Below are 57,671 nucleotides of genomic sequence, written 5' to 3'. Positions count from 1 at the left end.
TGAGGCTGGGAATCTTCTCGTTCGGCCACGTCATCCCCTGACGATGACCGGGTCGCCGATTTTGGCGTTCTGGTAGAACCACCGCGCGTTCTCGTTGCTGAGGTTGATGCAGCCGTGGCTGACGTTCTCGAACCCCTGCGAGTCGACCGACCACGGTGCGCCATGTACGAAGATCCCGCCCCACGTGATGCGAGTCGCGTACTCGACGTAGATCCGGTAGCCCTCTGGTGAATCGATCGGGACGCCGTACGTTGATGAGTCCATGATCATGTCGCGGAATTGCTCGATGATCGGGAACGTGCCGACAGGTGTCTCGTAGCCGGGCTTGCCCATCGACGTCGGCATCGTCCTCACGACTTGGTCGTTGATGCTGACGGTGAACTGATGTGTCGTCCGGTTCGCCACCGCGACCAGGGCGTCACCCACCTCGAACTGCGACCGCGTACCCGCCGCTGCGACAGTCACGCGCGTGTTGGCGGGCCAGAACTGATCTGGAGTCCATCGCACCGACCGGTCGTCGATCCACGAGAATCGCCCGTCGGTAGGTTGTGAGGGTGTGATCTCGACGCCGCGCTCGGCGAGCGCGCGATCACGGACCGCCTCGGGGAATTGAATGATGACCGGATGAGCGATACCGACGACCTGATTGCTCGCGGGCAGAACGGACGGCGCGAGGATCTTCCCGGGGGTGCTCGAAGAGGTGGCCGATTCTGCCGTACCCAGGCCGGTGACGAAGAGCGCGGCGAGAACCGAGACGAGAAGAAGATGCCTGACGTGCTGGGCTATCGTCACGGCCGTTCAGCCCCTCAGATGACGCGGTGAGCTTTCATTCCAGCTGAAACCAGTTAAACACGGTGGCCTCGGTCTGCGGAAGTGCGAGAGGACCGGTCGGTCTGTCCGGTTGATGTCTGCGGCATACCGACGCGTCGAAGCGCGGGTTCGAGGCCGGCGGTCCTCCGGGCGCTAATGTCGTGTGATGGTGACCGGGCATGAACTCGACAGGGACCACCTCACCGACTCTCTTGCGCGGCTCGATCCGTTCGTCGCGGATGTGTCGAACCGGCGCTCCGCTTCGGTCGTGATCGCTGTGATGCCCGATGGATCAGGTGGGCAGGCGGTGCCCATGACGATGAGATCGAGTCGGATGCGCGCCCACCCTGGACAGTTTGCGCTGCCGGGCGGGGCTGTCGATCCGGGGGAGACGGGGGAAGATGCCGCCCGTCGGGAGCTGCACGAGGAACTCGGGCTCGACGTCGAGTCTTCGGCGGTGCTCGGTCGGCTCGACGACTACGTCACCCGGTCGGGTTACGTCATCACGCCCTACGTCGTGTGGGCGGACACGCCAATCACCGCATTGGTGCCCAACCGCGACGAGGTCTCGGAGGTCTTCGCCGTGACGGTGCCCGAGATCGATGTGGAGCCCCGCTTCGTGGAGATTCCCGAGTCGTCGAAACCCGTGATCCAATGGCCTTTTCGCCGTCATCTCGTGCACGCGCCGACCGGCGCCGTGGTCTATCAGTTCCGTGAGGTAGCGATGCATGGCAGGCACACGCGGATCGACTGTTTCGATCAACCGGTCTTCGCGTGGCACTAGTACATTGGTAAAGCCACATCCGGCTCGTTCGTGCGACTAATCTCACCCTCTGTGACCATCTTCGAGACGATCGCCCGCAAGCTCGACCGCACCGGTGTCAACCCCGTTCGCTGGCACGCGCCCACGCCGCCGCCGCTCACGGGGGTGCTGGAGTTCAACGGGGCCCTCGACGGGGCCCATCGATGGGCGCTCCCGTCCGGCGATGGCCCGGAAGATGTCGCGGTCGACCACGATGGTCGAGTTGTCACCGGTGCGAGCGACGGACGGATATGGCGGTTCGACCAGCAGGGTCGGGCCACCGAACTCGCCCATACCCATGGAAGACCCCTCGGCGTGGAGGTAATGGACGACGGGAGGTTCCTGGTCTGCGACGCCGAGCGCGGTGTGCTGAGGGTCGACGAGAGCGGCCGGGTCGAGATGCTGGCCGAATCGGCTGCGGGCCATCCCGTCGTGGCGTGTAACAACTCGGCAGTCGGTCGGGACGGCGTCGTGTACTTCACCGACTCCTCGGCACGCTTCCCGATTGCCGACCACCGCTACGACTTGCTCGAGCACCGTGGAACCGGTCGGCTCCTCCGCCTCGATCCGCGAACGGGAGAGACCGACCTCCTCGCCGACGGACTTCAGTTCGCCAACGGTGTCGGGCTGGCGTCGGACGAATCCTTCGTCCTCGTTGCCGAGACCGGCTCCTACCAGATTTCCCGAGTCGAACTCACTGGTCCGTCGCAGGGTCGTGCGTCGGTGTGGGCCGGTAATCTCCCCGGCATCCCTGACAACATGACGTCCCAGACGCCGGACGGGTTGTTTTGGGTCGCGCTCTACAGCCCGCGAATGAAGGTGCTCGATATGCTCGCGCCCTACCCGGCGTTGAGAATCTTGGCGGCGAACCTGCCGGATGCCATCCAACCCGAGCCCGAGCAAGTGGGTTGGGTCATTGCGCTCGACGCACACGGGAAGATCGTGCGTAGTCTCCAAGGCGGCAAGGGTAGCTATGCGCCGATCACCGGGGTGCGTGAGCATGACGGATGGTTGTACCTGGGAAGTTTGACCGCGGATTCCGTCGCGCGCGTACCAATCGCGCGCTGAGTGTCGTCGACCCGACTGCGGTGTGGATGGAGCGAGATCGCGCGATCGCTTGACCGACTATCCGTTGTGGAAGAGTAGCGACAGCGGCGCAGATCATCGGCCGACGAATTCGGCAATCGGAGTTGGGGAGGTATTGGTGAGTTCGGTGGACGGGGGCACTGCACAGTCGGACCGGATCGTGACTGTTCCGAACCTTCTGAGCCTGGTTCGGCTGCTGGGCGTCCCACTGTTCGTCTACCTGCTGCTGGTGACACAGTCCGATGGCTGGGCTCTCGTCATCCTGATCGCCAGTGGATTCACCGATTGGCTCGACGGCAAGTTGGCGCGAGTGCTGGGCCAGTCGTCGAGATTCGGTGCTCTGCTCGACCCCTTCGTCGATCGGCTCTATGTTGTCACGACACTGGTGACGTTCGTCATACGCGGATTCATCCCGTGGTGGGTGGCGGCGATCCTGATAGGCCGTGACGCCGTACTCGCGCTCCTCCTCGTCATCTACCGCCGACGCGGTCTGCCACCCCCCGAGGTGATCTACCTCGGCAAGGGTGCGACATTCCTTCTCATGTTTGCCATGCCGATGATCCTCGCCGCGCACATCGACTGGGGCTTCGCGGCCGTGGCGCAGCCCCTCGGCTCGGCGCTCTTGATCTGGGGAACGGTGTTGTATGTCTGGACCGGCTTGCTCTACGCGATGACCGCGCTCAGGGTGATGCGAATGATTCCGGTGCGCGGCGCGGCGGGCAGTGAACGAGAGGCTCGTTGATGGAACGGACAGACTCGGACGTCCGTAGAAATCCTGTGCCGTCCCTGCTCAAATCGCTGATGAATGATCATTTGGACCCCGGGTACCGGGCTGCTGCGAGAGACAGGGAGCAGGGTCGGTCCCGGGGGTCGGAGGTCGCCCGTCGAGTATGGATCGTGGTCGGGGCTTTGCTGATCGGCTTGGTGCTGTCGGTCGCGTACCGACAGGCCGTCGAACGACTTCCCGCGACTGAGCAGGTGCGGACAGAGATTCTGGGGAAGGTACACGACGTCGAGGACAGCATCGAAGCCCTCGCCGGCACCCGCGAGGCGTTGACGTTGCAGGTTGACGATGCGCGCGACGTGGCACTCGAGGGCGACGCCCGAGGAACTGCATTGCTCGACCGACTGCGTGAGCTCGAGGGCGATGCTGCCGTCGAGGCCGTGCAAGGTCCGGGGTTGACCGTGACGCTGACAGATCCCCCTGCACGCCCCAATCTCTCCGATTCCTCCCAGCGGAGCGTCGGTGGTAAGGCTGTGGTGCTCGATCGCGACCTGCAGGCCGTGGTGAATTCGTTGTGGGCGAGCGGCGCAGAGGCTGTCGCGGTCGGGGACGTGCGGATCGGGCCTGCGGTGACCGTCCGGCAGGCAGGTGGTGCGATGCTGGTGGACAATCAGCCGGTGTTCTCGCCCTACGTCGTGTCGGCGATAGGTCCGCCGGGCCCCCTGCAGACTGGGTTCGTTCTCAGTGATGCCTACCTGCGGATGTCCGGTGTTGAGCAGTTGTACGGTATCGGTTTCTCTGTGGCAGAGGCCGCGGATCTCCATTTACCGGGCGCTTCCGTGCGCGAAGTGAGGGTGGCCCGGTCCGTGGGAACATCATGAAACCTGTGCTGTGCGCAGTCGTGACACCATGCAGTCGGATGAAGGAAACGCTCGAGTGAAGACTTTGGTGAAGGCCGGTCCCGCGATCTACGGGGCGGTCGCGTTGTTGGTGGGGATCGCGCTAGGTGTGGTGTTCACGCCAGAGGTGCCGGACGTCGTGCAGCCGTATCTTCCCATCGCCGTGGTTGCGGCACTAGACGCGGTATTCGGCGGGTTGCGTGCATACCTGGACGAGATCTTCGACGCGAAAGTATTCGTCGTCTCTTTCGCATTCAACGTGCTCGTTGCGGCAGTCATCGTATGGCTCGGTGATCAACTCGGTGTGGGAACTCAACTCTCGACCGCGATCGTGGTGGTTCTCGGTATTCGTATCTTCGGAAATGCGGCAGCGTTGCGGCGTCGGTTGTTCGGGGCGTGATCGGGTAGTGAGTCGACACGAAGGAAGACACGAACTGCACAGAAACCGAGGGGAGTCCCAACACCGCTCGCGCGTGGTATTCGCCTTGCTTGCCGCGATCCTGATCGGTGGGCTGGGAGTTGCTATCGTGACGCAGGTGAAAAGCACGGAGTCCGGAGACAGCCTGGATACGGCGAGTCCCGCAGACCTGCTGGTCGTTCTGGACACCTTGAACCAGCGCGAGGCAGCTCTGAGGCAGGAGATAGCCTCACTCGAGCAGACCCTGACGACGCTGCAACACAGTGGGAACTCGGAAGCCGCACTCGACGAGGCGCAAGCGCGGTTGACGGCACTGTCGATTCAGGTCGGCAGTGCTCCGGCCACAGGTCCAGGCGTGACGATGAGCATCACCGACCCCAACAAGGGAGTCGGCTCCGAGGTGCTCCTCGACCTCGTGCAGGAATTGCGTGCGGCAGGTGTAGAAGCCATGCAGATTCAAGGCGCGGGTACCCCGCCTATCCGCATCGGCGTGGACTCGTGGGTGTCGGGATCACCCGGTGACGTCTCTGTCGACGGGCGGAGGGTGAACGCCCCTTACACGGTGCTGGCCATCGGGGACCCTCCCACCCTCGCGGCGGCCCTTAACATTCCGGGCGGCGTGGTCGACACCGTCGCGCGGAGCAGCGGACAGCTGAAGATTGAACAATCACAGCAGGTCACGATCTCCGCCTTGCGGGAGTCGAAACCTCGCCAATACGCTCGGCCAGAAAACTGATTTGCGCATCCGCGCTCGGATTGCCATCGAAAGGAAACCTCTGTGAGTGAGCTCGAAATTCCCGCCGATCGTCGGTACACCCCCGAACACGAGTGGGTCGAGCGGACTGGCCCGACAACGGTGCGCGTCGGCATCACCGATTTCGCACAGTCCCAGCTTGGTGACGTCGTGTTCGTGCAGCTTCCGGCGGTCGACGACGAGGTGACATCGGGTGATTCTTTCGGAGAGGTGGAATCCACCAAGAGCGTGTCCGACATCTTCGCCCCTCTGACCGCGAAAGTTGTTGCGGCCAATGCTGATCTGGACGCCAATCCAGAACTTGTGAATTCTTCGCCCTACGGCGGGGGATGGCTCGTCGACCTCGGCGTGGATGACGAGGCGACCCTCGACTCTGCCCTGGCGCAAATGCTGGACGCCACCGGTTATGCAGATATCACGGCCGGATAGTCTACGGCGGACCCGCGGATCCGACTGCGGACGGATCCCGAACGCATCGGCAGACACCTCCCGCGGCGGGGTCTGCTGTCGGATACTGGTGGGTAGTGCTCGGGCGACCCGTCCCGCTACACGCACGGCCGTGTGCAGGGTACGGTCGAAGTGAACGCATGTGCCGGGTCGGGGTGCGGGTCCGTGGATCGAGTGTGGTCGTGGGAGTGTGCACAGAAAGTAGAAGTGCACAGTGGATCGAATTGTGTAGTACCCAGTGGCATGGCGTAGTCCAGCGAATCTTGCTGGATGATTGAACTAGGAGGAGAAACGGTGAGCGAGAACGGCAACGACGCGGTATTTGGGGAGACGCCGGCGGAAACGACGTCGGTCTTCCGCGCGGACTTTCTCAATGAGCTCGACAACTCCTCGACAAGCCAGGCTCCGGAGGCCCCGGTGTCGGGTGTGGAGGGACTGCCGGCAGGCTCTGCTCTGCTCGTTGTCAAGCGTGGACCGAATGCGGGCTCACGTTTTCTGCTAGACCAGCCGACGACGTCGGCCGGACGGCATCCGGACAGCGACATCTTCCTCGACGACGTGACTGTCAGTCGTCGTCACGCGGAGTTCCGGCAGGAGGACGACGAGTTTCAGGTGGTCGACGTCGGAAGCCTCAACGGCACGTACGTCAACCGTGAGCCTGTCGATTCTGCTGTATTGGCCAATGGTGACGAGGTCCAGATCGGAAAGTTCCGGTTGGTCTTCTTGACGGGACCCAGGACCACCGCCGGTGGAACGCAGATCGGCGAGACGTCAGCTGGTGCGGGTAGCCAGTGACCGCGGCGCGGCAGCAGGCGCAGTCGGGAATGTCGATCGGCTCCGTGCTGGATCGGCTGCGTCCCGACTTTCCTGATGTGACGATCTCGAAGATCCGATTCCTCGAGTCAGAGGGACTCATCAGTCCGCAACGCACGGCCTCGGGGTATCGGCGTTTCTCGATTGCGGACTGTGAACGGCTGCGCTACGTGCTCACAGCACAGCGAGATCAGTATCTGCCGCTGAAGGTCATCAAAGAACAACTCGAAGCGATCGATGTCGGCGCGGCCACGGTCGGCAGCGACGATTCTGCGCCGCGCCGTCTGCGGGCCCTCGCCGTGGCCCCCGGCGCGGTGTCGCCTGAGGAGTTCCTCGTCGACCGCGAGGTTCGGATCACCCGCGCCGATCTCATCTCACGCGCCGGAATCGACGAGAAATTCCTCGGTGATCTGATCCGTGGGGGCCTGGTCGTGCCGGGGCCGGCCGGCTACTTCGACGAGGATGCAGTGACCCTCGCGCGGACGGCGCGAGCGATGTCCGAGTTCGGGCTCGAGGTACGTCACCTGAGGGCATTCAAGCTCGCAGCCGACCGCGAGGCCGGATTGGTCGCCCAGATCGCGGGTCCGGTTGCCAAAGGCCGTGACGAGGGGGCGCGCGACAGGGCCGAGGAGATGGTCCGCGAGTTGGCTGCCCTGTCGTTGACGTTGCACACCTGTCTGGTGAAGTCCGCGGTTCGGGGTGCACTCGACCGGTGACGTGAGTTCGCGGGCCGTTCCATCTCGATAACTCCCAACAGCGATGTGCTCGAACGGCTGTACGGTCGAAGCGTGGACGCGAATCGAATAGAATCCTGATATGGCATGGTGTGCCGCGAACGGATGATTGCAGGGTGGAGGCAGACGCGATGAGCGAAATGCACGTTATCGGCGTTCGTGTCGAGCAGCCCCAGAATCAGCCCGTTCTGCTGTTGCGCGAATCAGAGGGCGAACGCTATCTGCCGATCTGGATCGGCCAAACCGAGGCCACTGCGATTGCCCTCGAACAGCAGGGTGTCGAGCCGGCGCGCCCGCTCACGCACGACCTGATCAAGAACCTGATCGAAGCTTTCGGGCGGACCCTCAAAGAAGTTCGCATCGTCGACCTGCGCGAAGGCACCTTCTACGCCGACCTCGTCTTCGACGAGAACATTCGCGTCTCGGCTCGGCCGTCGGACTCCATCGCGATCGCCCTGAGAATGGGGGTTCCGATTTTCGCCGACGAAGCAGTGCTCAGCGAGGCCGGTCTGGTCATGCCGGACGAGCGCGAGGATGAGGTCGAGAAGTTCAAAGAGTTTCTCGAATCGGTGTCGCCCGACGACTTCAAGGCCACGGACGGCTAGGCGAATCCACGGTCCGGGCGGGGCCGTGGAGTAACGGTTGAGGCTCGCTCGGCGCGTTGCATTGACCACGACCAACCCGAGTCATAGCGTTCGGTGTAGTGATTTTCAGCCGTGCAGATCGTGTGGGGCGTACGCTGAATGGGTTCAGGGTACGACTTGCTCGATGTCACCGGTGGTGTGCGCGCCGCTGAGTGTGACTGCGGTGTATGCGCTGCGGACATTGGTGACGCGCTACAGACGCACTGATCGTCAGGTTCAGTGCGACGTGCGAGAGGGAGTAGTCAGTGGGAGATCGGCCACAGGAGAATGCGCTGAATCTTGCGCCCGGCGAGAATTTTGCCGAGCCTGAGTTCGGCCCCGAAGAGATCCAGCCGGGTCTCTTTCCGGACGATTCCGTCCCTGACGACCTCGTCGGATACCGCGTCCCCATCGCTTGCCAGATCGCGGGGATCACCTACCGTCAACTCGACTACTGGGCTCGCACGTCCCTGGTTGTGCCGTCGATTCGTGGTGCTGCGGGTTCCGGAAGTCAGCGCCTCTACTCGTTCAAGGACATTCTCGTCCTCAAAATTGTCAAACGACTGCTCGACACCGGGATTTCCCTGCAGAACATTCGGGTGGCCGTCGATCACTTGCGTAGGCGCGGTGTGCGGGACCTGGCCAAGATCACGCTCTTCTCGGATGGGACCACCGTGTACGAGTGCACGTCCCCGGAAGAGGTCGTCGACCTCCTTCAAGGAGGGCAGGGTGTGTTCGGTATCGCTGTGAGCGGTGCGATGCGCGAACTGACCGGCACCATTGCCGATTTCCCAGCGGAGCGCGCCGACGGCGGCGAGAGTGAGCAGAGCCCAGAGGACGAGTTGGCATCGCGCCGGAAGAACCGCGCGAGCCGCAAGACGGGCTAGCGGCGCACGCATTCACGGCAACAACCGCCGGGCGAAACCGTATCAGCGGTCGTGGCATAGACTGACGGTGCGTCGACGCCGTGCGGGAGAGTTCCGGGCACCGTATGCACAGTGAACCGTGTATGTGGGAGTCCGGGCGCCGAAGGAGCAACACCTCCCCGTCAATCTCTCAGGCAGACAGGACCGTGCGGGCTCCGACGCCTCTGGAAAGCGGTGGGAGCACCCACCCGCCGACGGGGAAAGGGTCCGGCTTCGCTGAGAACGACGACCCGAATCTCTCAGGCGCTCGATGAGAGCAGGCGACAGAGGGGGAGGGGCGCACCGCGAGGCGGTGCGTGTCCTGATCCTCCGAACTGCCTGGGAGTTTTCGTGATCGACGCTGGAAGCCGTACATTCGCCGATCGTCATGTGGGTCCGAACGCTGCGGAACTTGCGCACATCCTCGAACTGATCGGAGCCGATTCGCTGGACGATCTAGCTTCGAAGGCCGTTCCTGCTGTCATCTTGGACAGTGTCTCGGGTGGTGTTGCCGACGGTCTCGACGCATTGCCGACGCCGGTGTCCGAACATGAGGCGTTGGCCGAACTGTCTGCGCTCGCCGGCCAGAACACGGTGGCAACGTCAATGATCGGGCTCGGCTACTACGACACCCTGACCCCCCCGGTCCTGATTCGAAACATCATTGAGAATCCGGCCTGGTACACCGCCTATACGCCGTACCAGCCCGAGATCAGCCAGGGCCGTCTCGAGGCTCTGCTCAACTTCCAGACGATGGTTGCCGACCTCACCGGTATGGAGGTTGCCAACTCCTCGATGCTCGACGAGGCGACCGCCGCCGCCGAGGCGATGACGCTCCTGCGACGCGCGAGCAGGAGCAAGTCCCCGCGGTTCGTGGTGGACGCCGATTTGTTCCCCCAGACCCTCGCTGTGATCGAGACGCGAGCGGAACCGCTCGGCATCGAGATCGTGCCGGCCGACCTGTCCGAGGGGCTGCCGGAAGGTGATTTCTTCGGGCTGCTCGGACAGCTTCCGGGCGCGTCCGGGCGCATCGTCGACTACACCGACACGATCGCCGCCGCCCACGAGCGCGGCGCTCTTGTCGCGGTCGGAGCCGATTTGCTGGCTCTGACTCTCGTCACTCCGCCCGGCGAGATCGGCGCGGACGTCTGCTTCGGCACCACCCAGCGTTTCGGTGTTCCGATGGGCTTCGGGGGCCCGCACGCCGGTTACCTCGCCGTACACACCAAGCACGCCCGTCAGTTGCCGGGCCGATTGGTCGGTGTCTCGGTCGACGCGGACGGCGACAAGGCATACCGTCTAGCACTCCAGACCCGTGAGCAGCACATTCGCCGTGAGAAGGCGACATCGAACATCTGCACGGCGCAGGTACTGCTCGCGATTCTCGCAGCGATGTATGCCAGCTACCACGGCGCCGAGGGACTGAAGGCCATCGCCTTGCGCGTTGCAAACACGGCGCATTCGCTCGCGGCCGCTCTGCGGAAGGCCGGTGCCACCGTGGTTCACGAGCAGTTCTTCGATACCGTTCTCGTGCGTGTCCCCGGTCATGCGGCGGACGTTGTGGCCAGGGCGAAGGAATCCGGCATCAACCTGCGGCTCGTGGACGCCGATCACGTCGGCATCTCCTGCGACGAGGCCACCACCGAAGCCGACACGGCGAACGTGCTGGCCGCGTTCGGTGGTGCGGGCGCTGTGACTCTGGAGCAGGGCACCTCTGTTCCCGACGCACAACTGCGCGGCTCCCACTACCTCCAGCACGAAGCATTCACTCGATACCGGACCGAGACTGCGATGTTGCGCTATCTGCGGTCGTTGTCCGACAAGGACATCGCGCTCGACCGCAGCATGATTCCGCTCGGTTCGTGCACGATGAAACTCAACGCCACCGCGGAAATGGAAGCGATCACTTGGCCGGCATTTGCCGGATTGCACCCGTTTGCGCCCACCGCGGACGCCTCCGGAATCCTGCGAATCATCACGGACCTCGAGAACTGGCTTGTGGCAGTTACCGGCTACGACGCAGTCAGCTTGCAGCCGAACGCCGGGAGCCAGGGGGAATATGCGGGTCTGCTCGCGATTCGCAATTACCACCTGAGCAGAGGCGACGAGCACCGCGACACCTGCCTCATCCCGTCGAGTGCGCACGGCACCAACGCCGCATCTGCGGTGATGGCCGGCATGCGCGTCGAGGTTGTCGCGTGCCGTCCCAACGGCGACGTAGACCTCGATGATCTGCGGGCGAAGATTGCAGACCATGCCGAGCGCTTGGCAGCAATCATGATCACCTACCCGTCGACGCACGGGGTGTACGAACACGAGATCGCCGATATCTGTGCTGCGGTCCACGATGCCGGTGGACAGGTCTACGTCGATGGCGCCAACCTCAATGCCCTCGTCGGACTCGCGCGTCCCGGCCGGTTCGGCGGCGACGTGAGTCACCTCAATCTGCACAAGACGTTCTGCATCCCGCACGGCGGCGGCGGACCCGGTGTCGGTCCGGTCGGTGTACGGTCGCACCTCACACCCTTCCTGCCGGGTCACCCCCTGGCCCCCGAGCTGGGAACCGCCGGGCCGATCTCCGCCGCCCCGTATGGCAGCGCGTCGATCCTCCCCATCACCTGGGCGTACATCCGCATGATGGGTGCCGTGGGCCTGCGCAGGGCCAGCCTGACCGCCATCGCCTCGGCCAACTACATCGCACGGCGGCTGGACGAGTACTTTCCCGTCCTCTACACCGGCGAGGGCGGAATGGTGGCGCACGAGTGCATCCTCGATCTCCGTCAGATCACCAAGGACACCGGTGTGACCGTCGATGACGTCGCAAAGCGCCTCGCCGACTACGGGTTCCACGCACCAACGATGAGTTTTCCGGTAGCGGGCACGTTGATGGTCGAACCAACCGAGAGCGAGAATCTCGAGGAGATCGACGCGTTCTGCGAAGCGATGATTGCGATCCGGTCCGAGATCGACCGTGTCGGCTCGGGGGAGTGGCCGGTGGACGACAACCCCCTGCGCGGGGCTCCGCATACCGCCGGTTGTCTTGCCGCCGAGTGGGATCACCCGTACAGCCGCGAGACGGCCGTATTCCCCCTCGGCAAGGCAAGGCCGAAGGTGTGGCCGGCGGTGCGCCGCATCGACGGAGCACACGGCGATCGCAACTTGGTGTGCTCCTGCCCACCGATCTCGGCCTTCGAAGGAGCCTGAGGCGGACGGCCCTGCCGAAGGTCAGGCCTCGTGGACCAACTCGAGGATCGTGATCTCCGGCGGGGCCCCCACCCGCACGGGCGGGCCCCAAGCTCCCGCCCCGCGCGTCGTGTAGAGAACGGTGTCGCCGATCCGATCGAGACCGGACAGCGAAGGCTGCTGCAGCGAAACCAGATAGCGCACCGGCCACATCTGCCCACCATGCGTGTGGCCGGACAGCTGCAGGTCCACGCCCAGGTCGGATGCTTCGAGTGCCTGTCGGGGCTCGTGCGCGAGGAGCATTACGAACCTCGATGGATCGTGTCCGGCGAGAGCGGCGGGAAGATCTGGTGCATAGGGGGCCGGCGTCGAGTAGTCGTGGACGCCTGCGACGTCGATGACCGCGCCTGAGCGCGCAATGGTGAGGTGCTCATTTCGCAGGGTCCGGATGCCGAGTCGGTCCCACACGTCGAGCCACCGGCCACCGTCGTCGGCGTAGAACTCGTGATTGCCACTGACACCGAACACTCCGAGCGGTGCCTCGAGGTCTGCGAGTGGCTCGAGATCGGGTGCGACCTTGGCGACGGTCCCGTCCACCAGATCACCCACGATCGTAACCATGTCCGGCTTCTCCGAGTTCACCAGGTCGACTGTCTGGCGCGTGAATCCGACTCCGCGTGACGGGCCGACGTGGAGGTCGGACAGGAGGGCCACGCGCACACCATCGAATGCGACGGGGAGACGGCGCAGCGGTACCCGCATCCGCACGACCTGTGGGCGGGCAGCCTCCGACACTCCGTAGCCTGTGGCGGCGACCGCGCCCACCACGACGAGGGCACTGGCGAGGCGCAGACTCTGGCGGCGGGAAAGGTCGACATGTTTGTCACTGCCGGCCTCGGCGGCGCCTTCGTCGTTGTCGCCCTCGGCCCGTACGGCGCCTTCGTCGTCACCGTCGGACTGGATGGCATCCTTGTCGCCGTTTGCCCTACGTAGCCGCCCGATCAGACGCCTGGCCGGCGAAATCAGAGCCACAACAACAAGACCGAGGACCAGGTAGAACCCGACGCCAAGCCATACCCAACCCAGATAGCCCGGAGCGCGCGCCCATCCCGGATCGAAGACGTCGCCGCTGCCGACACCGATGGAGGCGAGAACCCACAGAGCTACGAGAACGACGTCGACGACCACCGACCATGGGCGGGGTAGCTCAGTGGCCCGGACTAGGCGGCGGTGCAGCCACCATGTGAGAAGCGCCAGGAGGACGGCGAAAACGAGAAACGCGGTCACGACAGGAGCTTGTCGATTGCGGCAGGCAAAGCGGTTCCGTCGGTGGAGTCGACCTGCTCGAGCGTGCCGCCAGTGCGATCGGCTACTGCTTGCAGAGTGTCGAGATCTGGAATCTGGCCGATCGTCACGATGTCGACGCGTACGGGCGCCGACGGTGTGAAGGTCTCGGTTATGGTCGCGAGCAGATCTGCACTGGTGACGGAGTCGTCATCATTGCCGCTGTCGGTGATCAGCAAGACCGAATTGATGCGATCCGGCGCGTACTGGTCAACCGCGTTCTTGTAGGCGGCTTCGAGTGAGGCGTACGTCGCGGAACCGGCTGCGGGTTCTACCTTCGTCAGTCGGTTGTCCAATGCCTGTCTTCGGGTGCCTTCGATGTAGCCACCTCCGGAGACAGGTCCGGTAGCGACCAGGATGTTGTAAGGCCGGGAATCGTTGAGATTCGTGCTGTACTCCCACAACCCGAGATTCAACGTGTCGGGGGATTGATCGAGCCGGGCTGCCAAAGCTGCCGTGGTGTTCTCGAGGCGTGTCGCGGAACCGTCGAGGTCACCCATCGAACTGGACGCGTCGAGCAGGATGGTCGAGGCGCGTTCAGTGATTGGATTCTGGATCGCCTGCATCAAGTCGGTCGCCGCAGCGGCATCGGCCGGGACCAGGGCCGGGCCCAAACTGGGGAAGGTCAGCGTGGTGTCTCCGGGATGGTCCAGTCCGTCGATCCGGAATCCGGCATCGGCCAGGACTTGCGCCTGTTCGGGTTGACGTGCGAAGTCCGCGAACTGTGCTGCGGCCCGACTCTGCGTCTCGTCGACGGACTGACCGGACAGGATGGCCGCCGGGTGATCCGCGACGGGTGTCGGACCCGTCGGCACATACGCGGTGAGGTCGGTCCCAGGGGTCTCGCGCAGCGTCTGATACACCTGCTGCTCGGTGGCCGCGACCGCGTGGATTCCGGCGGTCGTCGGGTCACCTCGAGTAGCAAGCGCGGTGAGCGCGTCACGTGTCGTCGCAGGCTTCGCCCCGGGAACGACTTCGTAGCCGAGAGCCAGTTCGCTGAGTGCGGAGGTCACCGGGTCCGAACTCGCCTGCTCCTCCGTCACCGGACCTGCCGGGCTGCCCGCGACGGAGGCAGCTATCGACTCGACCGCCATTTCCGTGCTCTCGGCACCCGGTCCTTCGGGGAGTGCCATGCCGAGGGGCGGGACGGAATCGCGACCCGTCTGCAGCGACGGCAGATCCCTCCAGTCGACGGAGGCGGCCGTCAGGGCGCCTTCGACGCTCGGCCCTACCGCGAGAACAACGGGGCTGATCGCCAGGGGACGGGCGTCGCCGTTGATTACTCCTTCTACCGGAATCTGATTGACCGAATGTGAACTGGACGGAATCCACAGCGCCGGCCGGGGACCGAGCACGTCCGTATTCCAGGGGGCATCTGCGCCCGCAGAGAGGGCGTCGCGGACCGTGTCCGACGCGACAGATGTCACAGTCACCGTCACGCAGTGGTCGCGGATCACGGGCCTGGTGGCGGAGAACCGATCGGCGAGGGTCTGAATCTGCGGTGCGATGTCGGGATCGGCGGCGATCGCGAGTACCGAGTCACCCTCGACGCAGGCATCGGCGGCAGCCGTCCCCTGGTCGGCAATCCGGTCTCGGAGTTGGAACCAGAAAATCACTCCCAGGACAATCACGGCGACCAAGCCGAGCGCAATCACGGGGCCCCTGCTGATACCTCTGGCGCTCGATCCGCTGCGATGCTGCCCCACTAACTTTTCTCCTGCTCCTATCCGACGTTGCCCTTTGTAGTGTAGTGATGCGTGTGGGGGCGCCGATAATCGTCATTCCGGCAACGTCGCAGGGTAGAGGTGACGACTGGGCGCGTGCCGATCGCCACGCGCCCATCCGGTCACTGCTTTTGCGCAGAGATCTCGAATCCGGCGGCGCGAAGCCGGTTGACCAGAACGTCGCCCAAAGCTGTTGCGGGTGTGAGAACCCCGGCGGTGTCCGGTAGTGCGTCACCACCGAGGACGAGGCCGAGTGCGGACTCCCCGAGCATCACCGCGGTGGCGCTGTAGCCAGGGTCACCCTTTGCCTTCACCCGAGACGTGTACCGCGCACCCGTAGTGGTGGTCGTGTACAGATCCATCGTGAAGTGACCCTTGCGCTGGCTTTCCTCGCTGGGACCCTCGCCTGGAGCGGGCAGAATGCGGTCGAGGACAAACCGGGTGGGGGCGAGCGCCATGCCCACGAGCATCGCCCCGAGACCGGCCGCGACCGCACCCGCCACCACGGGTGTGACCGGTGAGGTTCCGACGTTCATCACCTCGCGGTACTTGAACTTCCGGCCGTACGCCCAATCGCGGAGTGCGTTGCTGCGCCGTACGATTCGGGTGTTGTAGGACGCCATGACGAAGGGTGCCTTCCACCCCTGGACCCCGGGTGCGATGTCTTCACCCTTGACCACGCTCATGTCGGATTGCTTCCCGAGGTCCGGTTCCGCGGAGCGGTCGGGGCTCAGCGAGTACGGTGAGGCCGCCAGTCGACGCAGCGACGGATCCTTCTTCGACACGTCGACCTGGGTGCGCATCGAATCGATCGTTCCGCCGCTCACTCCACCGCGCATAGACGTGACGACGAGCGTTGTGTCGGTGAGTTCGCCGGCGCCGTCCGCCTGCACCGCTTCGTGGAGCACGTGCACGCCGAGGTCGGATGGTATGGAGTCGAAACCGCACGAGTGCACGATCCGGGCACCGGTTTCGCGAGCCCGCTCATGGTTGGCATCGATGCTGTCGCGTACGAACAGGACCTCACCGGTCAGGTCCACGTAGTCGGTTCCCGCCTCCGCGCACGCCGCGGCAAGGCCGTGTCCGTACTTGGCATAAGGGCCCACCGTCGTGGCAACCACGCGGGTGCTGCGCGCAAGTGCCGCGATCGAATCGGAGTCGTCGGAATTGGCAACTACCAGGGGCCACTCGGATGCCTTCGGACCCAGCGAGGATCGCACGGACTCGAGTTTGGCGGCCGATCGCCCTGCGAGCGCGATGCGCACGCCTTCCGGGGCGTGTCGCGCGAGGTAGTCGGCGAGGAGCTTGCCGACGAAGCCTGTGGCTCCGTACACGACAAGGTCAAGTTCACGTGTGCTGTCTGTCATGGAATGACCATACTGATACGGAGATTCGATGCCGCGTCCGCGGTCCACCTGTTCCGTTCCCGGACGAAATGCAGTCCGACAGTATCCGGCGGACGCCGCGCGACTCCTGCGGACGGTATTCGAAGCGCAGTCTGTGTCCCTGGAACACTGGCGTCAGGCGAGAGATCCGGCCGCTAGTGGACGGTGCGAGACCACAGGCCCACGCCTCGTGGGTGCGATGGCGCGCGCGAGCCCCGGATGCGAAGCGCTACGTATCCGATCCAGGATGCGACGACAGCGACAGCCACCAGAGTTTGGATCAGCCCCGCAAAAGATTGCGGGTAGATGACGCCGGTCAGGTAGTGGGCGATGAAGCCGGTGGAGGGCAGTGGACTCTGCCCGGCGTGGATCCGGGCCCAACTCTCCACGTGGGTCAACGGACAGTCGATGCCGAAGACGAGACCGGTGAATCCCCACGTCGCGGCCGCGATGTGCAGGGCGATCGTGCGCGGCCAGCGCCACGCGAGGAACCCGCCGAGTACGACGTACACGATGAAGCTCAGGTGCACGATGGCCGTCACATCGGCGAGTGCCCCATAGAATATTTCGCTCCCCATCGATACACCCCCTGGTGTATGCCGTGTGCCTACCATCCTATTCGCTGTCTAGGGTTCCGCGCCTCCGTCTAGGGTTCCGCACCTCTGTCTAGGGTTCCGCACCTCAGTTGGTACCGTGCGACTCTTCCTTGACTACCAGGATGGGAATTTCGACCTCGAGAAGGAGCCGTTGCAGCCACCGCTCCAGGAGGAATTTGCCGATTGGGGATTGACGGCGCATGCCGACGACGAGTAAATCGGCACCGCTGCTGTCGACCAGTGCACGCAGCGCGTTTCCATGATCGCCGTTCTGTTCGTTGATGCACAGCTCCCAAGGTGACTCGCCAACCTCGCCGTTCTCGAGGGTGGCCTGCACCTCGGCGCACAGAGCGGAGCGGTCGGACTCGGCATCGCGACCGAGCGCCTCGTCGAGTACGTGCAAAACCTGCAGTTGCTCATGTCGTCGAACGGCTACACGGGCGGCGTAGACGATGGCCGCCCGTCCTTCGGGGCTGTCTCGGTGGACAACGGCTATCGCCATGAGGTGCCTCCGTTTCGACGACGTACGACCCCATTATCACCGTGCGCCGACGCACCGGCTGCGCCGCTGCATCGCCGCCGTGGTCACCAGGGGGACGGTTGGTAATCCTTCAGGAAGCAGCCGTACAAGTCGACGCCCTGCTCGCCCTGGACGATCGGGTCGTAGACACGGGCGGCGCCGTCGACGAGGTCGAGGGGTGCGTGAAATCCCTCCTCGGCCAAACGCATTTTTGTGTGGTGTGGCCGCTCGTCCGTGATCCAGCCCGTATCCACCGCCGTCATGAGGATGCCGTCGCCCCGCATCTCCTTGGCGCTGGTGCGGGTCAGCATGTTGAGGGCAGCCTTCGCCATGTTGGTGTGTGGGTGACCGGGCCCCTTGTAGGCGCGGCTGAACTGACCCTCCATCGCGGAAACGTTCACCACGTACTTGCGGCGGGCGTTGGCCGCCGCCATAGCGGGACGAAGCCGGGAGACCAGGATGAACGGTGCCACCGAGTTACACAGCTGCACTTCGAGGAGCTCGATGGGGTCAACCGCGTCCACGGTTTGAACCCAACTGTTGGTGTGCGTGAGGTCGGGCAACAGTCCGCCGGCATCGATCGCGAGGCCCTGATCGATTCGATCCGGCGACGCCGACTTGGCCACGAGCGCTAGCGAGCTGACCGCATCGGGGGACAACCCTGTGCCCGACGATGTGGACAGGTCCGACAAGGAACCAGCCAGGGCTGCCGGGTGAGCGTCGCTCGTCTTGCCGAAAGTCAACAGGTCGGGAAGATCACCGTCGGGAAGGGCGCCGGACTCGGCCGCCGCCAGCGCACTGTAGGCGCCGGGGGAGCGGCGCACCGTCTGCGCCGCGTTGTTGATCAAGATGTCCAGCGGACCTTGCGCTGCAACGGAATCGGCCAACGCTACGACCTGGGCGGGGTCACGAAGGTCGATGCCCACCACGCGCAACCGGTGAATCCACTCGGCGCTGTCCTCCATCGCCTTGAACCGTCGGATCGCGTCGGCGGGGAATCGGGTGGTGATCGTGGTGTGCGCGCCGTCGCGGAGCAAACGCAGCGCGATGTACATGCCGATCTTGGCGCGCCCGCCGGTCAGCAGAGCGCGGCGGCCCGTGAGATCCGTGCGCGCGTCCCTCTTGGTATGGCTCTCGGCCGCACAGTCGGGGCAGAGTTGATGGTAGAAGGCATCGACTCGGGTGTAGCGCTGCTTGCAGATGTAGCACGGCCGGGGCCGGATCAGTGTCCCGGCGGTGGCTCCTTCGGCATTCGACGTAAGTGGAATGCCGGCGGTCTCGTCATCGATACGGTTGGGTGATCCGGTCGCGGTCGCGGCCACGACCTGGCGGTCGGCCTCGGAAACAGCGTTTCGGGCCGTGATCCGCCGACGCTTCTTCAGCTTCTTGAACAGGTGGCCCACAGCTCGTTGGACGGTGACGGAATCGGGATCAGAATCGTCGAGTTCCGCCGCCTGATCGAGAACCCTCAGGCAGATCTCGAGATCCGCCGGATCGATCGCGGTTGGTGCTTGACTCATCGAACTTCGCCCTCTCACGAAAAAAGGCCCCGGTTCGATGAACCGGGGCCTTTTCGTCTGTCTCAACTCTTCAGTGTCCGAGGGGGGACTTGAACCCCCACGTCCGTTAATAGGACACTAGCACCTCAAGCTAGCGCGTCTGCCATTCCGCCACTCGGACCTGCTCGCTCCCATTCCTGGGTGCTGCAAAAGATTAACCGATGAACCGCCACGGCCCAAATCGTGCCCTTCCCGGCAGCATTTCTGCTGATCAGGTGGTAGGAAAGTGGAGTGCCAACTACACAGAAGACCTCAGGCCAGGGTCGCGCCGAAGCCGAAGTCGTGGAGCTCGTCAGCACGCTGATCCGCTTCGACACGTCCAACACCGGTGAGCTCGCCACAACGAAGGGCGAGCGCGAGTGTGCGCAGTGGGTGGCGACTCAACTCGAGGAGGTGGGATACGAGACCGAGTATGTGGAGTCCGGGGCGCCGGGCCGCGGCAACGTATTCGCGCGGCTGAAGGGTTCGGACCCGAACCGCGGTGCCCTGATGCTGCACGGCCACCTCGACGTGGTGCCTGCCGAGCCCGCGGATTGGAGCGTCCACCCCTTCTCCGGCGCAGTCGAGGACGGCTACGTGTGGGGTCGCGGAGCGGTCGACATGAAGGACATGTGCGGGATGATGTTGGCGGTCGCACGGAAATTCAAGGCGGAAGGCGTTGTGCCGCCCCGTGATCTCGTGTTCGCATTCGTGGCCGACGAGGAGGCCGGCGGCCGCTACGGGTGCCAGTGGCTGGTCGCGAATCGCCCCGACCTGTTCGAGGGGGTCACCGAAGCCGTGGGCGAGGTCGGAGGTTTCTCGCTGACCGTTCCGCGGCCTGACGGCACCGATCGGCGCCTCTACCTCGTGCAAACCGCCGAGAAGAGCATCAAGTGGATGCGGCTGACAGCTCGGGGTAGGGCGGGGCACGGTTCGTTCCTGCACACCGACAACGCCGTCACCACCCTCGCGCAGGCCGTCGCCCGGCTCGGCACGCATACGTTCCCGTTGGTCGTCTCCGATTCGGTAGCCGAATTCCTTGCGGTGACGGGTGAGGAGACGGGACTGGACCTGGACCCGACCTCGCCCGACATCGACGGCACCCTCGCTAAACTCGGGACGATCGCCAATCTCATCGGTGCCACCCTGCGCGACACGGCCAATCCGACGATGCTGTCTGCCGGATACAAGGCCAACGTCATTCCGCAGACCGCCGAGGCCGTCGTAGATTGCCGGGTCCTGCCCGGCCGACTGGCAGAGTTCGAGGCGACCGTCGACGAACTCATCGGACCGGACGTTCAGCGCGAGTGGGTCACCGACCTCGACCCCTACGAGACCACGTTCGACGGGCATCTCGTGGACGCGATGAACGAAGCGATCCTCGCCTATGATCCGGGAGCCCGGACGGTGCCGTACATGTTGTCGGGGGGAACCGACGCCAAGGCCTTCGCGAAGCTCGGCATTCGATGCTTCGGATTCTCTCCGTTGCAGTTGCCCCCAGACCTCGATTTCACCGCGTTGTTCCACGGCGTCGACGAAAGAGTTCCGGTCGACGCACTACTGTTCGGCACGCGAGTGCTCGAACGATTCCTGCTCCACAGCTGATCCGAAACATTCATTCGCGAGAAGAGAGGAACCCGTATGTCGAACCCGTACGAGGCGCTTCCCGACCTGCCGGGCTTCGAGCTGACCTCCACCGACATCACCGAAGGGCAGCCGCTGAAGAAGGGCCAGGCCAGCGGAATTTTCGGGGCAGGTGGTGAAGACCTGTCTCCGCAGCTGTCGTGGGCCGGATTCCCGGCCGGGACCAAGAGTTTCGTGGTTACTGTGTACGACCCCGATGCGCCGACTGCCTCGGGCTTCTGGCACTGGGCCGTGGCAAACATCCCTGCCGAGACAACCACCCTGGCGACGGGAGCCGGTGACGATGGCGGAACCGGTCTTCCCGGCGGCGCGATCACACTGAAGAACGACGGCGGTCTGCGCCGCTTCCTCGGTGCCGCACCGCCACCGGGTCACGGACCGCACCGATACATCGTCGCAGTTCACGCACTCGACGTGGAGACCCTCGACGGGGTTACCGAGGACTCGACCCCGGCGTTCCTCGGATTCAATGTGTTCTCGCACGCCATTGCGCGGGCCACGATCACCGGGACTTACCAGCGGTAGTCGTCACAGGAAGTCGCGGGTCAGCGGATGGCGCCCGCGCCGATCGCGTCAGCGATGCTCGAGTAACCGGCCGCTCGCACCTTGCGAGCGAGGCCTTTGTGGATGCGACGTGCCCAGAACGGGCCCCCGTAGATGAAGCCGGTGTATCCCTGCACGAGGGAGGCACCCGCGAGAATGCGCTCCCACGCCTGGTCGGCGGATTCGATGCCGCCGACGGAAATCAACACCAGGCGTCCACCGACCCGTGCGTGCAGGCGGCGGAGCACTTCGAGGGACCGCTCGGCGACCGGAGCGCCAGACAGTCCGCCCGCTCCGATGGCACTGACCTCGGGTTCCGGCGTTTTCAGCCCGTCCCTGCGAACTGTGGTGTTGGTCGCTACGATTCCGGCGAGACCGAGTTCGACGGCGAGATCGGCGACCGCGTCGACATCCTCGTCCGACAGGTCGGGGGCGATCTTGACCAGAACCGGGATGGTCACGGAGTCGAGTACGGCACGCAGCAGGGGCCGAAGCGATTCGACAGCCTGGAGGTCGCGAAGGCCCGGGGTGTTGGGCGAGCTGACGTTGACCACCATGAAGTCCGCGAGTGGGCCGAGTAGATGCGCACTCGCCGTGTAATCGGCGGGCGCATCCGCGGCGTCGACGAGTTTGGTCTTGCCGATATTCGCACCGATCGGAATACCGGCCCGGCGACGGCGAAGATTGTTGGCGGCGTTGCCGGCGCCGTGGTTGTTGAAACCCATCCGGTTGATCAGGGCGCGGTCCGCGGGCAGCCGGAACAGGCGAGGCGGGGGATTGCCTGGCTGCGCTCGTGCGGTGACGGTGCCTACTTCCGCAAAACCGAAACCCAGAGACCCCCACGCGTCCACACCCGTCCCGTCCTTGTCGAATCCGGCAGCGAGACCGAGTGGGGCCGGGAACTCTAGTCCGAATACGGTATTCCGCAGTACCGGATCGTCCACGACGAGAACCTTCTCGACCAGTCGGCGAAGGGGTGCAAACCGGGTGACCATCCGCATCGCGGCAAAGGCCAGGTGATGAATCCTCTCGGGGGGAAGGAGGAACATCACCCGAAGAAGCAGGTGGTACAACGGCGTCTCCCTAGATCGCGGGGTCGGGGACATGGTGAACGGTCTTCTTTCGCTTGAGCAGCACGCGACGGCTTCCGTCGGAGTACAGGCGGACCCGAGAGAGTTCCCAGCCGCCGAACTCCGCCTGGATCGCCAACCTCATTGATGCACTGATGCGCGTGACTTCAGGTGGCAGCCGAAGCGGCACGTACTCGAACTCTTCGGATTCGGTTTCCCATCCGGCGGGGACGCGGCGTGAATGCGATGACATCTACGGACTCCTCGTCGGGATCTGCTGCAGGCCGTCTCCTGTCGCGGAACCTATCAGGAGGTCACCGTTTACGGTATCGACCGCGATGGAGTTCGGCTGGCGGACTGTGGAATAACGGGCAGTTTCCACCCCGACTCCGCTGGACAGATCGAAACCGACCACTTCGTTGTCCCCGGTCAGGGTCACCCAGGCTGTGTCGGATCGGTCGTCGTACGCGACACCGTACGGGGCCGGACCGGTCGGGAACCGCTGGCGCAGAATCAGGGCGTCGGTGGTGTAAACGAGCAACTCGTCACCTCTGGTGTCGGTTACGAGGATCCGCCCGAAGTGGTCGGTGGTCAGCTGCGTGGCCCCTTCACCGGCCCGCAACGCGAGGCCGAGCGACGAGTCCGGAACGTCGATCGCCGTGATGGACGTCTGACCGCGGTCGAGGGCAGTGAGAGTGTCTCCGACGACGGCCAGTTCGTCGACCGAGGTCAAGCCGTCGATTACCTGTGTTCGGTTCGTCTCTGGGTCTTCGATGTGAATTTTGCCATCGCTCAGTCCCGTTGCGATTCGGCCGTCGGGAAGTTGGGCTACCGACCGTACATCACCGTCGGCGGGGATGAACGTCAGCTCTCCAGTACGCAGGTCCAGGCGCCCTACCTGGTTGTTCATGGCGAGGAGTGCGACTCCGCCAGGTGCGATCGAGACCTGCGTGACGCTTTGATCCACCGGTATGGCGCGCGTGGGTGCTGCGAGGTCGTCGCCCGAAAACAGCAGAATCTGGTTATCGGAGTCCGGCATGACCACCGCAGTTCGTGTCTCGGCGTCGAACGTGGTGGAAGCGATCGGTGCGCCCACGGGGTGGACGGTACCGGCGGGCACGGTGTTCTGGGGCGGGGACTGCGCGGCGCTCGCAGGTTCGATCGTCACCGCCACATCTTCGTCGGAATTCGAGGAACAGCCCGTGACCAGGAGAAATGCTAGTCCGATACTGGTGGCAACGGTGCGCATTCCTCGTCCCGCCATGTTCTACTCCTTGGTGTTCTCGTAGACCCGCCCTTGCACAACTGTCCACTAGCATTACTGATCCGTAAATCGCTCGCCCATTCGGTCACCGTTGACCCCGCCCGGCTGTTTCTCGAAACCGGGTGAGGAAATCGAGGAGAAGTCCATGGAGATACCCGCGACACAGACCTTTACAGTCGAAGACATCTCGGTCGGAGCGTACGCACACGGCTTCGGCACTACAGCAGAAGGCAATTCCTACGCATTCCGGGTGCGCAAGCGCACTATGCACGTCGAGATATACCGAGTGGACGCCGAGAACGACGTGCCGAGCCCGGACGACATCGTGGCGTCAGCGCGGCGATCGGTCCGTGAAATTGACCTGACCGACGAGCGCAGCGTCATCGCCGTCGTTCGGGATGCCGTGTCCGACCCTGATCTGCGGTGGTACGGCAAGAAAACGGAACGACGGTCCGCGCCCTTCTCGGTCGTCTCGGAACGTTGATCGGCGGACGTGCTCCGGATACCGGGAGGGTGGAGAACCGAAAGGACGCTACCCGCCCCAGATCATTGCCTGCGCGAGGATCACCGACTCACCGTTGAATGTCGCGGCCGGCCCAGCGTGGAGCACGTATCCCTTGGCAAGCTCCTCACTTACCCGATGACAGAACGCGGCATCATCGGGTCCAGTGATCACGCGGTAGCGAGGTAGGTCTTCGGGAGGATTGGTCACGGTAGGAGTCTAAGGTGTGACTGCCGCTGCGAAGCTAGGCGCTGACGTCGTCCAACGCAGATGCGATCGCGCGCGGTAGCCTGAGTTCTTCGGCGACCAGCACCCCGGTCAACTGCGCGATATCCCTGGCCCCGACTACGGCGCTCGCGACACCGGGCCGGTCACGAGCCCAGGCGAGCGCGACGGCCAGCGGGGAAGTCCCCAGACCGTCGGCCGCGGTCACGACCGCATCCACAACTCGGACCGAGGAATCGGTGAGGTAACTCTTGACGTCCTCGGCGTGCGCGTCGTCGGCACCGCGCGAGTCGACGGGAATGCCGTTGCGGTACTTGCCCGTCAGGACACCACGCGCGAGGGGGACCGCCGCAAAAATGCCGATCCCGTGGTGGGTGGCAGCCGGGACGAGTTCTTCCTCCACCCCTCGTGCGAGGAGGGAGTATTCGACCTGCGTGGCAATGAGAGCCGTGGACCCATATGTACTTGCCGCAGTGGCCAATTGCCACCCGAGGTAGCCCCTGACCCCGACGTAGCGAACTCGGCCGCTCGACACCGCGTAATCGAGTGTGGCGGCAACCTCGTCGACCGGGGTGAACGGATCCCACGTGGCGACCTGCCACATGTCGAGATGGTCGGTGCCGAGTTCGCGCAGGGTGGCGTCGAGCTGAGCGATCAGGCCCCGCCGCGAGCAGTCGACCCGAGAGGGGCCCTTGGGCCAGATGCCGGCACTCGAACTCAGGACGACGTCCGTGCGCGGCACCACATCGTCGAGGAGTTCCGCCAGAATTCGCTGAGCGACACCGTCGCCGTACGCGGGCGAGGTATCGACGAGTGTTCCACCAGCATCGACGAAGGCTGCGATCTGTGCGGCCGCTTCGTCGCCGTCGGTGTCTCGACCCCAATTGAGCGTGCCCAGACCGAGCCGTGACACCCGTAGACCGCTTGCTCCGACCGCTCTGTGTTCCATAACCGCCTATCGCTCGTTCCGGCCGGGAGTCAACGGATGGCTCCCGGGACTGTCCACCACACGAGCAGACTAGTGGGGCATTGCGTGACCGGGGCCTTGCCACGCCGGATTCTGCCGGAGGTCCCACTTCCCGGTACGGTAGCGCCGGTGAATGACGAACGTGACATGGGAAATCGGCTTCAGCAGGGCACATTCAGTGATTTCGAGGGGATCTCCGAATAATGGGCGAAGCGATGACCTGGCTCCAGGCGATTGTCCTGGGGACGACCCAGGGGCTGACCGAGTTCTTGCCGATCTCCTCCTCAGGCCACTTGAGGATCGTGTCAGAGATTTTCTTCGGTACCGATGCGGGCGCGTCATTCACTGCTGTGACCCAGCTCGGCACGGAAGCCGCCGTGCTCATCTACTTCGCCCGCGATATCGTGCGGATCGTGGCCGCATGGTTTCGGGGACTGTTTCACCCCGAGCATCGCGGTGACCTCGACTACCGGTTGGGCTGGTATGTGATCATCGGCACGATTCCGGTGGGTGTGCTCGGATTCTTCTTCAAGGATCAGATCCGCACCAGTGCCCGAAATCTGTGGTTGATCGCGACAATGCTGATCGTCTTCGCTCTGGTCATCGCAGCGGCCGAGTACTACGGGCGGAAGGTGCGTCCCATCGAAGACCTTCGTGCCAGGGACGGCATCATCATGGGTTCGGCTCAGGCACTCGCACTGATCCCGGGTGTTTCGAGATCGGGCGGCACGATCAGCGCAGGGTTGTTCCTCGGGCTCACTCGTGAGGCCGCCGCCAGGTATTCCTTTCTCCTCGCGATACCTGCCGTCGTGGCATCCGGCCTGTTCAGCCTTCCCGACGCGTTCGAACCGGCTGGTGAGGGTCTCGATGCCAGTGGACCGCAGTTGTTCGTCGCCACTGTGATCGCGTTTGCCGTCGGATACGCGTCGATCGCATGGCTGCTCCGATTCGTTGTCAATCACTCGATGTACTGGTTCGTCGGATATCGCATCGTTCTCGGCGTCGTCGTGCTGTCACTTCTCGCAACCGGTGTTGTTTCGGCCACCTGACATCAGGCGGTACGGGAGGCCACGACACTAGGCTGGGTCAATGACGGTTGTTCTCTTACGCCACGGCCTGTCTACGTCCAACACCGCGGGCACGCTTGCCGGCCGGTTGCCGGGGGTTGAACTCGAGGACCGTGGTCGCGAGCAGGCGCGGAATCTCGTGTCGCGGCTCTCAGATGTTCCGATCGAGGAAATCGTGCACTCACCACTGGTCCGCTGCGAGCAGACGATCGAACCGCTCGCCCGGGCGCGCCGTTTGGCCCCGGTCGTTGAACAGCGGCTCGCCGAGGTCGATTACGGCGAGTGGACCGGACGCGAGCTGAAGGGCCTGCTCGAGGAGTCGTTGTGGAAGGTCGTGCAGCAGCACGCGTCCGCCGCGGTCTTTCCGGGGGGAGAAGGACTGGCGCAGGTCCAGGCGCGGGCCGTGGCTGCGGTCCGGGAACACGACGCGAGGCTCGCGGAATTGCACGGCCGAGACGTGGTGTGGGTGGCGTGCTCTCACGGAGACGTCATCAAGTCGATACTCGTCGACGCACTCGGCGCGCATCTCGACGGATTGCAGAGGATTGTTGCCGAACCGGCCTCGATCAGCGTCATCCGCTACACCTCGACACGTCCGTACGTGCTGAAGATGAACGACACCGGGGCAGATCTGGCGGGTGTGAATACGTCTCCGACATCGGGTGGCGCGGAAGTGTCCGGATCGGTGCCGGGCGGTGAGGTCCGGCTGTGACGATTGAAGGATAATGAATGGAGCACGCTGTCAGGAACAGTCTGAGACGGAACAACGAGTAGGCGGTGCCGCAACAGTGCCCGGCTCCAGTTGAAGGAGGCGCAATGTCACGCGCAATTCACGTATTCCGCACTCCTGACCGATTCATTGCAGGAACGGTGGGCGAGCCGGGAGACAGGTCCTTCTATCTCCAGGCCGTGCACGAGACTCGCGTGATCAGCGTCTTGTTGGAGAAGCAGCAGGTCCAGGTACTGGCCGATCGGATGGGGTTGCTCCTCGAGGAAGTGCATCGCCGGTTCGGCACGGAGGTACCGCCGCAGGGTGCCCAGCTCGACGATGTCAGCCCGCTGGTGACCCCGATCGATGTCGAGTTCCGGGTCGGCACGATGGGGCTGGGCTGGGACGCGGACGCCGAGTCCGTAGTGGTCGAGCTGCTTGCTGTCAGCGAAACCGAGTTCGACGAATCCGTTGTCCTCGATGACTCCGAGGACGGACCGGACGCCGTACGGGTGTTTCTCTCCCCGTTACAGGCCCGCGACTTTTCGCTGCGGTCGGAGCGAGTCATTGCCGCCGGACGCGCGCCCTGCCCGCTGTGTACCGAGCCGCTCGCGCCAGAGGGACACATCTGCATTCGAACCAACGGATACCGCCGCGGCCAGAGCTTCGGACTCACGCAGGAGCAGGACGAGGAGGAGTGAGGTTGTCTGCCGAGGAGGCCGATCCCCCCGAGTCCGGTGAAGAGTCCGATGCCCTGCTGGTCGGTGAGTTGACTCTCGTCGGCCGGATCACCGACGCCAGCAACGCCACCTTGGTCTGCGATGCGGTCTTGGGTGAGAGCATCGTTCGGTGCGTGTACAAACCGATCCGCGGAGAGCGCGCCTTGTGGGACTTCCCGGACGGCACACTTGCCGGACGCGAGTACGCGTCGTATCTGGTGTCCGAGCAACTCGGCTGGAGTGTGATTCCCCGTACCGTCCTGCGTGAGGGTCCGTTCGGCCGCGGAATGGTGCAGCGATGGGTTGACACAGCGGACCGTCATGGGAATGGCGCAGCAGGTCTAGATCTGGTCGACATCTGTTCACCGGAGACAGTCCCGCCCGGGTGGTTCGAGATCCTGCAGGCCAGCGATATGGATGGCAACCCGATCGTGCTCATCCATGCCGACGACCCCCGCCTGCAACGGATGGCCGTGCTGGACGTACTGATCAACAATGCCGATCGCAAGGGTGGCCACGCGCTCGAGGGCCTCGACGGCGCCGTATACGGCGTCGACCACGGCATCTGCTTGCACACCGAGAACAAGCTGCGGACCGTGCTGTGGGGGTGGGCCGGGACTCGAGTGCCGGAAGCGCTCGTAGCCGACATCGTCGGATTGATCTCATCGCTAGAGGGCAACTTCGCCGCGGTCCTCGGTGAGCACATCACCGCGGACGAAGTCGTCGCACTGTATGAACGTGCCGTCGACCTCGTCGCAGCTCCGGTTATGCCGCGGCCGAGTGGCCGAAGGCCGATACCGTGGCCGGCGTTCTGAGCGAGGCGGCTCCGGTCGAGCCGGAAACATGGGTCGATTAGGCTCACTGTCATGCAGTCTTGGTCCGAAACTCCTGTCCCGTCCGTCCCCGGCCAAGGCCCCCCGCTGCGATTGTTCGACACCGCTGACCGGCAGGTTCGTCCGGTTACACCGGGACAGACCGCCACCATGTACGTGTGCGGCATCACACCCTATGACGCCACGCATCTCGGTCACGCGGCGACGTATCTGACGTTCGATCTGGTGAACCGGATTTGGCGTGACGCCGGCCGCGACGTCCACTATGTGCAAAACGTCACCGACATCGATGATCCGCTGTTCGAGCGCGCCAATCGCGACGGCGAAGACTGGGTCGTCCTCGGAATGCGTGAGACGGCGCTGTTTCGTGAAGACATGGAAGCGCTCCGGGTCCTGCCGCCGCGTGACTACATCGGGGCCGTCGAGTCAATTGGCGAAGTAATCGAGATGGTCGAGAAGTTCGTCGCGTCCGGTGCCGCGTATGTCGTCGACGATCCCGAGTTCCCTGACGTCTACTTCAGGGCGAATGCGACCGAGCAGTTCGGCTACGAGTCCGGCTACGACCGCGAGACCATGGAGAAGCTCTTCGCCGAGCGCGGTGGCGATCCCGATCGCATCGGCAAGCAGAATCCCCTCGATGCGCTGGTATGGCGAGCAGCCCGTGAGGGCGAGCCTTCGTGGCCTTCTCCGTTCGGGCCCGGTCGTCCCGGCTGGCACATCGAGTGTTCGGCGATCGCGCTCAACCGCATCGGCTCCGGGTTCGACGTTCAGGGAGGCGGTAGCGACCTGATCTTTCCGCACCACGAGTTCTCTGCCGCCCACGCCGAGTCGGCCACCGGAGCCCGTCGCTTCGCACGCCATTACGTGCATACAGGCATGATCGGGCTGGACGGCGAGAAGATGTCGAAGAGTCGCGGCAACCTTGTGTTCGTGTCCAAGTTGCGCGGTGAGGGCGTCGACCCGGCCGCCATCCGGCTGGGACTGCTGTCCGGGCACTACCGCCAGGATCGGCCCTGGACCGACCAGGTGCTCACCGATGCGGGCAACCGACTGACCTTGTGGAGGGACGCTGCTGCGCTGCAGTCGGCTCAGTCCGCCACCGACACGATCGCGCGCCTGCGGCAGCATCTCGCCGATGATCTCGACACCCCGAAGGCGCTCGACGCCCTGGACGGCTGGGCCCGCCGCGCTCTCGACAACGGCGGCTCCGACGCGAACGCACCGAGCGAGTTCGCCGACGCGGTGGATGCTCTCCTCGGCGTCTCCCTCCGCTGACCGACGCTCCCGTGTGAACTTGTCCGCCGCCTGCCGTCAACGATTCGTTGCTACTCGGAGCGATGCCATGAGTTCCGGGATGATGCGCTCCTCCATGACTGTCTTCCCGGACGCTTTCATGAGCGTCGACAGCTCTGTGTCCCATGGGGCGTCGCACGGAGTGTCGGATTCTTTGAATGGCTCCGACGGACCGCGGCCTACGGCGGTGCGGTAAGTCTCTGCGTCCATGAGCCAGGGCACCGCCTCGTAGTCGGCAATCGCCCTCGCCGTGGCCCGCAGACCTGTCCAGTCGAAGTCACCACGCCAGTGGACATGATGGTCGCTGAAAACGTCGAGCAGTCGACGCGCTGCCGCGGATGGTTGCCCCTGGGTGCAAATCAGCGCAGGGCACTGTGAACCCAGGGTGCGCGCCGCCGCGGCGATAACAGCTGGGTTCTCACAGACGAAAACAGGGCCGCCGGTCGGTGTGACGGAATAGCGGGTGAGCTGGTCGAGCGTGAGGATGGAAGGTACACCCTCATCCGAGGACTCGTTCAGGATTCGGCCGATCAGGTGCTTCTCGTGCACTCGGACGCCGATCGTCATCACCTGGCTCGACAGTGTGTCGACGACGACGCCCGCAGCTTCCCAGATTGCACGTTCGGACTCGACGGACTCCGGTCGCGGTACCCCCTGCTCGAAAGCCAGAGCGGACAAAACTATCGACGCCAACCGTCGGTCGCGACTGAGCGCTTTGGTGTCCCCGGTCGCGCGTTCGGCGAGTTCGGTCAGAGAAATGCCTTCGGCAGGCAGCATCCCCAGGACATCGGGTGTCAGGCGCAGAGCGTCGAAGTTACTGTTCTGCACGAGCTTTCCGCTGGTTCGAAGCCACGCGAGCCAGCGCTCGTCAGCTCGGGCACCGAGACGGTTTCGTATTTCGCGAGGCCAGTGTTCGCGATAGGCGTCCTTCTCATCGTCGGACATCCTCTTGTTGTGCAGCGGCCCGAGTGTCTGGAGAAGGCCCTGTCCGCAATTGAGCAACAACCATCGATCGAGTTCGGTCAATGGAACCGAAATCTGTCTGGTGAAGCTCGTGGCCCGTCCACCGCGGATGGCATTGCAAAGTCGCCACAGATCCGGTGCATCCGGCGAGGCGGGCACCCTGATGTTGCCTTCGACACGGAGATGATTTCTCTCCAGCTTCGAGCGGGCAGCGTCAAGAAGCGCTGCCAGTTCCGGAGTTCCGTGCCAGTCGGTCACCGCTCACACCTCCGCGAATTCGAATCCACCCTCGACGTGGGCCGGGACTCGCCGGCGTAGAGGCGACCCCAATGCCCTAGCCAGCTCTGTACCGTCGTGTTCGCCGAGTAGTTCACTGTCCGTCCACACCAGCAAGGTCGCGCTGACAGTGTGTGCGGCGGTCGAGTGGGCGAGGTCGTAGTGCGCGCAGCCAGGAACTCCCGCGTATGTGATCCAGAGGTCATAGCCCGTCATGAACAGGTCCAGATCGAACTGCACACTCAGGCCGAGGAGTTCTGCACGGCCATTGTCGTCGACGCCCGCGAATGCCTCGTCCAACGCGAGTAGACGGGGTGCATGGGGGTCGGCCGAGTCGAGCATGACGTGGGCCGCGGCGAAGAGTGGGAGATGAAGCGAGACGGACTGCTCACCGCCCGACAGGGCACTGTGCCGGGCAACCGTGAGCCGGTCTTCGCTGCCGTCACCGCCGATCAGCGAGAAGGAGAAAACCCGCCACTTGCGGTAGTCCAGGGCAGAGGCGAGTATCTCGGGATACGAACGCTCAGGGTGCGCAGCCCGGGCGGTGCGGATCTGCGCCGCGAAATGTGCACGCATGGCGGCCAAGTCGTCGGGCCCGAGCGCGGACGCGTCGCGGTCGAGTAGTTTCGAGATGGCACGAGCGTCGTCGTCGAGGTTGTCCGCGAGCACCCAGTGCACGCCGACGGTGTTGCCTGAGGACATCCGTCGCTTGCGCATCTCCGCTCCCATCCGGGCGATCAGATCGCGGGCATCGATGGTGCGTTCATGGATCTGCTGGGCGAGTCCGGTGAGCAGGGCGTCCTCGAGGATCCGGCGCTCGGACTCGGTCAGGAGGAGCTCCTGATCGGTTCGGGCGGAGGCGATGTGGGAGGCGAAATCTCCCAGGGCTGACCAGCCCTGATCGTCTTGCACCTGAACGATGGTGAGCCCGTCCGGGTCGTCCCAGTGCGCGCGGTAGTCCTGGCCGGCCACAGCAATGCTTGTGTCGAAGTCCTGCAGTGCAGAGTTCAATGCGGTGCGTGTGGACTTGCGGGTCGCCTCGGTGACCCGAATCGACTCGGTGACCGAATTCATGGCGCGATACAACGAGAGGACCTCGGCGGGGAGTACGTGGGTGTCGCCGTCCGCCATCTGGATCCGGTACACGAGTTGATCCGAGCGCATCCATGCCGAGGCACTCGTGGGCCACTGGTGCTCGGTTTCGATTCCGAGTAGTTCGAGGAGGTCGCGGCGGGCATATGGCTTCAGTCGCGTCGCGGCGGTCTGAGCTTCGGTGATCGTGAGATGCAGCGCGGTCACTGCACCCTCATACGCACTTTCGGCCTTTCCGAGCGCCCTGATCGCGTCGCCGTCGGCCTTGCGTGCGATTCTTTGTTGCTCCTTGCATGCTTCGATTCTGCCGTGTGCTTCGTCGAGTTGGGCGTCGATCTGTTCGGCACTGGCGCCGAGGTTGTCTCGGAGCGTTTCGAGCCCCTGGATCTGCGTTGCCAGACTCTCCTCGGCGATAGCGGCTTCTTCCGCGAACTCCTCTGCGTTGCCACGCGCTTCGGTTAGCCGATCGCGTGCCTCACGGGAGCGTTCGAGCTCCTTGAGATGATCGCTTCGGCGTCGCAGCACGACCTCGCCCTGCTTCCCGAAATGGCGAATCGCTGCAGCCAGAGAATCGAGATCACGCGCGAGGTAGGGAGTCTTGCGCCCGGCCGCGACGGTGCGCAGCTGCTTCTCCTTCTCGGACAGGTCCGCGATGGCCTGATCGAGTTCGCGGTCCGCCACCGAAGCGTTCTCGGCGCGCGAGCGGAGGACGCCCGCGGCCTCGGTAACCGTCCGAAACGCGGAAAGGATCGGGGCGATGCGGGGGAGAGTTCCGGCCACCTCGGTCAGCCGGTTCAGCGCCCCGCCGGCCTCAGCTTCCGCCATCCGTGCCGCCGCCGATACCGCTTCGGCCTCGCGGATCTCACGATCGAGCTCGGCTATCTTCGCTACGCGCCTGCGTGCGCGGGCGGTGGTGCCGATGTACTCGGCCTCGGTTTTGGTGTGTGAACCCTGTTGCACACCTTGCCGATATCCGCCGACCCGGCTGACGGAGATGTCCGCGTCGTCCTGCACGGAACTGTCTTCCACCCATGAAATCGACTCGAGAATGGCCCGGACTCGATCCTCGGGTACTCCAGTGTCTGGCTCGACATCCAGTACATCCGCGAGTGTGCGACCGCTCGGCCTGTCCTGTTCCGCCAGCGCCACAAGATATTGCTCCGACTCGGCGTCCGGGAGAGGTCCTGTACCGCCGAATACCCAGCCGTCCAGCAGGTTAGCGGCGTGCAGTGCGGCCTCGATCCCGGCCGCGACAGTGGGGTCGGTACCGTCGTGGAAGCGGACGAGCCGCCAGAGGGGAGCACCGGGGAGTTCCGCCCTCGAACCTGTGCGGGCGGCGAAGGCGGCGGGAGCGTCGTCGTGGTGGGCCTCGACGTGTGCACGGGCGCAGTGTAACTCGGCGATTTTCGTGGTGGCCGCGACGATCTCGGCGTCAGCTTGGCGACGTCGATGCTGTAGCGATTCGACAGCATCAGCGATGTGCTCGGCGAACACTTCTCCGAGTCTGGGCGCGTCGTCCTCACCTGTGCGCCCCAAAGCGGAGTCGAGGGCGTCGAACACCGCAGACTTCACACCGACCGAGGCAACGAAACCCGAGTGCTCGGTCCACCAGGATTGGAGGGCCGCCGAGCAGTGGCTGCGCGCCAACTCCACTGTCGCCTCGGCTTCGAGGACAGCGGCCTCGGCGAGGCGGAGTTGCTCACGGCCACGTCGCGCCGCGGCGTCGGCGCGAGAACGCTCGGCGCCGGCCTTCTCGACCGCTACCAACGCTGCTCGCACCGCTTGTACATCGTCGTGACGCTCCTCGACGCGGCTGTGCACCGCGGCAGCCAGCTCGTCTGGGCGAACCCCGTCGGGCAGCAGCGTCCAGGCAATTCCGGCATCCTCGGCAGCGAGACGTAGATCGCTCTCTGCCCGATCGAGTGCCTCCGCGAGCTGTTTCACGGTGGCATCGGCCCGAGCGGCCTCGCTTTCGCGCTGGGCCGACGTCGCCAGGGCTTTGCGCGCCTTGTCCACCTGCTGCGCGGTGGACTTCTCCAACCGCGATACGACCTGAACCAAATCGTCGAGCTGCGTGCGGCCCTGGTATGCGGTCGAACGCTTCAGCGCGTCGAGATTGGCGATCGCGTGCTCGAGTGCCCGCTCTGCCTCGGCGAAAACAGTCTCCGAGGCAGAGCGGGCTTCTTGGCTGCGGGCTTGTTCGGTCGCTGCCTCATGGAGGGCAGCGGCTCCCCTGTCCGCCGCCTCGAGTCGCGTGGCGAGCTGGTCGACGTCCGAGCGCGCCTGTTGGCGCAGATATCGGGTGTAGACGCCGACGAACTTCTTGGTGGCCTGATCGGCTGTGGCCAGTCCCTCGAGCGCGCGCCCCACCTCCTCCATGTCGCTGAACGACCGGGCGGCCTCGAGCACCAGCTGCTCGTCGAGTGGTCGCAAACCATCGGTCAGGGCCTGAGACAGCCCCTTCGGGTCGAGATTCTTCGCCAGTTGCGGACGCCTGAGAGTGAGGATCAACGTGATCAACTGGTCGTACCGCTCGGAGCCGAGGCCGAACATGCGCGCGTCGATCGCGGCGCGGTAGTCCAGCGGCCGATCGGTCAGGCAATCTGTGCCGATCTGCTCGCCTAGTTGCTTCTTCGTCAGTGGACGCTCGTCGGAGGAGAGGAGGGAGAAATCGACGCCCACCCGTCCGTCGGCGACGAAGTACCACCGGGTCACCTTGTCCGAAGTACGGGAGGCGCGCATTCCGATCCCGACGGTCACCGCTTCGGGGTCGTCTTGCCGTCCGCGGCAGAATTCCATCCACACGTAGGAATACGCGCTTTCCTGTCCGCGATAGAGCAGGTTCGACTTCATCGTCCGCTCTTCACCGGCAAAGGGATTGAGTCGCCTCGGTTCGATACGGCCGTCGAGAACGAAGGGGAAGAGCACTTCGAGCGCCTTGGTCTTGCCGGACCCGTTGGGACCACGCAGAACAAGTCTGCCGTCGGCGAAGGAGAACTCCTGATCGCGGTAATCCCAAAGGTTGATGATTCCGGCGCGGGTGGGCCTGAAGCGCGCGCTGGTCATACGGTGGCATCCTTGCTGTCGTCGGACGAATGATGAAACAGATCGATTTCCGGCGTCCGGTCCCGGATGTGGGCGACGACCCCGCGATATCGAGCGAGCGCGGGTAGCACGAGCACACCGCCGGGAACAGTGGATACCAGGCCCAGCCGTTCGAGGAGGGCTACTGCGGCGTCTCCGAGGCCTACCGGGTCGGTCTGCCAGGCTGCAGCGAACGTTCTGCCGTATCGATCGGCGAGTGAGGTCATGACCGAGCGGATCCGGCTGTCTTCCACCAACGGATACAGAGTGGGTTCGGACGCGGCGGGCGGCAACTGAACATCACCGGACTCCCCGGCAAGACTGCCGAAGATTCCGGAGAGCGGCACCGCACCGTCGAGTTGTGCAGCCAAGGCCGCACAGTGGTGTTTGGGCTTGGCCAATTGAACCCCGCTGGGTGCGTCGGGATCGAGCACCCGGTCTGCCAGTTCGCCGGCGAGCAGCAATGCGACCTGGGCGACGGTCCCGGTACCCGGGAACCGTGTGTCGGAGAATCGTCCCGACGGGTCGATCATGGCGATACCCTCGCGTCGGCGCTCCGGGACCAGCCCCGTCAGCAGCCCCACGTCTGCAGCGGTCCGCGGTAGCGCGAGTTGCAGGCGCTCGTCGTCGTCGAGGTCGCTGGCATACACGACGGGCCGCGACACGAGTGCGCGTCGCACTCGCCGGGCCACCTCTTTCGTGTCGGCTACACGTTCGACTGCCCCGCCGGCTCCCTCGGTGTCCGCCCCCGCGAGCAGGTCGCGGACAGAGCGGAGGTGCTGGAGGGCGCGCGGTGGCCGGAACAGGGCAATCACCACCGAACGGTCGATGTCGTAAAGTGCTTCGCCCGCATCGGGATTGGTCGCCCAGCCTCCAGCGTCACCATCGGCGAGGGCGATCGCCCCCCGAACTTCGAGCCAGCGAACCGCGTCCACGAATGCATCGCGATCTGCGGCGCGTTCGGTCGAGAGTTCGATCCCGGCCACGTGGGAGGCAGAAGCGGCCACGTGGTCCGCGAGTTCGGACAGGGTGATCTGATTGCCGGCGCGGCCCAGCGCAGCGAGAGTCAGGGCCAGGTAGGCGTAGCGGTACCGGTCGAACGTGCGGCCCGTTGCCGTCTTGGCCGGTGCGCCGGCATCGAGCTGGTCGGCCACCGTGTACAACCGAGCCGTCGTCTCCGTGATCTCGAGGCGATACCCGAACAGTTCCGATAGATCGTCGCGTAATTCGGTGGCCCAACGACGCAGAAGTGGCAGAGCGACGCGATCCGGATATGTTTGCGTCACCAAGTGATTCGACAGGATGATCCGTGCGGCCCGCTGGTACGAGTCGCGCGCGAGCGGCGGTATGTCGTGGACGCTCACTGGACGGTCACCCGCAGTCCGTCGAGATGCAGGCGCCCACGTGCGGTCTGCACCGTTGTGGATTCGGTGTGTGGGCTCAGCGTGAGCTTGACCCCGTTCTCGGAACCGGAGGCGCTGCCGACACGTCCACTGACCTGAACTCCGGCCGTGAGGGCGGCATTGAGCAGGCGGAGCAGGACGTCGGTTTCGGCGTTGTCGAGAGTCCGTTCGTATACTCCACCCGCCGCGAGGGAGCGGGCAGCGAAGGTCCGAGAGCGTTGTGCAGCGAGTTGTTCCTCGCGCAGCCGCCGGATGCTTGCATCATTGCGCTGCACCCGAGCAGGAATACCGGGAGAAGGTGGCCGGCCCGTTTCGGCGAGAGTGCGGGAGATCTCGACCGGGGTTGCGTCCCACCAGGACTGCGAATCGGGAATGATGTCGGCGTCCGGGTGCACCATCGATAGATGCCTCGGTCGACCGAGATCGAACACGGCCTGGAACAGGGCGTGCGCCGACTCCTCGGATGGCGTGGCCGCGAACCATTCGGCAAGGTGCCGCAACTGGCTCTCACGGCTCACTCCGCCTCGTCGAGTTTCCGTCACCCGGCGCAGCAGCGACAGCACGGCTGAGATTGCACTCATGGTGCCTTCGCGAAGCCGTTCGGACTCGCTCTGCCCGGATTCGGGTGACACGAACCACTGGGTCAGCCCGGCCCAGCGGGCACGCCAGTCGGCTTCTCGTTCCGCGGGCGACAGGAACACGCGCTCATCACTTGACGAGGCTCGCTGGATGAGTTCGTCGATTCCGGTCGATTCGACCTTTCTGATTGCCGCGGCGAGTTTCGGCGCGTACCGCGACAGGTCGGAACTGAACTCGCGCATATGGGTGATCAGTGCGTCCTTGTGTGACAGAAAGGTCTCGGGCGTGATCTCGGTGGTGCGGACTAGATCGCCGAGAGTGAGGTAGAAGTGCGCGGCCCTGGTTGCCATGTCCGACAGTGTGGAGTCGAGTCGGCTGAGCTTGCGGAAGATCAGGTCGCTCTCGGCCGCGCGGTTGGCCGCTGCGAGGTCCTCCATGTCTGCCAGCAGATCTGGCAAGGCGAGACGAGACAATGATGCGTCGTCGAGCCGCGCTGAGAGGACGTCCTCGACGGCGCGGAATACCTGGTAGCCGGCCGGGCTCAACTGGTAGACGAAATGACGGTTTCGGTATTCGGCGAGAGTCGCAGCCCGCGTGCCGTCGTAGCTGCGTTCGAGAACCTCCCACGCGTGTAGTTGTTCGAGTAGGGGAGTGATATCGGCGGGGGAGAGGCGCCCGGCCGGTTCGTCGGCGATGCGTTCGAGAACCCGGGACACCTCTGCGGCGTGTAGCAAGACCACGTAGTTCGCGCGAGCGTGGTCGAAGGCGCGAAGCACCCACAGGTACTCCATGCGCTTTTCGGCTGTGGCAAAGGCGAACAGCTTCAACCGATCGTCGCGCACCAACGGGTCGGGGAGTGGTTCTCCCGCTCTCGAGCACTCGGTTTCCGACTGCTCGGGGGTCGCATCTGATTCGGTCACCGGGACAGGGTAGGCGGCGGCTTGATATGCGGGCGCACACAGTCCCGGTCCGCGCTACCGAACGTGGATTAATCGGTCGGCGACGGAACACCACTATTTACCGAACCACCCCTGCAAATCAAAGCCTGAATCAACGCGGGTCGAGCCATTCGATACACCCGACAACGACTTCGCCTCGTGATCGAGATCAAAGGACGAGCCATACGAAGGCTATTGCGACCAGTACGAGTACCACACCGACCGCTGCGGCCATGAGCCAGGAATCCCGAGAACTTGTGTCGGGGGCGGGATCATCGTCAGCGGAGTCTTCGTCGGCGGAGTCTTCGTCGGCGGAGTCTTCGTCGGGCACCGTGACGGGTGCCGGAGCATCCTCGAGCAGCGCGACTGAGGAAGCGGCGGAATTGGGGGCCTCCCCGCTGGTGGAGAGCTGCGGGGGAGCGGCTGCTTGGACAGGCGTCAATGGTGTGGGATTCACCTCGTGGTCCTCGGAATCAGCCTCGTTCTCGAGCCCGGCGTCGACGACGGCTTCGATCACCTCGGTTACCTCGTAGGAAGGCGGCAGCCCGATAGGAGTGATCTTGTGTGTGGTCGGGTTGAAGCCTGCGGCGCGGATCGCGGCCCCAAGGGCTGCGGTCTGCTCCGGCCCGGGGCCGACGACGCAACGTACGTCGAACTTCTCGCTGACCGTGTTCGCAAGTTCCTGTACTGCTGCGGAATCTCTCGCGATCAGTCCGTCGCCAGTGACAACCACGGCGTCGAGGTTGCTCGGTAGCCAACCGAACGCACCGAGTGCGGTTGCGAGTTGAGCGGTGGGGGACCCTCCCGAGGAGAAGCGGAACGCCTTGCCCGCCTCGACACCTGAGCGGATCAGTGACACGGTGGCACCGGCGTCATCGACGTGGTAGATGCCGACGAGCTGACCGGGACGCTCAGCGATCTCGGATTCGAACCATGCCGCCGCCGCTTCAGCGTCCGAAACGAGCGAGAGATAGGACATGTCGGCGTAGTCCAGAGCGTCACGCAGTGCCGCCACCGTCGCCGAGTCCCACCGGGTGGGATATGCGGCAAAGATGTCGGGGGTACCGCCGGTGCGTCCGCCGTGGTCGGGGAGAGGCTCGCATTCCCTGAGAAGGCAGCGCATCGAACCGGCAACCAGGTCCTCGGCGCGGAAACGCGACCCTTCACCGACCTCGACGCCCACGGGGTCGCCCACGCTCGGAAGAAACGCCGACACAGTGCTGGTTTCGCCGTTCGTGCGCGGCGGGGATCCGCCGAGAATCGCCGTACCGTCCGGACACATGTGAAGGACGGTGTCTCTGACGATGACGATCGGATCCGGTGACCCCGGATCGTTCGACGCCACAACTGCGGTCGATACTGCAGTGCCGACCCTGAGCCCAACTCCGATAGACAACCAAGTACTCCTATTCGTGTGCGAACGGATCCCCACGTCGGTCGGGCTCTATTCGGCTCACTCAGTGAGGTACGAAATGTACATCTTGTGACGTCTGGGCGCTCGTGTGCGACACGCGTCGCGGCGTGCCGGGGATGCGGCGCTGCGGGAACTCGTACCAAATGAGTGCGGCAGGCGACGGTTAGGAGGGCGTCGGGGTCTGCAGTGGTGTTCGCCACTCGGTCATGTTTTCGGTCAGCCAGTCGAGAAGGTGCTCCGCTTCCTGCGGGTAACGACCATCTCCCGCGAGAAGATCTGCGAAGGCCTGCGCCGGGGCGACCAACCGTACGTTGTCGCGGAACAGGGTGCGCTCGAACACCGCGGCCGATCTGGGAGTGGCGATGAGGACGTTGGCGCCCTCGTCCACGGGGCGCAGGTCGAGTGCGCCGGCGAGAGCCTCTCCGTTGTCCGCGTAGATCTGCACCTGATGCGCCGGTGCGTACTCGGCGAATGCTGCGGCCGCGAGTGAGCCCGTCACGGCGTAGAGATGGTCGGAGTGCGTTCCCAGCCTTGTCAGGAACGACGGCACGCCCTCGGGCACAAAGTAGCCAACCGTGGGGCAGTCCCAGAAGTTCGCATCGCTGCTCCATTCACGCAGCATCCGTTGCCACCGCACACTGATGATCGGCCCGCGGGGGAGGCGTTCGAGGAGATCGCGTTCTTCAAGGGTCTCGACGACTCGATAGGTTGCTCCGGTGGAGGCCCCGGACAGCCGGATGAGCTCCGGGACGGTCAATTGACCGGAATGGTCGGCTAGTGCCCGCACAACGCGTGCAGCCGGATCGCCCGTCAACTGAGCGGCCGGCCGGCCGGGTCCGCGCCAAGGGTCGGCGTCCGCCCCGCGGTCTCGCACCCAGATCGCGGGCCGGTCAGCGGACAACGAGGTGTTCCCGGTCGCATCGGCATAGGACAGGCCCCTGGCATCGAGTTGACGGCGAACGGGTTCGGAAAGGTATCGAGCACAGACGAATCCACGATCGGAGTTCGAGAGTCCGTCCGCGAAGCGAGCGGCGTCTCCGGCGAGTACACCGCGTGCGGGGATGACGGAGAAAGACGCCACCTCACCGTTGGGGGAGCCGACCATCAGCCGTTCCGGTGCATCGGCGAGGGATCGTGACTTCCCGGCCGTCAACGTCCACCCGGGGGGGAGTGCGGCCTGAAGTGTGGCGATCGACCTGCGGTAGAGGTCGATGTCGCGCTCCGGCTTGGGAAACGGCACCTTCGGTTCCCGACCCGCGAACTCGGCATTCTCCTGATTCGGCACCAGGTAACACTACCATGGTCGGTCAGTGACGGAATCGCAGAATAAGTAGAATTCGTTTCAGTTGTGTTCGCTTCGGCCGAGTGGCTCAGTTCTGACTGAACCCATCCTCTCGAAACACCAGTTCCAACCAGCATCGATATCCGACCGCGGCTGCGGGACAGAGCAATCCGCAGCTGCGAGGATGATTCGACGGGAGCCGGTTCGCTTTCCTGCCGGCCGGCAGATCAACGGGTGACGCTGGTACGCACATACTTGGCCGGTGGTGTTCCAACTACCTGAGTTAAAATGCGTGTCAGGTGGGCTTGATCGCTGAATCCCAGTTCATAGGCAAGCGCTGACCAATCGATCGGGTCGCCCGAGTGCGCGGCGGCTGCGGCGTCGAGGATCCGGAACCTCTGGATCACCCACTTCGGACCGATGCCGACGTACTCGGAGAAGAGCCGTTGCAGTGTGCGCAGACTGTAGCCGGCGTGCGCGGCGAGCTGATCTGCTCGGACGATGTCGCGCCGGCATTGGGACTCACCAACCAAGGCCGTGACCTCCCGTCCCGTGGGGTCGGGGACGGGATGGGAGAGCAGAAGATACCGCTCGAACACTTCGATCATCTCTGCGCTCTCGGTGCCCGCCAGGATCTGGTTCCCGACCGGGCGGTCATCACCGGATAGTAGGTCGCGTCCGGGTTGCACAGTTTCCGAAATCGCACTGACGCTTCTCTTCAGCAGGGGTCGAAATCCTCCGGCGTGGAAGGCGGTTCCCAGGACGTGCCCGCATTCGGTCAGCATTCGATGGAACGGATTTCGGGAAACTCCGTGCACCAACAGTTGGCCGTCCTCAGCGGCGATATGCACTCGTGGCTGTGGCACCACTTGCTGTTGATGTGGTTTCGAAACCGACCATCTGACGAGCCAGTGGTAGTCGACGAACTCGGCCAATTCCTCTCGCGGAGAAATTCTTTCGACATCGAAAGCTTGCGCAGCGGCCATTGGGCGGACGATCGCTTCAGGATGTCCCGACGCTCTCGGCATCCGCCCATCCTACTGTCGCGAATGTTCAAGAACGTACGGTGTGTACAGGCCTAGGGTCGGAAATCATGACCCTACTCACAGACTGCAAGTGGCAAGTTCTCCATCGCATCCTGGTCGGAATCGGTGACATTCGACATCGATGGCGAAGGCACGACCGCTGGTGGCGTCTACTACCCGAAACGTGGTGCAACTCGAGCAGATGTTCACTACTCGTACACAGGGGAGATCGAGGGAATCAGCACGTTGGTCTACCTGATCACATACAAGGCCGACGCCGCGCCGGTACTCGGCGTCGAACGCTTCGCGGGATCGATCGGGGGGGTACGACGGGACATGTGTGTTCCAGCACATCGGCAGTCAAGACCAGGGGTCGGTGTCTGTACGAATGGAGGTATTGCCCGGCATGGGTACCGGTGGTCTGAGCGACCTGCGCGGGGTCGCTGACCTGTCCATCGCGGGACACAGCGACAGCGGCTACGAGCTCGTTCTCTCGTACGACATCGATTGAGCGGTCTCGACCCATATGCGCGGGGGAGCCGATCAACAAGGTGACGTGCTGTGGCCAGGAGAAGAAGAGCGAAGCGAGCGTAGACTTTCGAGAAGTGGATCGTCTCGACCGACTGGGTGGGCAGTCAGGTGAGACGTTGGCGATTTCGCTGGATCGCGGCGCTGTTTTTATTTGGGTTGATCCGTTCGAACTCAGTGTTCTTCGGCCTGGTCAGTCGTCGGTGCGAGCGAGTCCGCGACAGAGTTGAGTTGCAAAGGTGGTCAGCGATGAGGTCTGACGGAGATACGTGGAGCATCGTCGACAGTGTGGGATTGACCGCGCTGGCGGTTGCGGCCTTCCGTGCGCTCGAGTCGAGCGAACCGGATCCGTTGGTTCGGGATGACTTCGCGCCGTGGTTCGTCGCGGCGGCAGGCGAGTCGCATTTCACGGCTCTACTCGCCGACCCGACGTCGCTGGGGGATATACCCTTTGCCGGGTTCATGGGGTTACGGACGAAGTTCTTCGACGATTCCTTCCTCTCTGCCGTCGCGTCGGGGGTGAGGCAGGCAGTCATCCTGGCAGCCGGGCTCGATGCGCGCGCATATCGACTCGATTGGCCGGCCGGTACGACGGTGTTCGAGGTCGATCAACCGCAGGTCCTCGAATTCAAGGCGGAGGTCCTCGCCGAGCACGATGCCCGACCGAAAGCGGACCGGCGGGCGGTACCCGTCGATCTGCGGGACGACTGGCCCGCCGCACTCGAGGCCGCGGGCTACGACCGCAGCCAGCCCGCCGCGTGGTCAGCCGAAGGGCTCCTGCCCTTTCTTCCGGGTGCAGCCCATGATGCATTGTTCGGCCGGATCGACGAACTCTCTCCCCCGGGTAGCCACCTCGCCATGGACAACTTCGGCGACAGCAGCACCATACGGCGGTTCGCGGCGATGCCCGACAAGTTCTTCGGCACGAATCCGTTCGGCGACCTCGACGTGTCGGAGTTGTTCTACTCGGACGAACGGGCGCATCCACCCACATGGTTGAGCGAGCACGGATGGTCGGTGCAGAGTGCGAGTTCCCTTGACCTGGCGGAGAGATACGACAGGCCGTTTCCGGAGTTTCCCGGGGAGCTCGCTGACCTGTCGAGGCAGGCATCTTGGGTGACGGCGGTGAAACAGTAACCCGCACAGCACGGTGCGGGGCGAGCGTAGACTTTCGGGCAGTGGATAGTCTCGGCTGTCTGGTAGGGATGTCGGCGAACTCGCTGGATTGCGGCGCTGATTGATCTGGGTTTGACCTGTTCAGGTTGCGATATTGCCGCTGAGTCGGCCATCGGTATGAGCGGACCCGCGGCGGGGGTTGTAGAGGGGGTCAGCGATGAGGTCTGGCGGAGATGCGTGGAGCATCGTCGACAGTGTGGGGTTGACCGCGCTGGCAGTTGCGGCTCTTCGCGCCGCGGAGTCGAGCGGACCCGATGCGCTGATTCGAGACGAGTTTGCGCTGTGTTTCGTCGAAGCAACCGGTGAACCGAACTTCATTGGGTTGTTGAACGACCCGGCGTCGCTGCGGCACATGCCCATTGCCGGGTTCATGCGCGTGCGGACGAAGTTCTTCGACGATTTCTTCCTCTCTGCGGCGGCGTTGGGGGTGAGGCAGGCGGTCATTCTGGCAGCCGGGCTCGATGCGCGCGCGTATCGCCTTGACTGGCCGCCGGGTACAACGGTGTTCGAAGTGGATCAACCGAAGGTCCTCGAGTTCAAGGGCGAGGTCCTCGCCGAGCACGATGCCCGGCCGAAGGCGGATCGCCGGCCGGTGGCGGTCGATCTGCGGGACGACTGGCCCGCCGCCCTCGAGGCCGCGGGTTTCGACCGCAGCCAGCCTGCGGCGTGGTCGGTGGAAGGTCTGCTTCCGTATCTTCCGGGCAGTGCGCACGACGCGTTGTTCGCCAGGATCGATGAACTCTCCCCTCCGGGTAGCCACCTCGCCGTGGACAACTTCGGCGACAGCAGCACCGCACAGCGCTTTGCGGCGATAGGGGACAGGTTCTTCGACAGCAGCCTGTTCGACGGCAACGACGTGTCGGAGTTGTTCTACTCGGACGAACGGGCGCATCCACCCACATGGTTGAGCGAGCACGGATGGTCGGTGCAGAGTGCGAGTTCCCTTGACCTGGCGGAGAGATACGCCAGTCCGTTTCCGGAGCTTCCCGCGGAACTAGGCGACTTGCCGAAGCAAACGGCCTGGGTGACGGCGGTGAAACGGTGACCCGGAGCGCACGGGTCGGGGAGGGAGCGCGCGCCACGACCATGAGAACGAGCGTGGAGCGAGCGTAGACTTTTGGACAGTCTGGCTGGTTGACCATTCCGATGGGATGTTGGCGAATTCGCTGAATTCTGGCGCTGATGTGGTCTGGTCAGGCTGCGGGGTTGCGAGTGAACCGGCAACGAGGTTGTAAAGGTGGTCAAGGATGCGAACCGAGGGAGACACATGGAGCATCGTCGATAGCGTCGGGTTGACCGCTCTGGGGGTTGCGGCATTCCGGGCTTTCGAGTCGATCGGACCGGATGCGTTGATCCAGGACGAGTTCGCGCCGTGGTTCGTCGCGGCGTCGGGTGAACCGCATGTCATCGCGTTGTTGAAAGACCCAGCGTCACTGGCGGATATGCCCTTTGCCGGGTTCATGGGTATGCGGACGAAGTTCTTCGACGATTTCTTCCTCTCTGCGGCGGCGTTGGGGGTGAGGCAGGCGGTCATTCTGGCAGCCGGGCTCGATGCGCGCGCGTACCGCCTTGACTGGCCGCCGGGTACAACGGTGTTCGAAGTGGATCAACCGAAGGTCCTCGAGTTCAAGGGCGAGGTCCTCGCCGAGCACGATGCCCGGCCGAAGGCGGATCGCCGGCCGGTGGCGGTCGATCTGCGGGACGACTGGCCCGCCGCCCTCGAGGCCGCGGGTTTCGACCGCAGCCAGCCTGCGGCGTGGTCGGTGGAAGGTCTGCTTCCGTATCTTCCGGGCAGTGCGCACGACGCGTTGTTCGCCAGGATCGATGAACTCTCCCCTCCGGGTAGCCACCTCGCCGTGGACGCCTTCGGGGGAGGCGGCGACATGCAGCGCTTCGCCGCACTGCGCGAGAAGTTCCTCGACAAGAGCATGTTCGGTGACAACAATCCATTCGGCGACGTGGACGTATTCGATTTGTTCTACTCGGACGAACGGGCTGATCCGCCCGGCTGGTTGGTCGAGCACGGATGGTCGGTAGAGGGGGCGAGTTCGCTCGACTTGGCTGAGAAGTACGGCAGACCGGCCCCGGAGATTCCCGAGGAACTCGCAGACCTGGCAGACCTGGCGACGCGGGTTAGCTGGGTTACAGCTGTCAAGTAGCAACCAGCAGGGGAGGGTAGCGGCAGCCCCTCCTACGCAACGCGATGGAGGGGAGCTGCGGATACCAGCGTGTTTCCCAAAGGGGGGGAGTGAGCGCGAAGGGGGGAGCGAGCGCGGAAGCGCGGCTATCGCTGGTAACCGAGGACCGACGTGTCTCTGAGGTTCGGACATCCGCATCTTGGGCAGAAGGTTCTGTGGACTCTGCTACTAAATTCGGACACACACGGAATACCATAAATACCCGAACAAAGACCCGGCGCCATGCATACAACTCGACCAATAACTCCGCATGTTCGTCCACCTCAGGCTTCACCAGCCCTCAGAACGCTCTCAACGCGGGAAAGGACGCGGTTTTCGCGTAGGAGGGAGGTCGGTAATGGGCGCGAGTGTCAGGCGGATGTGCTGTCCCGCGGCATCAGTATCGGCGCCAGCACGGCGAGGAGTAAGGCGGGCGCCAGGAAGCTTGCTGCTGGGGAGATCACATACAGCGGAGCGAGCGTGATCGGTGCGAGGGCGTAACCCGTGAATCTCAAAGCTTGTACGACAGAGACGGCACCTGTTCGATTCGGCCCTGGAGAACTGAGCGCGGCCGCATTGACACCCACCAGGACGAATTGTCCCGCCGCGCCAGCGATGAACCAAGCCACAGCGGCGACGGCGAGCAGCGGTACGGTGCCGGTCGCGGCGATGAGTACGGCGCCACACGTAGTGCCGAGAAGGACCGCCGATCGAGCCCCGATCCTGTCGACGATGTCGCCGATCAGGCGTGCGGTGAGGATGCCGGCCACGCCGAAGCTGGTGAGCAACAGACCGCGCTCGGTAGGGCTCAGTGCGAAGACGTCTTCTGCGCGGAACGCGACTAGGAAGCTCAATCCGCCGAGAGCGCCCCACCCGAGTAGGGCGACCATTCCGATCCTCAGAACCGATGGAGTGAGTGCGTCACGAAGGCGCGGGGGACCGGCCTCGGTCGGCGGGCTGTTCGGCGTACCGATCAGGCCGAGAACTGCCGCGACGAGGGCAATGACGAGGAATGCCAGCCGCCAGTCGACCTCGGCGGCTAGTCCACCTACGAGCGGCGCGCTCGACTGGCCCGCGGCCTGAAAGGCTCCGAAGATCCCGAGCGCGCGACCGAGATGCTTCCTCGGGGTCGTGCTGGCGAGCGCAGCCAGCAGCAGCGGTGTAGTGAACGAATTGGAACAGCCCTGGAGTACGCGGGCGCCGAGAAACAGCGGCAACGTGGGAGCCAGAAAGCAAGCCAGTGAGGAGATCAAGTGGACGCCATAGGCAATCCGCACGGTTCGCATTTGTCCCCACCGAGCACCCAGCGTGCCTGACACCAGCATCAGCAGTGCGAACGGCAACAGATACGCGGTCAGCGAACTCGCCGCTGCTGACGTACTGACTCCGAGGTCGTCCCCGATTTCGGGAAGGATCGAGGCGACGATGCCACCTCCGAACGGACCCAGGAATCCGCCGGCGTAGAGCGCCGTGCGCTCGAGTGAAGAACGATGTGGCCCAGATGAACGCTCGGTCACAGCCCGAAGGTGCCGGGGCCGCCACGTCTGCGGAGGTACCGCTCGAACTCGGCCGCCAGTGCGTCACCGTCGATTTTCGAGATGGCCTCCGAGATGTCGGTTTCTGCGTCGCCGCGTTCTTCCAGGGAGCGAACGTAGTCGCCGATCTCTTCGTCGTCCGCTGTCATCTCTGTGACGGACTCCTGCCATTCCTCGGCTTGGGTGGGCAATTCCCCGAGGGGGACCTCGATGTCGAGTACCTCCTCGACGCGTTGCAGCAACGCCATGGTGGCTTTCGGGTTGGGCGGCTGGGAGACGTAATGGGGCACGGCCGCCCAGAACGACACGGCGGGTACACCGGCCCGGACGCACGCGTCCTGGAGCACTCCGGTAATTCCGGTCGGCCCCTCGTACCTGGTCTGCTCGAGTTTGAACCTTTCAGCGGCTTCGCTGCTGTGCGCGCTACCGGTTACCGGGACCGGACGCGTGTGGGGGGTGTCAGCGAGCAGGGCGCCGAGGATGACGACCGTTTTGATCTGGAGTCGGTCGATCAACTCGAGCAGGTCGTCGCAGAAGCTGCGCCAGCGCATGTTCGGTTCGATTCCGCGAAGTAGCACGACGTCGCGGTCACTGCCGGGAGGCGTGCACACCGACAGTTGGGTGGTCGGCCATACGATCTCTCGGGTAACGCCGTCGACCTGACGAACCGAGGGGCGATTTACCTGGTAGTCGTAATAGTCCTCAGAATCGAGTTCGGCGAGCGGCTGGGCGTCCCAGATCAGCTCGAGGTGTTCGACGGCCCCGCTGCTCGCATCGGCGGCGTCGTTCCATCCCTCGAACGCGGCGACCAGTACAGGGTCACGAAGTACGGGCACGTCATCTTCCGGGGAGCCCGTTTCCACGGGTTCGCGGACATTCTCGTGGCCGGCTGCCGGCGTGACAGGGAACTCACTGGAACTCACCCATCCAGCCTACGGCCAGGGTCGGTTTCCGCGCGCACTAGTCTGGACGGCATGTCTGCACCATTTCACTCTGGTTTGCTCGATGCGTTGAAGCAGCGCGTTGTCATCGGCGACGGAGCCATGGGCACGATGTTGCAGGCCGCGGATCTCACGCTCGACGATTTCCTCGGGCTCGAGGGCTGCAACGAGATCCTCAACGACACGCGCCCTGATGTGCTGAAGGACATTCACCGCGCGTACTTCGAGGCGGGGGCCGACGCCGTAGAGACCAACACGTTCGGCTGCAACCTCCCCAACCTCGCCGACTACGACATCTCCGACCGCATTCGCGAATTGGCGGAGAAGGGCACTCGGCTGGCGCGTGAGGTGGCCGATGAGATGGGACCGGGCCGCGACGGAATGGCGCGTTTCGTCCTGGGATCGATGGGACCGGGTACGAAGCTGCCGACACTCGGCCACGCTCCGTTCGCGAGCCTTCGCGATGCATACGCCGAGGCGGCCATGGGCATGATCGACGGGGGAGCGGATGCCATCCTGGTCGAGACCTGCCAGGATTTGCTGCAGGTTAAGGCCGCCATCCAGGGTAGTCGGCGAGCGATGGACAAGCTGGGATCGAGGCTGCCGATCATTACCCATGTCACGGTCGAGACCACCGGCACAATGCTTCTGGGCAGTGAGATCGGTGCCGCACTCACCGCGCTCGAACCGCTCGGAATCGACATGATCGGCCTCAACTGCGCGACCGGTCCTGCCGAGATGAGCGAGCACTTGCGCCACCTGTCCAAATACAGCTCGCTCCCGGTCTCTGTCATGCCCAATGCCGGACTGCCGCAGCTCGGACCGAAGGGTGCCGAATACCCGCTCACTGCGGAGGAACTCGCCGAAGCGCTCAGCGGCTTCGTCGCAGAGTTCGGTCTCGGACTGGTCGGCGGCTGCTGCGGTACCACCCCGGAGCACATCCGCCAGGTGGCGGAGGCGGTTCGCCGCGTCGAGAAGGCGGGGCGGGTGCCGATCCACGAATCCGGAACGTCCTCGCTGTACACAGCGGTACCGTTCCAACAGGACGCCAGCATCCTGATGATCGGCGAACGTACGAACTCCAACGGCTCCAAGGCATTTCGTGAGGCAATGATCGCCGAGGACTATCAGAAGTGCCTCGACATCGCGAAGGACCAGACGCGCGACGGCGCCCACATGCTCGACCTCAACGTCGACTACGTCGGCCGCGACGGTGCAATCGACATGGCCGCACTCGCGAGCCGATTCGCGACCGCGTCGACCCTGCCGATCATGCTCGACTCCACTGAACCCGCGGTACTGCAGGCCGGTCTCGAGCACCTTGGCGGCCGGTGCGCCGTGAACTCCGTCAACTATGAGGACGGTGACGGCCCAGATTCCCGGTTCCAGAGAATCATGCGTCTGGTGAAGGAACACGGTGCAGCCGTCGTCGCGCTGACCATCGACGAGAACGGGCAAGCGCGCACAGCCGAGAACAAGATCGCCATCGCCGAGCGTCTCCTCGAGGACATCACCACCAATTGGGGCCTCGACGAGTCCGACATCATCATCGACGCGCTGACGTTTCCGATCTCTACTGGCCAGGAGGAGGTGCGGCGGGACGGAATCGAGACCATCGAGGCAATCCGCGAACTCCACAGGCGGCACCCTCGGGTCCATTTCACGCTCGGGATCTCCAACATCTCGTTCGGCCTCAACCCGGCCGCTCGGCAGGTCCTGAACTCGGTTTTCCTGCACGAGTGCACCGACGCCGGGCTTGACACAGCTATCGTGCACGCGTCGAAAATTCTTCCGATGGCACGCATTCCGGACGATCAGCGGGAGGCGGCTCTGGACCTGGTCTACGACCGCCGACGCGACGGGTACGACCCGCTGCAGAAGCTGATGGAGTTGTTCGAAGGTGTCTCGGCGGCCTCCGCCCGCGAATCCCGCGCCCAGGAGCTAGCCGCACTTCCGCTATTCGAGCGGCTGGAACGTCGCATCGTCGACGGCGAGCGCAATGGACTGGACGAGGATCTGACCGCTGCGATGGCCGAGAAGCCGCCGCTGGCGATCATCAACGAGACCCTGCTGTCCGGCATGAAGACCGTCGGCGAACTGTTCGGGTCCGGGCAGATGCAGCTTCCGTTCGTGTTGCAGTCCGCCGAGGTGATGAAGGCTGCGGTGGCGTACCTCGAGCCGCACATGGAGGCGACCGGTGAGGACGGCAAGGGCCGCATCGTCATCGCCACAGTAAAGGGCGACGTCCACGACATCGGCAAGAACCTCGTCGACATCATTCTGAGCAACAACGGGTACGACGTGGTCAATCTCGGCATCAAGATGCCGATCGCCACAATTCTCGACGCGGCGATCGAGCACAAGGCCGACGTCATCGGCATGTCCGGGCTACTGGTCAAGTCGACTGTGGTGATGAAGGACAACCTCGAGGAACTCAACGCCAAGGGGGTGGCGGAAAAATTCCCCGTACTCCTCGGCGGTGCGGCGCTGACCCGGTCGTATGTCGAAAACGATCTGGCCGAGTTGTACCAGGGCGATGTCAGCTATGCGCGCGATGCCTTCGAGGGACTTCGCCGTATGGACGAGATCATGGCCGAGAAACGGGGAGACGGGCCGCGCCAGGACAGCCCCGAAGCGATCGCCGCACGAGAGAAGGCGGCCGAACGCAAGGCCCGCCATGAACGATCCAAGCGGATCGCAGAGAAGCGCAAGGCCTCCGAGACCCCGGTCGAGGTGCCGGAGCGCTCCGACGTAGCCACCGACATCGCCGTCCCGTCCCCGCCATTTTGGGGCAGCCGGATCGTCAAGGGTGTCTCGCTGTCGGAATATTCGGGCCTGCTCGACGAACGCGCTCTGTTTCTCGGGCAGTGGGGTCTGCGCGGTCAGCGAGCCGGCGACGGTCCAACGTACGAGGAACTGGTGGAGACCGAGGGCCGGCCGCGTCTGCGATACTGGCTCGATCGTTTGAGTACCGAGGGAATCCTCGCCCATGCCGCTGTGGTGTACGGCTACTTTCCTGCGGTGTCCGAGGGCGACGATGTCGTTGTGCTCGCCGACCCGGCCCCTGATGCGGCGGAACGCTTCCGCTTCACCTTTCCGCGGCAGCAACGTGGCCGCTTCTTGTGCGTCGCGGATTTCGTCCGCTCGCGTACCCAGGCGAAGGAGACCGGTCAGGTCGACGTTTTTCCCATGCAGTTGGTCACCATGGGACAGCCGATCGCCGACTTTGCGAACGAGCTGTTTGCCGCCGATTCGTATCGCGACTACCTCGAGGTACACGGCATCGGCGTTCAGCTGACGGAGGCGTTGGCCGAGTACTGGCATCGGCGGGTCCGGGAAGAACTCGTGTTGCCGGGAGGCCACAACGTGGCCGACCAGGACCCGAGGGAGGTCTCGGGGTACTTCGACCTCGAGTACCGAGGTGCAAGACTCTCCTTCGGCTACGGCGCCTGCCCCAATCTCGAGGACCGCGCCAAGATGGTGGCGCTGTTGGCACCGGAGCGAATCGGCGTGAAACTGTCCGAAGAACTGCAGTTGCACCCCGAGCAGTCCACGGACGCGTTCGTGCTACACCACCCGGAGGCGAACTACTTCAATGTCTAATGCGCTGGTGGGCCCCGAGGGCATTTTGTGGGACATGGACGGCACGCTGCTCGATTCGGAGAAGATCTGGGATGTGGCGATGCGGGAGTTGTCGGTCCATCTCGGCGGTCCGATGACCACGGAGACGCGGCAGAAGACGATCGGTGCATCGAGCGTCAATGCTCTCGAAATCGTCTTCGACTCCCTCGGGCTCGATCGCGATCCGCACGCGCTGGCCGAGGCCAAGGAATGGGTGTTCAGCCGGGTGGAGGAACTCTTCGGCGACGGCATCCCATGGAGGCCCGGTGCCCGCGATGCGCTGCTGGCGGTGAGGGCGGGCGGTTTCAGATCCGCCCTCGTGACCAATACCGAGCGCAGGCTCACCGACCGGGCCCTGGACACGCTCGGTCGCGAGCACTTCGACCACTCGGTGTGCGGTGACGAGGTTGCGCTGGGCAAGCCGAACCCCGACCCGTATCTGCGCGGTGCCGAACTGCTGGGGCTCGATCCTTCTCAGTGCCTTGCGATCGAGGATTCACCCACCGGTGTCGCGTCCGCGCAGGCCGCCGGGTGCATGGTTCTGGTGGTTCCGTGCGAGGTCGCGGTCCCGGCTGCCCCTGGCCGGGTATTTCGTGAGAGCCTCGAGGGCCTGTCCGGGCTCGATCTGGCGACTCTCTGGGCGTAGCCAAGCGAAATCTGGCGCTGAGTATCCTCGATTCCCGTGGCCGTCCCGAAAATTGTCCTGTTCTATGTGTTCACACCGCTCGCAGATCCCGAGGCGATTCGACTGTGGCAGTACACGCTCGCCGAGGCCCACAACCTGACCGGACGCGTCCTCGTCTCCGAGCACGGCATCAATGCCACGGTGGGCGGCGACGTTCACGATGTCAAGCGCTACGTCAAGGGCACGCGCAGCTACGCGCCGTTCAAGAATGCCGACATCAAGTGGTCTGACGGACTCGGGGACGATTTCCCTCGACTGAGTGTCAAGGTACGGCCGGAGATCGTGACGTTCGGTGCACCGGGTGAGCTGAAGGTAGATGCGGACGGTGTAGTGGGTGGAGGCACGCATCTGGCACCCGAAGACGTCCACCGGTTGGTCGAGGAGCGCGGCGGCGACGTGGTCTTCTTCGACGGTCGCAACGCCTTCGAGGCAGAGATCGGGCGATTTCGGAATGCCGTCGTACCCGATGTGTCGACAACTCGTGAGTTCGTGCACGAACTTGACAGCGGCAGGTACGACCATCTGAAGGACAAGGCGCTGGTGACGTATTGCACCGGGGGAGTGCGATGTGAGGTTCTGTCGTCTCTGATGCGTTCGCGAGGATTCGACGAGGTCTATCAACTCGACGGCGGCATCGTCCGGTACGGCGAAACATTCGGTGACACCGGCCTATGGGAGGGATCGCTCTACGTCTTCGACAAACGGATGAGCATTGAATTCACCGATCAGGCAAAGACATTGGGTCGATGCACTGAGTGTGATGCTCCGACGTCCCGCTACGAGAATCTGCCGGTGAGTCAGGGCCGGAAACTGGCACTGGTCTGCACCGACTGCGCAGCAACGAATCGGCCCGTCTGAGGTGGCCGGGGCACCATTGCCGATCCGTGACGGCCTCGGGCCCGACCGGATCCGGATGCCGGCCGGGGTCGAGGCGAACACTATCGCCGAGTTCTTGGTGCAGGCCCATCCCGCCGAGAGCGAGCACTGGCTCTCGCTCGTCGACGGCGGGGGGATTGTCGACGAACACGGGCGGGTTGTGGACCTCGAGACTCGGTATGCCCCGACCCGATTCGTCTACTTCTACCGCGACCCCCCGCCGGAGATCCGGGTTCCGTTCGACATCGAGATTCTTCATCGTGATGATCGTCTGCTGGTGATCGATAAGCCACACTTCCTCGCTACCATTCCGCGCGGCGCGCACATCACCGAAACCGCAGTGGTGCGATTGCGCCGAGCGCTCGACCTGCCCGACCTCACCCCGGCACACCGACTCGACCGGATGACTGCCGGAGTTCTCATGTTCCTCATCCGTCGTGAGGATCGTCGTGCGTATCAGGACCTGTTCGTTTCGCAGCAGGTTGCCAAGGATTACGAGGCGATTGCCGCGTACGACCCAGCCATCGAATTTCCACGTACTGTTCGTAGCCGCATTGCCAAGGAACACGGCGTCATGACGGCGACCGAGGAGCCGGGAGAGCCGAACAGCGAGACCGTCATCGAACTCATCGAGGCCAGGGGAGCGCAGGCACGCTACCGATTGCGACCGAAGACCGGACGGACACATCAACTTCGATTGCACATGTCCTCGATGGGTCTGCCGATCCTGGGCGACAATTACTACCCCAACTTCCGTCGCTCCGAGCCCGGGGACTTTTCGACCCCGCTGCGACTGCTTGCACGGGCAATCGAATTCATCGATCCGCACACCCGAGAGGCTCGCCGGTTCGAAAGCCGCCGCACCCTTCGGTGGTGAACGTTCCGACGGAGCCGCGGGGGCGGTAGGCCGCGCGACGTGAAACAATGGGTTCCCGTGAAGACCTTCGAATCCCTGTTCACCGAGCTGACCGAGCGTGCCGCTACCCGCCCCGAGGGCTCAGGCACCGTTGCAGCTTTGGATGCCGGTGTCCATTCGCAGGGGAAGAAGATCCTCGAAGAGGCGGGTGAAGTCTGGATCGCCGCCGAACACGAGAGTGACGAGGCGCTGGCCGAGGAGATCTCCCAGCTGCTGTATTGGACGCAGGTGCTGATGGTGGGCAGGGGTCTGAGGCTCGAGGACGTCTACCGGCATCTGTGATCGGTGATCGAGACATTTCTAGCCCGTCCCCGAAAGGAACCCCTGTCATGCTGCGCGTCGCAGTCCCGAACAAGGGCTCGCTCTCCGAGTCCGCCGCCGAAATCCTCAGCGAGGCCGGCTACCGTCGTCGCACCGACTCCCGCGACCTGACCGTCCTCGACCGGTCCAATCAGGTGGAGTTTTTCTTTCTGCGGCCCAAGGATATTGCGATCTACGTCGGTTCCGGTGAACTCGATCTCGGGATCACCGGCCGCGACCTGGCCCGCGACTCCGGCGCCCCGGTCTCCGAGCGTCTGTCGCTGGGCTTCGGCAGTTCCACGTTCCGGTACGCGGCCCCGGAAGGCAAGAATTGGACCGTTGAGGACCTCGCCGGACTCCGCATTGCGACGTCCTACCCCAACCTGGTCCGCGACGACCTCTCCGCCCGCGGTATCGAGGCCACGGTCATCCGTCTCGATGGTGCCGTGGAGATCTCGATCCAGCTCGGTGTCGCCGACGCGATCGCCGACGTCGTCGGATCAGGCCGGACGCTCCGCCAGCACAACCTGACCGCGTTCGGGGATTCCCTCTGCGACTCCGAGGCGGTACTCATCGAACGACTCGGCGCGTCGACGGACGATTCCGCACGCAACCAGCTGATCGAACGCGTCCGGGGCATCGTGTTCGCCCAGCAGAACGTGATGCTCGACTACGACTGCCCCAAGACGATCCTCGGCGACGCGCTAAAGATCACACCGGGCCTACAGTCACCGACATTGTCGCCGCTCGCCGACGAGAACTGGGTCGCGGTCAGGGCTATGGTGCCGATCAAGGGCCACAACGCCGTCATGGACGACCTCGCGAACCTCGGTGCCAAGGCCATACTGGCCTCGAACATCCGGTCTTGCCGGGCACTCTGACCTCCCTCGAAGCGGCCGGGCGGCCACGAGAGAGTCGGAGCTCATTCGACAACAACCTCTTCGAAACCGGGTTGCGCTTGCGGCGGTCCCCCAGGCCATCCCGGGTATGGGGGAGGCGTTCCCCCGAACGAGGGGCACCGGGACTTGTGATCACACCACTCGCAGAGTCGACTCGGATTGGGCCGGAAATCGCCCGTTGCGCCTGCCGTGACGATGGCCTTCCAGATCGCTGAGAGCGTGCGCTCGAACCGTAGGAGCTCGTCCTCGTCGGGTGCATAGGTCAGCACCGTGCCCGACCCGAGATACAGCAGGCGCAGTTGCGTGGGAACGATGCTCCGGGTGCGTAGCAGGACCAGCGCATAGAACTTCATCTGGAACAGTGCCTTGGGCTCGGACATCTCTCGCGGAGCGCGTCCGGTCTTGTAGTCGACCACCCGCAGTTCCCCGGTGGGGGCGACGTCGATTCGGTCGACGAATCCGCGGAGCGGCACGCCGTCGTCGAGTTCGGTCTCGACTCGGAGCTCGCACGACTGAGCCTCGAATCGCGTGGGGTCTTCCATCTCGTAGTAGGCGTTGACCAGCGAGCACGCTTCGTCAAGGAACGCGTCGACCTCGTCCTCGGGCACCAGATCGGTGAGGTCGGGCGATTTGGCGAGCATCTGCTCCCAGGATGGGCGCACCAGAAGGACCGCAGTTTGCGGCACCCGCTCGGGGGCAGGCAATCCGAACAGCGTCTCGAGCGCCGCATGGACGAGAGTGCCCTTGAGTTGTGCCCGCGTCGGCACCTCGGGGAGTCGGTCGACGGCACGGAACCGGTACAGAAGTGGGCACTGTTTGAAGTCTCCGGCGCGGGACGGGGAGAGGGCGGGCCGCCCGCGGGTGGCAGAAACGTCGCCGACCTGTGGTGGGGAACCCATTGTGGCGGGGGCTGACGACTCTGAGATGCTCACACCTGGCAGGGTAGGCCCTGGGTCCGACAGTCAAGTCGCGACGCAGGTGCGGGCGCCGGAGTGGCGCCGGACGGACAGTCTGAGGAGTCGGTGACGATGGTGGGACGCGAAACGCGACCGAGCGGACCGTTTCGGGTGGGCGATCGTGTCCAGCTGACGGATGCGAAGGGGAGGCGCTACACCGTCAATCTGGAGGCGGGGAAGGAATTCCACACCCATCGTGGTGGCATCTTGCACGATGACCTGATCGGAACCGACGAAGGCAGCGTGGTCAAGTCGACCAACTCCACACCGTATCTCGCGTTGCGGCCGCTGCTCGTCGACTACGTCCTGTCCATGCCTAGAGGCGCACAGGTCATCTACCCCAAGGACGCCGCCCAGATCGTCCACGAGGGCGACGTCTTCCCTGGCGCCCGGGTGCTCGAGGCTGGGGCAGGGTCGGGGGCGCTGACATGCTCGCTGCTTCGGGCGGTCGGGCCGGAGGGTCGGGTCATTTCGTATGAGGTACGTGAAGACCATGCCGACCATGCGGTCCGGAACGTCGAGACGTTCTTCGGGCAGCGACCGGAGAACTGGGATCTGACGATCGCCGACGTCGCCGAGTTCGACGCCGAGGCCGCGGGCGGACAGGTCGACCGGGTCGTCCTCGACATGCTGGCGCCCTGGGATGCGCTGCCCGCCGTGTCGAAGGCTCTGGTGCCGGGAGGTGTCCTCGTCGTGTACGTGGCGACCGTGACGCAACTGTCTCGGGTCGTGGAGGCCATGCGTGATCAGGAGTGCTGGACCGAGCCGCGGTCGTGGGAGTCGATCGTCCGCGGATGGCACGTCGTGGGGCTAGCGGTGCGCCCGGAGCACAGGATGCAGGGACACACCGCGTTTCTGGTAAGT

Annotated in this window: 53 protein-coding genes, 1 tRNA gene, 1 pseudogene and 1 riboswitch (1 of these 56 cut by a window edge); of the genes and pseudogenes, 32 read left to right on the top strand and 23 right to left on the bottom strand. The window is 64.3% G+C overall.

The genetic code is table 11. The features are described from left to right. Nucleotides 1-30: 30 nt before the first annotated feature. Nucleotides 31-792, bottom strand: coding sequence for a L,D-transpeptidase (locus BFN03_RS08655; RefSeq protein WP_070378677.1), 762 nt, complete (start codon nucleotides 790-792; stop codon nucleotides 31-33). Nucleotides 793-976: 184 nt separating this feature from the next. On the opposite strand from BFN03_RS08655, the gene BFN03_RS08650 reads away from it, so the two are divergent. The 12 genes from BFN03_RS08650 to gcvP all read left to right on the top strand — a co-directional run bounded on the left by BFN03_RS08650 (nucleotide 977) and on the right by gcvP (nucleotide 12,219). Beyond that, entirely contained in the window at nucleotides 977-1,594 is a 618-nt protein-coding gene (locus tag BFN03_RS08650) for an NUDIX hydrolase (RefSeq protein ID WP_070378676.1), read from the top strand. Between the two features lie 51 nt (nucleotides 1,595-1,645). Continuing rightward, nucleotides 1,646-2,680: an SMP-30/gluconolactonase/LRE family protein gene (locus BFN03_RS08645; protein ID WP_070378675.1), complete on the top strand. Its 1,035-nt coding sequence runs from the start codon at nucleotides 1,646-1,648 to the stop codon at nucleotides 2,678-2,680. Between the two features lie 136 nt (nucleotides 2,681-2,816). Next, nucleotides 2,817-3,440, top strand: a complete 624-nt coding sequence (locus BFN03_RS08640; protein ID WP_070380744.1) for a CDP-alcohol phosphatidyltransferase family protein — start codon at nucleotides 2,817-2,819, stop codon at nucleotides 3,438-3,440. Beyond that, the gene (locus tag BFN03_RS08635; protein ID WP_070378674.1) at nucleotides 3,440-4,303 is read left to right on the top strand and encodes a DUF881 domain-containing protein; all 864 of its coding nucleotides are present in this window, start codon (nucleotides 3,440-3,442) and stop codon (nucleotides 4,301-4,303) included. The genes BFN03_RS08640 and BFN03_RS08635 overlap by 1 nt, the downstream gene beginning before the upstream one ends. A 67-nt stretch (nucleotides 4,304-4,370) precedes the next feature. After that, nucleotides 4,371-4,721 carry a small basic family protein gene (locus BFN03_RS08630; protein ID WP_442971878.1) on the top strand — a complete coding sequence of 117 codons (351 nt, stop codon included), beginning with the start codon at nucleotides 4,371-4,373 and terminating at the stop codon, nucleotides 4,719-4,721. A 7-nt stretch (nucleotides 4,722-4,728) separates the two neighbouring features. After that, nucleotides 4,729-5,475 (top strand): DUF881 domain-containing protein, encoded by a 747-nt coding sequence (locus tag BFN03_RS08625; RefSeq protein ID WP_084385553.1) that lies wholly within the window; start codon nucleotides 4,729-4,731, stop codon nucleotides 5,473-5,475. 42 nt (nucleotides 5,476-5,517) lie between these two features. Further along, nucleotides 5,518-5,922 (top strand): glycine cleavage system protein GcvH, encoded by a 405-nt coding sequence (gene gcvH, locus BFN03_RS08620; RefSeq protein ID WP_070378672.1) that lies wholly within the window; start codon nucleotides 5,518-5,520, stop codon nucleotides 5,920-5,922. A 312-nt stretch (nucleotides 5,923-6,234) separates the two neighbouring features. Next, on the top strand, nucleotides 6,235-6,735 hold the full coding sequence (gene garA / locus BFN03_RS08615; RefSeq protein WP_070378671.1) for a glycogen accumulation regulator GarA: 501 nt from the start codon (nucleotides 6,235-6,237) through the stop codon (nucleotides 6,733-6,735). Then, nucleotides 6,732-7,469 carry a transcriptional regulator FtsR gene (ftsR, locus tag BFN03_RS08610; protein WP_070378670.1) on the top strand — a complete coding sequence of 246 codons (738 nt, stop codon included), beginning with the start codon at nucleotides 6,732-6,734 and terminating at the stop codon, nucleotides 7,467-7,469. Before garA ends, ftsR begins: the two co-directional genes overlap by 4 nt. A gap of 149 nt (nucleotides 7,470-7,618) precedes the next feature. After that, on the top strand, nucleotides 7,619-8,092 hold the full coding sequence (locus BFN03_RS08605; protein WP_070380742.1) for a bifunctional nuclease family protein: 474 nt from the start codon (nucleotides 7,619-7,621) through the stop codon (nucleotides 8,090-8,092). Between the two features lie 284 nt (nucleotides 8,093-8,376). Then, nucleotides 8,377-8,997, top strand: a complete 621-nt coding sequence (locus tag BFN03_RS08600) for a MerR family transcriptional regulator (protein WP_070378669.1) — start codon at nucleotides 8,377-8,379, stop codon at nucleotides 8,995-8,997. Between the two features lie 73 nt (nucleotides 8,998-9,070). Then, a riboswitch (glycine riboswitch) is annotated at nucleotides 9,071-9,193 on the top strand. A 173-nt stretch (nucleotides 9,194-9,366) separates the two neighbouring features. Beyond that, entirely contained in the window at nucleotides 9,367-12,219 is a 2,853-nt protein-coding gene (gene gcvP / locus BFN03_RS08595) for an aminomethyl-transferring glycine dehydrogenase (protein WP_070378668.1), read from the top strand. A 21-nt stretch (nucleotides 12,220-12,240) separates the two neighbouring features. Here gcvP and BFN03_RS08590 read toward each other — a convergent pair whose 3' ends face one another. The 7 genes from BFN03_RS08590 to BFN03_RS08560 all read right to left on the bottom strand — a co-directional run bounded on the left by BFN03_RS08590 (nucleotide 12,241) and on the right by BFN03_RS08560 (nucleotide 19,447). Then, a complete protein-coding gene (locus BFN03_RS08590) occupies nucleotides 12,241-13,485 on the bottom strand; it encodes a metallophosphoesterase (RefSeq protein ID WP_070378667.1) in 1,245 nt (414 codons plus the stop codon). After that, entirely contained in the window at nucleotides 13,482-15,248 is a 1,767-nt protein-coding gene (locus BFN03_RS08585) for a substrate-binding domain-containing protein (RefSeq protein ID WP_070378666.1), read from the bottom strand. The genes BFN03_RS08590 and BFN03_RS08585 overlap by 4 nt, the downstream gene beginning before the upstream one ends. 140 nt (nucleotides 15,249-15,388) lie before the next feature. Beyond that, nucleotides 15,389-16,633, bottom strand: a complete 1,245-nt coding sequence (locus tag BFN03_RS08580) for a saccharopine dehydrogenase family protein (protein ID WP_070378665.1) — start codon at nucleotides 16,631-16,633, stop codon at nucleotides 15,389-15,391. A 173-nt stretch (nucleotides 16,634-16,806) separates the two neighbouring features. Beyond that, nucleotides 16,807-17,229: a DUF2784 domain-containing protein gene (locus BFN03_RS08575; protein ID WP_084385552.1), complete on the bottom strand. Its 423-nt coding sequence runs from the start codon at nucleotides 17,227-17,229 to the stop codon at nucleotides 16,807-16,809. Nucleotides 17,230-17,332: 103 nt separating this feature from the next. After that, nucleotides 17,333-17,749, bottom strand: a complete 417-nt coding sequence (locus BFN03_RS08570) for a universal stress protein (protein WP_070378664.1) — start codon at nucleotides 17,747-17,749, stop codon at nucleotides 17,333-17,335. Nucleotides 17,750-17,832: 83 nt separating this feature from the next. Beyond that, the gene (locus BFN03_RS08565; protein WP_070378663.1) at nucleotides 17,833-19,287 is read right to left on the bottom strand and encodes an SDR family oxidoreductase; all 1,455 of its coding nucleotides are present in this window, start codon (nucleotides 19,285-19,287) and stop codon (nucleotides 17,833-17,835) included. 74 nt (nucleotides 19,288-19,361) lie between these two features. Further along, nucleotides 19,362-19,447, bottom strand: a tRNA-Leu gene (locus tag BFN03_RS08560). A gap of 110 nt (nucleotides 19,448-19,557) precedes the next feature. Between BFN03_RS08560 and BFN03_RS08555 the strand changes: the two genes are divergently transcribed. Continuing rightward, nucleotides 19,558-20,910: a M20/M25/M40 family metallo-hydrolase gene (locus BFN03_RS08555; protein ID WP_070378662.1), complete on the top strand. Its 1,353-nt coding sequence runs from the start codon at nucleotides 19,558-19,560 to the stop codon at nucleotides 20,908-20,910. A 36-nt stretch (nucleotides 20,911-20,946) separates the two neighbouring features. Then, nucleotides 20,947-21,474, top strand: coding sequence for a YbhB/YbcL family Raf kinase inhibitor-like protein (locus tag BFN03_RS08550; protein ID WP_070378661.1), 528 nt, complete (start codon nucleotides 20,947-20,949; stop codon nucleotides 21,472-21,474). Nucleotides 21,475-21,494: 20 nt separating this feature from the next. Here the strand turns inward: BFN03_RS08550 and BFN03_RS08545 are convergent, their stop codons facing one another. The 3 genes from BFN03_RS08545 to BFN03_RS08535 are packed head-to-tail and all read right to left on the bottom strand — an operon-like array spanning nucleotide 21,495 to nucleotide 23,826. Further along, on the bottom strand, nucleotides 21,495-22,565 hold the full coding sequence (locus BFN03_RS08545; protein ID WP_070378660.1) for a quinone-dependent dihydroorotate dehydrogenase: 1,071 nt from the start codon (nucleotides 22,563-22,565) through the stop codon (nucleotides 21,495-21,497). A 10-nt stretch (nucleotides 22,566-22,575) separates the two neighbouring features. Further along, complete coding sequence (locus BFN03_RS08540) at nucleotides 22,576-22,815, bottom strand: DUF5703 family protein (RefSeq protein WP_070378659.1); 240 nt, start codon at nucleotides 22,813-22,815, stop codon at nucleotides 22,576-22,578. Beyond that, nucleotides 22,816-23,826, bottom strand: a complete 1,011-nt coding sequence (locus tag BFN03_RS08535) for a YncE family protein (RefSeq protein WP_070378658.1) — start codon at nucleotides 23,824-23,826, stop codon at nucleotides 22,816-22,818. 145 nt (nucleotides 23,827-23,971) lie between these two features. On the opposite strand from BFN03_RS08535, the gene BFN03_RS08530 reads away from it, so the two are divergent. Further along, nucleotides 23,972-24,310 (top strand): hypothetical protein, encoded by a 339-nt coding sequence (locus BFN03_RS08530; RefSeq protein ID WP_442971872.1) that lies wholly within the window; start codon nucleotides 23,972-23,974, stop codon nucleotides 24,308-24,310. A 48-nt stretch (nucleotides 24,311-24,358) separates the two neighbouring features. Here BFN03_RS08530 and BFN03_RS08525 read toward each other — a convergent pair whose 3' ends face one another. Both BFN03_RS08525 and BFN03_RS08520 read right to left on the bottom strand, forming a co-directional pair. Beyond that, nucleotides 24,359-24,538, bottom strand: coding sequence for a DUF1737 domain-containing protein (locus BFN03_RS08525; RefSeq protein WP_070378657.1), 180 nt, complete (start codon nucleotides 24,536-24,538; stop codon nucleotides 24,359-24,361). A 34-nt stretch (nucleotides 24,539-24,572) separates the two neighbouring features. Then, entirely contained in the window at nucleotides 24,573-25,502 is a 930-nt protein-coding gene (locus BFN03_RS08520; RefSeq protein ID WP_070378656.1) for an aldo/keto reductase, read from the bottom strand. Nucleotides 25,503-25,723: 221 nt separating this feature from the next. On the opposite strand from BFN03_RS08520, the gene BFN03_RS08515 reads away from it, so the two are divergent. The 5 genes from BFN03_RS08515 to mshC all read left to right on the top strand — a co-directional run bounded on the left by BFN03_RS08515 (nucleotide 25,724) and on the right by mshC (nucleotide 30,123). Next, nucleotides 25,724-26,569: an undecaprenyl-diphosphate phosphatase gene (locus tag BFN03_RS08515; RefSeq protein WP_084385551.1), complete on the top strand. Its 846-nt coding sequence runs from the start codon at nucleotides 25,724-25,726 to the stop codon at nucleotides 26,567-26,569. Between the two features lie 40 nt (nucleotides 26,570-26,609). Further along, entirely contained in the window at nucleotides 26,610-27,299 is a 690-nt protein-coding gene (locus tag BFN03_RS08510; RefSeq protein WP_070378655.1) for a histidine phosphatase family protein, read from the top strand. A gap of 104 nt (nucleotides 27,300-27,403) precedes the next feature. Next, a complete protein-coding gene (locus BFN03_RS08505; RefSeq protein WP_070378654.1) occupies nucleotides 27,404-27,997 on the top strand; it encodes a DUF3090 domain-containing protein in 594 nt (197 codons plus the stop codon). Nucleotides 27,998-27,999: 2 nt separating this feature from the next. Then, nucleotides 28,000-28,830, top strand: a complete 831-nt coding sequence (locus tag BFN03_RS08500) for an SCO1664 family protein (protein WP_070380739.1) — start codon at nucleotides 28,000-28,002, stop codon at nucleotides 28,828-28,830. 51 nt (nucleotides 28,831-28,881) lie between these two features. Further along, complete coding sequence (gene mshC, locus BFN03_RS08495) at nucleotides 28,882-30,123, top strand: cysteine--1-D-myo-inosityl 2-amino-2-deoxy-alpha-D-glucopyranoside ligase (RefSeq protein WP_070378653.1); 1,242 nt, start codon at nucleotides 28,882-28,884, stop codon at nucleotides 30,121-30,123. 36 nt (nucleotides 30,124-30,159) lie between these two features. Here mshC and BFN03_RS08490 read toward each other — a convergent pair whose 3' ends face one another. From BFN03_RS08490 to BFN03_RS08460, 7 genes are all read right to left on the bottom strand, one after another. Next, a complete protein-coding gene (locus BFN03_RS08490; protein ID WP_070378652.1) occupies nucleotides 30,160-31,362 on the bottom strand; it encodes a TIGR02679 family protein in 1,203 nt (400 codons plus the stop codon). 3 nt (nucleotides 31,363-31,365) lie between these two features. Next, complete coding sequence (locus tag BFN03_RS08485) at nucleotides 31,366-35,538, bottom strand: TIGR02680 family protein (protein ID WP_070378651.1); 4,173 nt, start codon at nucleotides 35,536-35,538, stop codon at nucleotides 31,366-31,368. After that, complete coding sequence (locus tag BFN03_RS08480; protein WP_070378650.1) at nucleotides 35,535-36,920, bottom strand: TIGR02678 family protein; 1,386 nt, start codon at nucleotides 36,918-36,920, stop codon at nucleotides 35,535-35,537. Before BFN03_RS08480 ends, BFN03_RS08485 begins: the two co-directional genes overlap by 4 nt. Next, entirely contained in the window at nucleotides 36,917-38,365 is a 1,449-nt protein-coding gene (locus tag BFN03_RS08475; RefSeq protein ID WP_070380738.1) for a TIGR02677 family protein, read from the bottom strand. Before BFN03_RS08475 ends, BFN03_RS08480 begins: the two co-directional genes overlap by 4 nt. A gap of 280 nt (nucleotides 38,366-38,645) precedes the next feature. Beyond that, nucleotides 38,646-39,872 carry a hypothetical protein gene (locus BFN03_RS08470; protein WP_070380737.1) on the bottom strand — a complete coding sequence of 409 codons (1,227 nt, stop codon included), beginning with the start codon at nucleotides 39,870-39,872 and terminating at the stop codon, nucleotides 38,646-38,648. A 181-nt stretch (nucleotides 39,873-40,053) separates the two neighbouring features. Beyond that, entirely contained in the window at nucleotides 40,054-41,175 is a 1,122-nt protein-coding gene (locus BFN03_RS08465) for a helix-turn-helix domain-containing protein (RefSeq protein WP_070378649.1), read from the bottom strand. A gap of 224 nt (nucleotides 41,176-41,399) precedes the next feature. After that, nucleotides 41,400-42,200 (bottom strand): helix-turn-helix domain-containing protein, encoded by an 801-nt coding sequence (locus BFN03_RS08460; protein WP_070378648.1) that lies wholly within the window; start codon nucleotides 42,198-42,200, stop codon nucleotides 41,400-41,402. Between the two features lie 123 nt (nucleotides 42,201-42,323). Here BFN03_RS08460 and BFN03_RS20805 point away from each other — a divergent pair. The 5 genes and pseudogenes from BFN03_RS20805 to BFN03_RS08440 form a co-directional block, all read left to right on the top strand. Next, nucleotides 42,324-42,461, top strand: a pseudogene (locus BFN03_RS20805) (DUF3224 domain-containing protein); the annotation flags it as partial. 112 nt (nucleotides 42,462-42,573) lie between these two features. Continuing rightward, nucleotides 42,574-42,708, top strand: coding sequence for a hypothetical protein (locus BFN03_RS20800; protein ID WP_442971871.1), 135 nt, complete (start codon nucleotides 42,574-42,576; stop codon nucleotides 42,706-42,708). Nucleotides 42,709-42,974: 266 nt separating this feature from the next. Beyond that, entirely contained in the window at nucleotides 42,975-43,862 is an 888-nt protein-coding gene (locus BFN03_RS08450; RefSeq protein ID WP_070378647.1) for a class I SAM-dependent methyltransferase, read from the top strand. A 196-nt stretch (nucleotides 43,863-44,058) separates the two neighbouring features. Continuing rightward, nucleotides 44,059-44,946, top strand: coding sequence for a class I SAM-dependent methyltransferase (locus BFN03_RS08445; RefSeq protein ID WP_070378646.1), 888 nt, complete (start codon nucleotides 44,059-44,061; stop codon nucleotides 44,944-44,946). 202 nt (nucleotides 44,947-45,148) lie between these two features. Then, on the top strand, nucleotides 45,149-46,060 hold the full coding sequence (locus BFN03_RS08440) for a class I SAM-dependent methyltransferase (protein WP_070378645.1): 912 nt from the start codon (nucleotides 45,149-45,151) through the stop codon (nucleotides 46,058-46,060). 389 nt (nucleotides 46,061-46,449) lie between these two features. Here the strand turns inward: BFN03_RS08440 and BFN03_RS08435 are convergent, their stop codons facing one another. Then, nucleotides 46,450-47,595, bottom strand: a complete 1,146-nt coding sequence (locus BFN03_RS08435) for an MFS transporter (RefSeq protein WP_070378644.1) — start codon at nucleotides 47,593-47,595, stop codon at nucleotides 46,450-46,452. Next, the gene (locus BFN03_RS08430; RefSeq protein ID WP_070378643.1) at nucleotides 47,592-48,536 is read right to left on the bottom strand and encodes a PAC2 family protein; all 945 of its coding nucleotides are present in this window, start codon (nucleotides 48,534-48,536) and stop codon (nucleotides 47,592-47,594) included. Before BFN03_RS08430 ends, BFN03_RS08435 begins: the two co-directional genes overlap by 4 nt. A 51-nt stretch (nucleotides 48,537-48,587) precedes the next feature. Between BFN03_RS08430 and metH the strand changes: the two genes are divergently transcribed. From metH to hisG, 6 genes are read left to right on the top strand one after another with little or no spacing between them, the layout of a single operon-like run. Then, nucleotides 48,588-52,157: a methionine synthase gene (metH, locus tag BFN03_RS08425; protein ID WP_070378642.1), complete on the top strand. Its 3,570-nt coding sequence runs from the start codon at nucleotides 48,588-48,590 to the stop codon at nucleotides 52,155-52,157. After that, nucleotides 52,150-52,821, top strand: a complete 672-nt coding sequence (locus BFN03_RS08420) for an HAD family hydrolase (RefSeq protein WP_070378641.1) — start codon at nucleotides 52,150-52,152, stop codon at nucleotides 52,819-52,821. The genes metH and BFN03_RS08420 overlap by 8 nt, the downstream gene beginning before the upstream one ends. 36 nt (nucleotides 52,822-52,857) lie before the next feature. Next, nucleotides 52,858-53,718 carry an oxygen-dependent tRNA uridine(34) hydroxylase TrhO gene (trhO, locus tag BFN03_RS08415; protein ID WP_070378640.1) on the top strand — a complete coding sequence of 287 codons (861 nt, stop codon included), beginning with the start codon at nucleotides 52,858-52,860 and terminating at the stop codon, nucleotides 53,716-53,718. 1 nt (nucleotide 53,719) lies between these two features. Next, nucleotides 53,720-54,613 carry a pseudouridine synthase gene (locus BFN03_RS08410; protein WP_070378639.1) on the top strand — a complete coding sequence of 298 codons (894 nt, stop codon included), beginning with the start codon at nucleotides 53,720-53,722 and terminating at the stop codon, nucleotides 54,611-54,613. Nucleotides 54,614-54,652: 39 nt separating this feature from the next. Then, the gene (locus BFN03_RS08405; RefSeq protein WP_198163432.1) at nucleotides 54,653-54,934 is read left to right on the top strand and encodes a phosphoribosyl-ATP diphosphatase; all 282 of its coding nucleotides are present in this window, start codon (nucleotides 54,653-54,655) and stop codon (nucleotides 54,932-54,934) included. A gap of 47 nt (nucleotides 54,935-54,981) precedes the next feature. Then, nucleotides 54,982-55,833 (top strand): ATP phosphoribosyltransferase, encoded by an 852-nt coding sequence (hisG, locus tag BFN03_RS08400; RefSeq protein WP_070378638.1) that lies wholly within the window; start codon nucleotides 54,982-54,984, stop codon nucleotides 55,831-55,833. Nucleotides 55,834-55,874: 41 nt separating this feature from the next. On the opposite strand, the gene BFN03_RS08395 is transcribed toward hisG, so the two are convergent. Beyond that, on the bottom strand, nucleotides 55,875-56,783 hold the full coding sequence (locus BFN03_RS08395; protein ID WP_070378637.1) for a RecB family exonuclease: 909 nt from the start codon (nucleotides 56,781-56,783) through the stop codon (nucleotides 55,875-55,877). Nucleotides 56,784-56,879: 96 nt separating this feature from the next. Here BFN03_RS08395 and BFN03_RS08390 point away from each other — a divergent pair, with 96 nt between their 5' ends. Then, nucleotides 56,880-57,671: the 5' portion of a tRNA (adenine-N1)-methyltransferase gene (locus BFN03_RS08390; protein ID WP_070380735.1), read on the top strand. Its footprint extends 63 nt past the window's final position; only the first 792 of its 855 coding nucleotides appear in the window; the start codon lies at nucleotides 56,880-56,882; its stop codon lies off the right edge, out of view.

The sequence above is a fragment of the Rhodococcus sp. WMMA185 genome, from assembly GCF_001767395.1.
In the GTDB taxonomy this organism is placed as follows: domain Bacteria; phylum Actinomycetota; class Actinomycetes; order Mycobacteriales; family Mycobacteriaceae; genus Rhodococcus_F.
The sequence above is the reverse complement of the archived record's forward strand: the minus strand, read 5'-3'. Positions and strand labels throughout refer to the sequence as shown.

Bases quoted from the DNA above. Each gene is read 5' to 3' on its own strand.
- BFN03_RS08650 (WP_070378676.1), top strand. From the start codon at position 977: ATGGTGACCGGGCATGAACTCGACAGGGACCACCTCACCGACTCTCTT.
- BFN03_RS08635 (WP_070378674.1), top strand. From the start codon at position 3,440: ATGGAACGGACAGACTCGGACGTCCGTAGAAATCCTGTGCCGTCCCTG.
- BFN03_RS08605 (WP_070380742.1), top strand. From the start codon at position 7,619: ATGAGCGAAATGCACGTTATCGGCGTTCGTGTCGAGCAGCCCCAGAAT.
- BFN03_RS08580 (WP_070378665.1), bottom strand. From the start codon at position 16,633: ATGACAGACAGCACACGTGAACTTGACCTTGTCGTGTACGGAGCCACA.
- BFN03_RS08575 (WP_084385552.1), bottom strand. From the start codon at position 17,229: ATGGGGAGCGAAATATTCTATGGGGCACTCGCCGATGTGACGGCCATC.
- BFN03_RS08570 (WP_070378664.1), bottom strand. From the start codon at position 17,749: ATGGCGATAGCCGTTGTCCACCGAGACAGCCCCGAAGGACGGGCGGCC.
- BFN03_RS08565 (WP_070378663.1), bottom strand. From the start codon at position 19,287: ATGAGTCAAGCACCAACCGCGATCGATCCGGCGGATCTCGAGATCTGC.
- BFN03_RS08550 (WP_070378661.1), top strand. From the start codon at position 20,947: ATGTCGAACCCGTACGAGGCGCTTCCCGACCTGCCGGGCTTCGAGCTG.
- BFN03_RS08540 (WP_070378659.1), bottom strand. From the start codon at position 22,815: ATGTCATCGCATTCACGCCGCGTCCCCGCCGGATGGGAAACCGAATCC.
- BFN03_RS08535 (WP_070378658.1), bottom strand. From the start codon at position 23,826: ATGGCGGGACGAGGAATGCGCACCGTTGCCACCAGTATCGGACTAGCA.
- BFN03_RS08530 (WP_442971872.1), top strand. From the start codon at position 23,972: ATGGAGATACCCGCGACACAGACCTTTACAGTCGAAGACATCTCGGTC.
- BFN03_RS08520 (WP_070378656.1), bottom strand. From the start codon at position 25,502: ATGGAACACAGAGCGGTCGGAGCAAGCGGTCTACGGGTGTCACGGCTC.
- BFN03_RS08515 (WP_084385551.1), top strand. From the start codon at position 25,724: ATGGGCGAAGCGATGACCTGGCTCCAGGCGATTGTCCTGGGGACGACC.
- BFN03_RS08510 (WP_070378655.1), top strand. From the start codon at position 26,610: ATGACGGTTGTTCTCTTACGCCACGGCCTGTCTACGTCCAACACCGCG.
- BFN03_RS08505 (WP_070378654.1), top strand. From the start codon at position 27,404: ATGTCACGCGCAATTCACGTATTCCGCACTCCTGACCGATTCATTGCA.
- mshC (WP_070378653.1), top strand. From the start codon at position 28,882: ATGCAGTCTTGGTCCGAAACTCCTGTCCCGTCCGTCCCCGGCCAAGGC.
- BFN03_RS08485 (WP_070378651.1), bottom strand. From the start codon at position 35,538: ATGACCAGCGCGCGCTTCAGGCCCACCCGCGCCGGAATCATCAACCTT.
- BFN03_RS08460 (WP_070378648.1), bottom strand. From the start codon at position 42,200: ATGCCGAGAGCGTCGGGACATCCTGAAGCGATCGTCCGCCCAATGGCC.
- BFN03_RS08450 (WP_070378647.1), top strand. From the start codon at position 42,975: ATGAGGTCTGACGGAGATACGTGGAGCATCGTCGACAGTGTGGGATTG.
- BFN03_RS08445 (WP_070378646.1), top strand. From the start codon at position 44,059: ATGAGGTCTGGCGGAGATGCGTGGAGCATCGTCGACAGTGTGGGGTTG.
- BFN03_RS08440 (WP_070378645.1), top strand. From the start codon at position 45,149: ATGCGAACCGAGGGAGACACATGGAGCATCGTCGATAGCGTCGGGTTG.
- metH (WP_070378642.1), top strand. From the start codon at position 48,588: ATGTCTGCACCATTTCACTCTGGTTTGCTCGATGCGTTGAAGCAGCGC.
- BFN03_RS08420 (WP_070378641.1), top strand. From the start codon at position 52,150: ATGTCTAATGCGCTGGTGGGCCCCGAGGGCATTTTGTGGGACATGGAC.
- hisG (WP_070378638.1), top strand. From the start codon at position 54,982: ATGCTGCGCGTCGCAGTCCCGAACAAGGGCTCGCTCTCCGAGTCCGCC.